The 54625-nt window shown below is 75.8% G+C and carries 39 protein-coding genes, 1 tRNA gene, 1 rRNA gene and 2 pseudogenes; 4 read left to right on the top strand and 39 right to left on the bottom strand.

Annotation, left to right across the window (positions count from 1 at the left end; translation table 11 throughout):
* Positions 1 to 290: 290 nt before the first annotated feature.
* From LWC35_RS28220 to LWC35_RS28345, 26 genes are all read right to left on the bottom strand, one after another.
* Positions 291 to 364 (bottom strand) — tRNA-Pro (locus tag LWC35_RS28220).
* Positions 365 to 747: 383 nt separating this feature from the next.
* Positions 748 to 1950: a sensor histidine kinase gene (locus tag LWC35_RS28225; protein WP_232873307.1), complete on the bottom strand. Its 1203-nt coding sequence runs from the start codon at positions 1948 to 1950 to the stop codon at positions 748 to 750.
* Positions 1951 to 2616, bottom strand: a complete 666-nt coding sequence (locus LWC35_RS28230) for a response regulator (RefSeq protein ID WP_232873308.1) — start codon at positions 2614 to 2616, stop codon at positions 1951 to 1953.
* A gap of 57 nt (positions 2617 to 2673) precedes the next feature.
* Entirely contained in the window at positions 2674 to 4128 is a 1455-nt protein-coding gene (gene der / locus LWC35_RS28235) for a ribosome biogenesis GTPase Der (RefSeq protein WP_232873309.1), read from the bottom strand.
* On the bottom strand, positions 4128 to 4805 hold the full coding sequence (locus LWC35_RS28240; RefSeq protein WP_232873310.1) for a lysophospholipid acyltransferase family protein: 678 nt from the start codon (positions 4803 to 4805) through the stop codon (positions 4128 to 4130). Before LWC35_RS28240 ends, der begins: the two co-directional genes overlap by 1 nt.
* On the bottom strand, positions 4802 to 5476 hold the full coding sequence (gene cmk, locus LWC35_RS28245; protein WP_232873341.1) for a (d)CMP kinase: 675 nt from the start codon (positions 5474 to 5476) through the stop codon (positions 4802 to 4804). Before cmk ends, LWC35_RS28240 begins: the two co-directional genes overlap by 4 nt.
* A 212-nt stretch (positions 5477 to 5688) precedes the next feature.
* The gene (gene aroH, locus LWC35_RS28250) at positions 5689 to 6051 is read right to left on the bottom strand and encodes a chorismate mutase (protein ID WP_232873311.1); all 363 of its coding nucleotides are present in this window, start codon (positions 6049 to 6051) and stop codon (positions 5689 to 5691) included.
* 9 nt (positions 6052 to 6060) lie between these two features.
* Positions 6061 to 6840, bottom strand: a complete 780-nt coding sequence (locus LWC35_RS28255) for a pseudouridine synthase (RefSeq protein ID WP_232873312.1) — start codon at positions 6838 to 6840, stop codon at positions 6061 to 6063.
* A gap of 98 nt (positions 6841 to 6938) precedes the next feature.
* Complete coding sequence (gene scpB, locus LWC35_RS28260) at positions 6939 to 7604, bottom strand: SMC-Scp complex subunit ScpB (RefSeq protein ID WP_372463118.1); 666 nt, start codon at positions 7602 to 7604, stop codon at positions 6939 to 6941.
* Positions 7567 to 8397, bottom strand: a complete 831-nt coding sequence (locus LWC35_RS28265; RefSeq protein WP_232873342.1) for a segregation and condensation protein A — start codon at positions 8395 to 8397, stop codon at positions 7567 to 7569. Before LWC35_RS28265 ends, scpB begins: the two co-directional genes overlap by 38 nt.
* A 2-nt stretch (positions 8398 to 8399) precedes the next feature.
* Positions 8400 to 9299, bottom strand: coding sequence for a ParA family protein (locus LWC35_RS28270; protein WP_232873314.1), 900 nt, complete (start codon positions 9297 to 9299; stop codon positions 8400 to 8402).
* 228 nt (positions 9300 to 9527) lie between these two features.
* The gene (locus tag LWC35_RS28275; RefSeq protein ID WP_232873315.1) at positions 9528 to 10253 is read right to left on the bottom strand and encodes a thioesterase II family protein; all 726 of its coding nucleotides are present in this window, start codon (positions 10251 to 10253) and stop codon (positions 9528 to 9530) included.
* Entirely contained in the window at positions 10250 to 11485 is a 1236-nt protein-coding gene (locus LWC35_RS28280) for a condensation domain-containing protein (protein ID WP_232873316.1), read from the bottom strand. The genes LWC35_RS28275 and LWC35_RS28280 overlap by 4 nt, the downstream gene beginning before the upstream one ends.
* 16 nt (positions 11486 to 11501) lie before the next feature.
* Complete coding sequence (locus LWC35_RS28285; protein ID WP_232873317.1) at positions 11502 to 12431, bottom strand: siderophore-interacting protein; 930 nt, start codon at positions 12429 to 12431, stop codon at positions 11502 to 11504.
* Positions 12428 to 12643, bottom strand: coding sequence for an MbtH family protein (locus LWC35_RS28290; protein ID WP_232873318.1), 216 nt, complete (start codon positions 12641 to 12643; stop codon positions 12428 to 12430). Before LWC35_RS28290 ends, LWC35_RS28285 begins: the two co-directional genes overlap by 4 nt.
* Positions 12640 to 12906 (bottom strand): phosphopantetheine-binding protein, encoded by a 267-nt coding sequence (locus LWC35_RS28295; protein WP_232873319.1) that lies wholly within the window; start codon positions 12904 to 12906, stop codon positions 12640 to 12642. Before LWC35_RS28295 ends, LWC35_RS28290 begins: the two co-directional genes overlap by 4 nt.
* Positions 12907 to 13007: 101 nt before the next feature.
* Positions 13008 to 13673 carry an isochorismatase family protein gene (locus LWC35_RS28300; RefSeq protein WP_232873320.1) on the bottom strand — a complete coding sequence of 222 codons (666 nt, stop codon included), beginning with the start codon at positions 13671 to 13673 and terminating at the stop codon, positions 13008 to 13010.
* Between the two features lie 5 nt (positions 13674 to 13678).
* The gene (locus LWC35_RS28305) at positions 13679 to 15337 is read right to left on the bottom strand and encodes a (2,3-dihydroxybenzoyl)adenylate synthase (RefSeq protein ID WP_232873321.1); all 1659 of its coding nucleotides are present in this window, start codon (positions 15335 to 15337) and stop codon (positions 13679 to 13681) included.
* Positions 15334 to 16566, bottom strand: a complete 1233-nt coding sequence (locus LWC35_RS28310; protein ID WP_232873322.1) for an isochorismate synthase — start codon at positions 16564 to 16566, stop codon at positions 15334 to 15336. The genes LWC35_RS28305 and LWC35_RS28310 overlap by 4 nt, the downstream gene beginning before the upstream one ends.
* A gap of 58 nt (positions 16567 to 16624) precedes the next feature.
* On the bottom strand, positions 16625 to 17407 hold the full coding sequence (locus LWC35_RS28315) for an SDR family oxidoreductase (RefSeq protein ID WP_232873323.1): 783 nt from the start codon (positions 17405 to 17407) through the stop codon (positions 16625 to 16627).
* On the bottom strand, positions 17404 to 18675 hold the full coding sequence (entS, locus tag LWC35_RS28320) for an enterobactin transporter EntS (protein ID WP_232873324.1): 1272 nt from the start codon (positions 18673 to 18675) through the stop codon (positions 17404 to 17406). Before entS ends, LWC35_RS28315 begins: the two co-directional genes overlap by 4 nt.
* A gap of 3 nt (positions 18676 to 18678) precedes the next feature.
* Complete coding sequence (locus tag LWC35_RS28325) at positions 18679 to 19686, bottom strand: ABC transporter substrate-binding protein (RefSeq protein WP_232873325.1); 1008 nt, start codon at positions 19684 to 19686, stop codon at positions 18679 to 18681.
* Positions 19687 to 19706: 20 nt separating this feature from the next.
* Positions 19707 to 33155 carry a non-ribosomal peptide synthetase gene (locus tag LWC35_RS28330; RefSeq protein ID WP_232873326.1) on the bottom strand — a complete coding sequence of 4483 codons (13449 nt, stop codon included), beginning with the start codon at positions 33153 to 33155 and terminating at the stop codon, positions 19707 to 19709.
* 290 nt (positions 33156 to 33445) lie between these two features.
* Positions 33446 to 34198 carry a DUF4097 family beta strand repeat-containing protein gene (locus LWC35_RS28335; RefSeq protein ID WP_232873327.1) on the bottom strand — a complete coding sequence of 251 codons (753 nt, stop codon included), beginning with the start codon at positions 34196 to 34198 and terminating at the stop codon, positions 33446 to 33448.
* Between the two features lie 11 nt (positions 34199 to 34209).
* The gene (gene xerD, locus LWC35_RS28340; protein WP_232873328.1) at positions 34210 to 35163 is read right to left on the bottom strand and encodes a site-specific tyrosine recombinase XerD; all 954 of its coding nucleotides are present in this window, start codon (positions 35161 to 35163) and stop codon (positions 34210 to 34212) included.
* 114 nt (positions 35164 to 35277) lie between these two features.
* Positions 35278 to 36264 (bottom strand): LLM class F420-dependent oxidoreductase, encoded by a 987-nt coding sequence (locus tag LWC35_RS28345; RefSeq protein WP_232873329.1) that lies wholly within the window; start codon positions 36262 to 36264, stop codon positions 35278 to 35280.
* A 128-nt stretch (positions 36265 to 36392) separates the two neighbouring features.
* On the opposite strand from LWC35_RS28345, the gene LWC35_RS40525 reads away from it, so the two are divergent.
* The gene (locus LWC35_RS40525; RefSeq protein ID WP_308194690.1) at positions 36393 to 37103 is read left to right on the top strand and encodes a DUF1707 domain-containing protein; all 711 of its coding nucleotides are present in this window, start codon (positions 36393 to 36395) and stop codon (positions 37101 to 37103) included.
* Positions 37104 to 37123: 20 nt separating this feature from the next.
* On the opposite strand, the gene LWC35_RS28360 is transcribed toward LWC35_RS40525, so the two are convergent.
* On the bottom strand, positions 37124 to 38278 hold the full coding sequence (locus LWC35_RS28360) for an acyl-CoA dehydrogenase family protein (RefSeq protein WP_232873330.1): 1155 nt from the start codon (positions 38276 to 38278) through the stop codon (positions 37124 to 37126).
* Positions 38279 to 38351: 73 nt separating this feature from the next.
* Here LWC35_RS28360 and LWC35_RS28365 point away from each other — a divergent pair, with 73 nt between their 5' ends.
* Entirely contained in the window at positions 38352 to 39035 is a 684-nt protein-coding gene (locus LWC35_RS28365; RefSeq protein WP_232873331.1) for a winged helix-turn-helix transcriptional regulator, read from the top strand.
* Between the two features lie 76 nt (positions 39036 to 39111).
* On the opposite strand, the pseudogene LWC35_RS41070 reads toward LWC35_RS28365, so the two are convergent.
* Positions 39112 to 39294, bottom strand: a pseudogene (locus LWC35_RS41070) (helix-turn-helix domain-containing protein); the annotation flags it as partial.
* A 77-nt stretch (positions 39295 to 39371) separates the two neighbouring features.
* Between LWC35_RS41070 and LWC35_RS28370 the strand changes: the two are divergent.
* Together LWC35_RS28370 and LWC35_RS28375 are read left to right on the top strand one after the other, a co-directional pair.
* A complete protein-coding gene (locus LWC35_RS28370; RefSeq protein ID WP_232873332.1) occupies positions 39372 to 40910 on the top strand; it encodes a cytochrome P450 in 1539 nt (512 codons plus the stop codon).
* Between the two features lie 11 nt (positions 40911 to 40921).
* Positions 40922 to 41569: pseudogene (locus LWC35_RS28375) on the top strand (MBL fold metallo-hydrolase); the annotation flags it as partial.
* Between the two features lie 88 nt (positions 41570 to 41657).
* Here the strand turns inward: LWC35_RS28375 and LWC35_RS28380 are convergent.
* The 11 genes from LWC35_RS28380 to rrf all read right to left on the bottom strand — a co-directional run bounded on the left by LWC35_RS28380 (position 41658) and on the right by rrf (position 54625).
* Positions 41658 to 42293, bottom strand: coding sequence for an NUDIX domain-containing protein (locus LWC35_RS28380; RefSeq protein WP_308194691.1), 636 nt, complete (start codon positions 42291 to 42293; stop codon positions 41658 to 41660).
* On the bottom strand, positions 42290 to 44056 hold the full coding sequence (gene pyrG, locus LWC35_RS28385) for a CTP synthase (protein ID WP_232873333.1): 1767 nt from the start codon (positions 44054 to 44056) through the stop codon (positions 42290 to 42292). Before pyrG ends, LWC35_RS28380 begins: the two co-directional genes overlap by 4 nt.
* A 123-nt stretch (positions 44057 to 44179) precedes the next feature.
* The gene (locus LWC35_RS28390) at positions 44180 to 45097 is read right to left on the bottom strand and encodes a copper transporter (RefSeq protein ID WP_232873345.1); all 918 of its coding nucleotides are present in this window, start codon (positions 45095 to 45097) and stop codon (positions 44180 to 44182) included.
* Positions 45094 to 46281, bottom strand: a complete 1188-nt coding sequence (gene steA / locus LWC35_RS28395) for a putative cytokinetic ring protein SteA (RefSeq protein ID WP_232873334.1) — start codon at positions 46279 to 46281, stop codon at positions 45094 to 45096. Before steA ends, LWC35_RS28390 begins: the two co-directional genes overlap by 4 nt.
* A 349-nt stretch (positions 46282 to 46630) precedes the next feature.
* A complete protein-coding gene (recN, locus tag LWC35_RS28400) occupies positions 46631 to 48421 on the bottom strand; it encodes a DNA repair protein RecN (RefSeq protein ID WP_232873335.1) in 1791 nt (596 codons plus the stop codon).
* 131 nt (positions 48422 to 48552) lie between these two features.
* Complete coding sequence (locus LWC35_RS28405) at positions 48553 to 49473, bottom strand: NAD kinase (RefSeq protein WP_232873336.1); 921 nt, start codon at positions 49471 to 49473, stop codon at positions 48553 to 48555.
* Positions 49470 to 50270, bottom strand: a complete 801-nt coding sequence (locus tag LWC35_RS28410) for a TlyA family RNA methyltransferase (RefSeq protein ID WP_232873337.1) — start codon at positions 50268 to 50270, stop codon at positions 49470 to 49472. The genes LWC35_RS28405 and LWC35_RS28410 overlap by 4 nt, the downstream gene beginning before the upstream one ends.
* A 16-nt stretch (positions 50271 to 50286) precedes the next feature.
* Positions 50287 to 50484: a hypothetical protein gene (locus LWC35_RS28415; protein ID WP_232873338.1), complete on the bottom strand. Its 198-nt coding sequence runs from the start codon at positions 50482 to 50484 to the stop codon at positions 50287 to 50289.
* Positions 50485 to 50581: 97 nt separating this feature from the next.
* Positions 50582 to 51565 carry an HAD-IIA family hydrolase gene (locus LWC35_RS28420; protein WP_232873339.1) on the bottom strand — a complete coding sequence of 328 codons (984 nt, stop codon included), beginning with the start codon at positions 51563 to 51565 and terminating at the stop codon, positions 50582 to 50584.
* Positions 51562 to 54390, bottom strand: coding sequence for a pentapeptide repeat-containing protein (locus tag LWC35_RS28425; protein ID WP_232873340.1), 2829 nt, complete (start codon positions 54388 to 54390; stop codon positions 51562 to 51564). Before LWC35_RS28425 ends, LWC35_RS28420 begins: the two co-directional genes overlap by 4 nt.
* A gap of 119 nt (positions 54391 to 54509) precedes the next feature.
* A 5S ribosomal RNA gene (gene rrf / locus LWC35_RS28430) occupies positions 54510 to 54625 on the bottom strand.

Below are 54625 nucleotides of genomic sequence, written 5' to 3' on the forward strand. Positions count from 1 at the left end.
GAACACCACCACCCCAACCCGCCTCGCCATCACACACGCCCGACCCCGAAGGCATAAACGGCGTTTACAGCCACCACCACGAGCAGCACCGCCACCCTCGCAACGTCCTATTTCAGCGGACTCCTAGCTGGCGGCCCCGGGTCCCCGAGTGGTCCCCGGTGGAGCGCCGGATGATCCCCATCATCACACACAAGAAGATCATGATTCGAGTACTGCCGACAATCGTTCCTGCAGCTGGAAACGACGAAGGCCGGTGTCCCCGTCGAGTGGACACCGGCCTCCGCCGACCGTCGGGACGACAGGATTTGAACCTGCGACCCCTTGACCCCCAGTCAAGTGCGCTACCAAGCTGCGCCACGTCCCGGCCGCCCCCGTGAGGGCTCGATCAGCCTACCGCACCACCGATCGACTCCCTGCACCGGCCCGGACCTCGCTCCCCCCAACTCGTCCGCGAACGAACTCGCCGGGTGCCACACGGTGGGGCACCACCGTGACGGTCCCGTCAGTCTGGTTCGGACTCCCCGGCGACACCACCGCCGTCGGTCGCCCCGCGAAGGCGACTTTCGTAGGTACTCACCAGTAACCCGTCGCCGACCAGCGGTGTCGTCGCGTGGGGCCGCGACGAAGGCGGGGCGGACGTGGTCGCGGCGCGGGACGACCGAAGGCACGCGGAGCACGAAGGGGACGAAACGGCGCGCGGCGCGGTCGGTGATCCTCCTGGGAGGGGCACGACGACCGTGCCGAAGATCACGAACCGGGCACGGTGTCGGGCAGGGCGGCGGTGTCCGCCTCCCGCGCCACCGGCTGGCCTGCCGCGGCGTCGACCCGCCGCAGCCCCGTCGGCGGGGTCTCGGGCGCGCGGGGCAGCACCGCGCACACCCGGAACCCGTCGCCGTCGGGTCCGCTCGTCAGTTCCCCACCCACGGCACGGACCCGCTCGGCGAGACCGGCCAGCCCGGCCCCTCCGGTGCCGAACGTGCCGCGCACCGGCCGCCGGGCGGGCCCGTTGCCGACCTCGACCCGGATCCTGTCGCTCGCCCGCCAGTCGACCTCGACCCGTACGGTGGAACCCGGGCTGTGCCGGGCCGCGTTGGTGAGCGCCTCCTGGACCACGCGGTAGACGGCCTGGTCGGGCGCCGGCGGCAGGGTCCGGGCGGTCCCGAGCGCGCCGAACGCCACGTCGAGCCCGGCCTCGCGGGCCCGGTCGACGAGCTCACCGAGCCCCGCGGCGCCCGCGGAGGCCGGCCCGACGAGCCCGAGCGCACTGCGCATCTCCGCCAGCGCCTCCTTGGCGTGGGTGCGCAGCACGTCCGCGGCGTCGCGGGTCCGCTGCTCCTCCGTCGACGCGGACAGCGCGGCCGCCCCGACGGCGATGAGGGTCGCGTGGTGGCCGACGGCGTCGTGCACCTCACGACCGATCCGGGCGCGTTCCTCGGCGCGGGCGGCGCTCTCCCGGGCGGCGACGGTGGCCTCGCGTGCGTCCTCCAGCTCGCGCAGGCTCGTCGTCAGCCGCTCCCGGGTGGCCGTGAGCAGGCCGAACCCGAGCGGGCTGCCGGCGGACAGCACGGCGAAGACGATCGTGAGGATCACCGACTGCCAGCTGAGCGCCTCGCGCTGGAGCACCGGCACGACCGCCGCCGACACGACGGCCACGAGCCAGGGCACGGTGGCCGCGAGACGGGTCCGTCGACCGAGGACGAACAGCGCGACGATCTGCGCGGGCCAGCCCAGTCCGCCCCAGATCGCCCCCAGGGACCCGACGACCGCCAGCCACGGCCGCACGTGCCGCAACGGCAGCAGTGCGCACCCGACGAGCCCTGCGGCGACCGACCACTCGTACGGGCCCGGAGCACCGAGCAGCACGAACACCGCCGGCAGTCCGACGGCGAGCAGCTCGACGCCGAGCCGCCACGCGGGGCCGCCCCGCCGGACCAGCACCCCCCGTGCCATTCACGCCCCCCAGCTCTGCGCCAGCAGCGCCGCCTGCACCCGGTTCTCCGCGCCCAGCTTCACCAGCAGCGCCGACACGTACTTCTTCACCGTGGCCTCGGCCAGCCCGAGCCGGCAGCCGATGGCCGCGTTGGACTCGCCGTCGGCGAGCAGCCGCAGCACCTGGGTCTCGCGCAGGGTCAGGTCGGCCGGTCGCGGCGGCGCGGGCGCGGGCTCGGAGACGAGCCGCGGCAGCAGCCGGGCGGTGATCCGCGGGTCCAGCACCGCGCCCCCGGCCGCGAGGTCGAGCACGGCGCGGATCAGGGAGTCGGGTTCGGCGTCCTTGAGCAGGAACCCCTGCACCCCGATCCGCAGCGCCTCGGTGACGTACTCGTCGAGGTCGAAGGTGGTCAGCACCGCCGCCGGGACGGCGTCGGGCCGGGCGCAGAGCACGCGCAGCGCGTCGAGCCCCGACCGGCCCGGCATCTGCACGTCGGCCAGCACGACGTCCGGCCGGTGCGCGTCGACCGCGGCGATCAGCCCGTCGCCGTCGCCCGCCTCCCCCACCACGGCCACGGTCCCCCGTGCCTCCAGCACGGTGCGCAGACCCGCCCGGAGCAGCGCCTCGTCGTCCGCAAGGACGACGCGCACGGGTCCGGAGGGACCGCTGGGGGAGTCAACGGCCATGGGGGGAGGGTAGTCGGTCGGCGTCCGCCCGAGGGAGGACTCACCCCGCCGGGCCGGTCAGCGGCGATTGCCCCTGCGGTCCCGCTTCTCCCGCACCCGCACCGACAGCCGGATCGGCGAGCCCTCGAACCCGAACTCCTCGCGCAGCCGCCGCTCGAGGAACCGGCGGTACCCGGCCTCCAGGAACCCGCTCGTGAACAGCACGAAGGTCGGCGGGCGGGTGCCGGCCTGGGTGGCGAAGAGGACCTTGGGCTGCTTCCCGCCGCGCACCGGCGGCGGGGTCGCGGCGATCACCTCGGACAGCCAGCTGTTGAGCCGACCGGTCGGGATCCGCTGGTCCCACGAGGCCAGGGCCGTCCGCATCGCGGGCGCGATCCTCGACGTGGCCCGGCCGGTGAGCGCGGAGACGTTGATCCGTTCGGCCCAGCGGACCCGGACGAGGTCGCGCTCGAGCTCGCGCTTCATCGCCAACCGGCGGTCCTCGTCGACGAGGTCCCACTTGTTGAACACGATCACCAGCGCCCGGCCGGCCTCCTCGACCATGGTCAGCACGCGCTGGTCCTGCTCGGAGATCGGCTCGCTCGCGTCGAGCAGCACGAGGGCGACCTCGGCCGCCTCGATCGCGGCCTGGGTGCGCAGCGAGGCGTAGTACTCCATGCCCGACGCCGTCTTGACCCGCTTGCGCAGGCCGGCGGTGTCGACGAACCGGAAGATCTCGCCGTCGAGCTCCACGAGCGAGTCGACCGGGTCGACGGTGGTGCCGGCGACGTCGTGCACGACCGAGCGCACCTCGCCGGAGACCCGGTTGAGCAGCGAGGACTTGCCGACGTTCGGGCGCCCGACCAGGGCGACCCGGCGCGGGCCGCCGGTCCGGCCCTCGAAGGTCTCGCGCGGGGTCTCGGGCAGGGCCTCGAGGATCGCGTCGAGCAGGTCGCCGGAGCCGCGGCCGTGCAGGCCCGACACCGGGTGCGGCTCGCCCAGCCCCAGCCCCCAGAGCGAGGCGGTGTCGGCGACCGCGCGCTCGTCGTCGACCTTGGTCGCGGCGAGCAGGACCGGCCGGTCCGAGCGGCGCAGCACCCGGGCGGCGGCCTCCTCGACCTCGGTCGCCCCGACCCGCGAGTCGACGACGAGCAGGATCGCGTCGGCCGTGCGCATGGCCAGCTCGGCCTGCGCGGCGACCTCCTTCTGCAGCCCCACGGCGTCGGGCTCCCAGCCGCCGGTGTCGACGACGGTGAACCGCCGCCCGTTCCACAGCGCGTCGTAGGACACCCGGTCGCGGGTGACGCCCGGGATGTCCTGCACGACCGCCTCGCGGCGGCCGAGGAAGCGGTTGACCAGCGTGGACTTGCCCACGTTCGGCCGTCCGACGACGGCGAGGACCGGCGCCGGGCCCTGCTCCGCGCCGCCCTCCCCGTCCGCGCCGAACTCCGCGTCGGCGGTGGCGAAGTCGTCGGGGTCGAGCCCCAGCTCCGCCATGGCGGCACGGTCGCCGCCGGTGATCGTCTCGTCCATCAGGCACTACTCCGCATGTCGTCCGCTCGCATCGCGTCGAGGTCCGCGACCAGCGCGGCGAGGGCGCCGCGGAGGGTCTCGGTGGCCGCGGCGAGCTCCGCACGGCCCCTCCCGGTGGGGGCCGGCAGCGGCTCGCCCACCAGTACGTCCACCCGCGGGCGCCACCGCCGCCCGCTCCCCTCCGGGCGCCGGGTCCCCCGGCAGACGACCGGGAGGACCTGCGCGCCGGAGGTGCGGGCCAGCCACGCCGCACCCTGCTCGGCCGCCGCGACGTCGCCGCTGCCGCGCGTGCCCTCGGGGAACACGCCGACGAGCCCGCCGCCGCGCAACACGCCGAGCGCCGCGGTCAGGGGTGCCCGGTCGGGCTCGCCGCGCCGCACGGCCAGCTGCCCGATCCCGCGCAGTCCCGTACCGAGGACGCCGGTGAACATCTCCTGCTTGACCAGGAACACCGAACGGCGCCCCAGTAGTCCGAAGAGCAGCGGCCCGTCGACGAGCGCACTGTGGTTGGCGACCATCACGACCGGACCGGTCGCCGGGACCCGTTCGCGGTGGTGCAGGTGGACCCGGAACGCGGGCCGGAAGCACCACGTCCCGACCCAGCGGGCCAGGTCGTGCAGCCTCGGGTCGGCGCCGGCGGGGAGGTCACCCGGTGTGGTGACCGAGGGGGCGCTCATGTGACGAGCCCACGCTCCCGCACGAGCCGCAGGAGCTCCTCCAGCACGGCGTCGACGGACAGCTCGTCCGTGTCGACGACGAGCGCGTCCGCCGCGGCGTGCAGCGGCGAGGTCTTGCGGGTGGAGTCCAGCCGGTCGCGGCGCTGGACGTCGGCGAGCGTGGTCGCGGGGTCGCTGGCACGCCCCGCCCTGGCGTCCTGGCGGCCCCGGCGGGCGGCCCGGACCTCCTCGGAGGCGGTCAGGTAGACCTTCAGCTTGGCCTCGGGCGCGACCACGCTGCCGATGTCGCGGCCCTCGACCACGATCCCGCGGCCGCCCGCGAGCGCCCGCTCGATGTGGTCCCGCTGCCGGGCGACGAGCGCCGCGCGCACCGCCGGCACCGCGGAGACCGCCGACACGGCCCTGGTCACCGGCTCGTCCCGGATCTCGGCCTCGACGTCCTCCCCCGCCAGCAGGATCCGCGGCGCGGCCGGATCGGTGACCGACTCGAGCTCCGCGCCGACGGCGACCGCCGCGATCCGCTCGGCGTCGCTGTCCGCGCCCAGCCCGGCGCGCAGGCAGGCCAGCGTGGCGGCCCGGTACATCGCCCCGGTGTCGAGGTAGGCCGCGTGCAGCGTGCGGGCCAGCCGCCGCGAGACGGTCGACTTCCCGGTGCCCGAGGGTCCGTCCATCGCGACGACGTCGTTGAGGACGCCCTCCCCCGTCGGCGCGGTCGACGCCGTGGACCCTGTCGACCCGGTCGACGCCGTGGACGCTGTCGGCCCGGTCATGCCTCACCCCTCGTGCAGATGTACTCCGGGCCCGCCGGTACGACGACCTGGCGCGGGCCGCCGACCATTGTGCCTGGCGGAGCGGGCGGCGCCCCGACCCCCCTCGGACGCGGTCAGGAAGGGAGGTCGCGGCGCAGGGCCGCGGCCCCGCGCAGGTACACGTGCCGCAGGTCGGCGCGGGCGAGATCGGTCTCCACGTGTGCGAGCAGCCGCAGCACCCGCGGCATCGCCCCGGGCACCGCGATCTCGGTGGCGCACATGAGCGGCACATCGGTGAGCCCGAGCAGCCGGGCGGCGTAGGCCGGGAACTCGGCGGTGAGGTCCGGCGTGGCCGTGAACACGATGGAGATGATGTCGTCGCTGGTCAACTCGTTGCGCTTGAGCACGGCGCCGACCAGCTCGGCCGAACCCTCGAGGATCTCCTCGCGCGAGTCGCCGTCGACCTGGATCGCGCCGCGGATGGCCCGGACCGCCACCGCCGCCCCCTACAGCCCGACGGCCTTGTAGAGCGAACCCACCTCGTTCTGGTTGAGGGGGCGGAGCTTGCCCGGCCGCTGGTCGCCGAGGCGGACCTCGCCGATCGCGGTGCGGACCAGGCGCTGCACGGGGTGCCCGACCTCGTCGAGCAGCCGCCGGACGACGTGCTTGCGGCCCTCGTGGATCACCAGCTCCACCATCGACCGGCCGGGCAGCGAGTCGACCAGCCGGAACGAGTGCACACGCACCGGCCCGTCCTCCAGCTCGATGCCGTCGCGGAGCCGTTTGCCCACGTCCCGGGCGACCTGACCCGTGACCTCGGCGACGTAGGTCTTCTCCACCTCGAACGACGGGTGCATGAGCCGGTGGCCGAGCTCGCCGTCGTTGGTCAGCAGGAGCAGGCCCTCGGTGTCCTGGTCCAGCCGGCCCACGTGGAAGAGCCGACCGGCCTGGTTGAGCAGCTCGGTCCGCTGCATCACCAGGTCCCCCACGCAGGGCCGGCCCCGGTCGTCGGACATGGTGGAGAGCATCCCGGCTGGCTTGTTCAGCGCCAGGTACACCTGGTCGTCCCGCAGCTGGATGCGTGAGCCGTCGACGTGCACCACCGCGGTGTCGGGGTCGATGCGGCGGCCCATCTCGCGCACGACCTCGCCGTCGACGGCGACGCGGCCGGCGGCGATCAGCTCCTCGGCGGCGCGGCGCGAGGCCACGCCGGCCTGGGCCAGCACCTTCTGCAGCCGCACCCCCTCGGCCTGCGCGGAGGAGGTGGGGCGGGACGGGCGGCTCATGCGGGGGTCCTTCTCGGGGTCTTTCCCGGGGTCGTCTCTCCCGGGGTCGTCTTTCCCGGGGTCGTCTTTCCCGGGGTCCTGCTCACGGGTCCTTCTCTTCACAGCTCGTCGATCGCGTCGATGTCCGGCAGCAGCGGGGCCAGCGGCGGCAGGTCCTCCAACGAGGCCAGCCCGAGCCGCTCCAGGAAGAGCTCGGTGGTGCGGAACAGGGTGCCCTGGGTGGGCCCGTCCACACCGGCCTCCTCCACCAGACCGCGCGTGAGCAGCGTACGCAGCACGCCGTCGCAGTTCACACCCCGGACCGCGGCGACCCTCGCCCGGGTGACGGGCTGCCGGTACGCGACCACCGCGAGGGTCTCCAGCGCGGCCCGGGTGAGCTTGGCACGCTGCCCGTCGAGCAGGAGGCGCTCGACGTAGGGGGCGTAGAGGTCGCGGGTGTAGAAGCGCCACCCCTCCCCCACCCGCCGCAGGTCGATGCCGCTGCCCTGCTCGCGGTAGCTCTCCGCCAGCCGGCGCACCGCCCGCTCCACCCGGCCGACCGGCTGGTCGAGCGCCGCGGCGAGGCTCTGCTCGTCCGTCGGCGAGTCCACGACCAGCAGCAACGCCTCGAGCGCCGCGCTCAGCTCGTCCTCGCGGGCCAGGCCGGGGAGCCCGTCGACCTCGAGATCGGCACCCGCGGCGGGGTCGTCGGCGGGGTCGTCGGTGGAGTCGGCGGGGGTGTCCGGGTCAGGTTCCGGGTTCGGCAGGCTCACTGGTCGGCTCACTCGGGGAGGACGGGGTGGGGGTCCAGCGTACGGTCAGCTCGCCGAACGGCTCCGGCTGCTCCACCTCGATCGCCCGCTCCCGGTAGAGCTCCAGCACCGCCATGAACCGGGCGACGATCTCGATCGGGGCCACGCAGTCCGCGGTCAGCGCCGCGAAGGTCGCCTCCCCCAGCTCGGCGAGCCGCTCGCGCAGGATCTCCATGTGCGCCGGGACCGACACGTCGTGCTGGTGGATGTGGTCGGTGCCCACGACCGGCGGCGGCTTGGGCCGGAACACGCTCGCCGCGAGCTCGGCGAACGCCGCGGCGTCCATCCCGAGCAGGACCTCGGGCAGCAGCCCCTCGAACCGCGGCTCGAGTGCGACCGAGCGCGGGAACCGGCGCAGCGCCGTCTTCTCCAGCTCCGCGAACAGGCCCGCGACCTGCTTGTACGCCTTGTACTGCAGGAGCCGCGCGAAGAGCAGGTCCCGCGCCTCGAGCAGCGCGAGGTCCTCCTCGTCCTCGACCTCGGCGGCCGGGAGCAGCCGGGCCGCCTTCAGGTCGAGCAGGGTGGCCGCGACGACGAGGAACTCGGTGGTCTCGTCGAGGTCCGCGTCGTCGCCCAGGGCGGCGAGGTGGGCGATGAAGTCGTCCGTGACCTTGTGCAGCGCCATCTCGGTGACGTCGAGCTCGTGCTTGCCGATGAGCTGCAGCAGCAGGTCGAAGGGGCCCTCGAAGTTGACCAGGCGCACCGTGAAGCGCGGCCTGGCGTCCGGGGTGCCGGCGGTGGCGGCGGTGGCTCTGTCGTCGGCCAGCGTCACCGGGCGATGACCTCGCGGGCCAGCATGCGGTAGGCCTCCGCGCCGCTGGAGCTCGGCGCCCACGTCGTGATCGGCTCGCCCGCGACGGTGGTCTCGGGGAAGCGGATCGTGCGGTTGATGACGGCGTCGAACACCAGGTCGCCGAAGGCCTCGACCACCCGCTGGTGGACCTCGCGGGTGTGCACGGTGCGCGAGTCGAACATGGTGGCGAGGATGCCGAGGAGGTCGAGGTCGGGGTTGAGCCGGTCCCGGACCTTGTCGATCGTGTCCATCAGCAGCGCGACGCCGCGGAGGCTGAAGAACTCGCAGGCCAGCGGGATGAGCACGCTGTCGGCGCAGGCCAGGGCGTTGATCGTGAGCAGACCGAGGCTGGGCTGGCAGTCGATGAGCACCACGTCGTAGCGGTCCAGCACCCGCTTCAGCGCCCGGCCCAGCGCCTGCTCGCGGCCGACCTCGGTGACCAGCTGGACCTCGGCGGCGGACAGGTCGATGTTGCTCGGCAGCAGGTCCATGCCCGCGACGGAGGTCTTGAGGATGACGTCGTCGGCCTCGACGCCGCGGTCCATCAGCAGGTTGTAGATGGTCGCGTCGAGCTGGTGGGGCTGCACGCCGAGCCCCACCGAGAGCGCGCCCTGCGGGTCGAAGTCGACGAGCAGCACCCGGCGGCCGTACTCCGCGAGCGCCGCGCCCAGGTTGATCGTCGAGGTCGTCTTGCCGACGCCGCCCTTCTGGTTGGCCACGGCGATCACGCGCGCGGGCCCGTGCTCGGTGAGCGGGGCCGGCTCCGGCGCGCCCACCCGGTGCCGCCCGCCCGGCCTGGGGGTGTCCTCCAGGCTCGGCTCCACGGTCGGGTCGTAGTCGGGCCCCGCACCGTCCCCGTCGGGTGCTGTGTCCATGCGGGCTCCGGTCTCCTCGTGTCGAAATCCGGTGTCGATCCCTGAGTCTCTTCTCCCGTGCCGGGTCTACCTCGGGCGCAGACTAGGAACCACTTCCGGGCGCGGCAACGCGCCACGCCCGGGCGGGTCGAACTTCCGGTCGAACTCACCGCACGCTAGCCCACCCGGAGCAGCCTCCGTCCGGGTGGGTCGGGGTCCGGCGCGGGGTGGCGTCGCCGTCGGCGCCGGTCAGGGCCGGACGATCTCCGCGAGGACCTGGTCGCGCTGCTCGTGCAGGTAGAAGTGTCCACCCGGCAGGACCCGGTGGGTGAAGCCCGCCGGGGCGACCTCGGCCCACCGCAGCGCGTCGGCCTCGTCGACGGCCGGGTCGTCGGCGCCGAGCAGGAGGCGGACCGGGCAGCGCAGCGGCGGGCCCGGCGGGTGGGTGTATCCGTCGGCCGCCCTCAGGTCGGCGCGGAAGGCCGGCAGGACGAGGGCGCGCAGCTCCGGGTGGGCCAGCACCCGGGCGTCCGTGCCGCCCAGCCGGCACAGCTCCGCGGCGAGCTCGTCGTCCGTGTCACCGCGGAAGACGGCCGCGGGTGGGACCGTCGGGGCGACCCGCGCGGAGACGACGAGGCGCACCGGCGGCCGCGGCAGCCGCCGGGCGACCTCGTAGGCCAGGGTGCCGCCCAGGCTGTGCCCGAACAGCAGGAGCGGGCGCGGGTCCGCGGCGAGCAGGCCGACGAGGGCCTCGGCCATGGCGAGGGCGTCGGTCCACGGCTCCTCGCGGATCCGGTCCTCGCGGCCGGGGTACTGCACCGCGGCCAGCTCCACCCCGGGCGGGACGGCCCCCGCCCAGCCCCGGAAGGAGCTCGCCGCTCCCCCGGCGTGCGGCAGACAGACCAGGCGCAGGTCCGCGTCGGGGCGGGGGCGCGGGGTGCGCAGCCAGCCGCGGGACCGGGCGGGCGCGCTCACGCGAGCGGGGCGGCCGGGTCGCGCAGCAGGTGCTCGAGGGCCGCAGCCAGCCGCCGGACCCGGGCCGCGGCACCCGCGGCGTCGCCGGACGCCGCGTCGACGGCGAGCCGGACGGACAGCCGCTCCGGGCTCTCGACCAGCGTGACGACCCGGTCGTACCCGACCGGGCCGGCGGGTGCGGGCTCCCGGTCGACGACCAGGCCGTCGAGCGGCGGGGGCTCGCCACCGGGCTCGTGGCGGACCAGCGTGCGGGCGGGGCCGGTGCCCGCCGCGGGGGCGCGGCCGGACAGGGCGGTGAGCACGCGGCCGAGGAGGGTCGTCCCGGTGCCGCCCGGGCCGCCCGCGACCCGGACGACCGCGGCGAACGGCCCCACCGCACCCTCGAACCCGCCGGCTCGGCGGGCGTCCTCGGCGTCGAGGCCGGGGCGGTCCCCGGCGGCACCGTCCTCCAGAGCCGCCCCCTCCTCGACAGCGCTGTGCTGGACGGCGCCGTGCTGGACGGCGCCGTGCTCGACGGCGACCGTCGCGGCGAGGGCCGCCGCGAGCGGGCTCGCGCCGTGGGAGGCGCAGAGCGCGGCCAGGGCGTCGGCCGCCCCGTCGGCGAGGGCGCGGTCGACGGTGATCCACCGCTGCCGGAGGTCCGTGCGGTACCAGGTGGGCCCGTTCCCGCGCCCGAGCCGTGCCGCACCACCGGGGAGCGGCGGGAACACCGGGGCCGTGCCTGCCCGGCGGGCCGAGTAGGCGCGACCCAGGTCGGCCAGGAGCGGCCGGACCGAGCGGTCGTCGATCGCGGTGCGGTGCACGGCCAGGACCAGCACGTGCTCCTCGGGACCGACGCGCAGCAGCGTGGCCCGCGCGGGCCCCTCGGTGGCGAGCGCGGCGGGGCGGGCGAGTGCCGCCGCCACGGCCTCCTCGAGGTCGGCGGGCCGGACCGGGCGCCGGCGCACCCGGGCGACGGCCACCGCCTCCGCGACCCGCGGGCCGTCGGGCCCGGCCGTGAGCGTCCGCAGGACCGCGTGCCGGCCCAGGACGTCGCGCCAGGCGGCGCTCAGCGCCTCGGGGTCGAGGACGCCGCGCAGCCGCAGGCGCACGACCAGGTCGTCGGCCGGGTCGGCCCGCTCCGGGTGGGGGGACCCGGGGGCGGGCTCGGCGGCCGGCGCCGCCCGTCGGTCCGCGTCCGTGGTCCCCCTCTCCGTGCCCACCGTCTCCGTGGTCACCGTCTCGGTGCTCATCCGCTCCGTCCCCGCCTCAGCCGTGCCCGTCGCCGTGGGCGTGCTCGTGGCCGTGCTCGTGGCCGTGCTCGTGGCCCGCGTGCTCGTGGCCCGCGTGCTCCTCGTCGAAGTCCGCGACGCCCCGCTTCCAGTAGCCCGTGACGTCGCTGTCGTCCGGGCCCAGCCCGAGGTCGTCCTTCACCCAGCGCCGCAACGGCTTCACCGTCGTGGCCTCGCCCGCGATCCACACGTAGAGGCGCTCGCCGTCCGGGATCGGCACCGCACGCACCGCCCGCTCGAGCAGGTCGGACCGCCCGGCCGGGACGTCCCCGCGGTGCAGCCACCGCACCTCGACGTCCTCGGGCGCGGCGAGCGGGATCTCCTCGGCCGCGTCGCGGACCTCCACGAACGCCCACCCGGACACCGTGCGGGGCAGCTCCTCCAGCCGGCGCGCGATCGCCGGCAGCGCCGTGATGTCCCCGGCCAGCAGGTAGCGGTCGTAGGCGTGCGGGACGATCAGCCCGCCGGGCGGCCCGGCGACGTGGATCCGCTCCCCCGGCCGCACGGCCTGCGCCCAGTCCGAGCCCAGCCCGCCCGGGTGCAGGGCGATGTCGAGGTCGATCTCCCCGGCCCCGGCGTCGTAGCGGCGCACGGTGTACTCGCGGGAGACCGGGAAGGGCCGAGGCCAGTCGAGCATCACGCCGTTCGCCACCGGGAGGCGCAGCGTGCCGTCCTCGTCGGGGAAGATCAGCTTGACGTGCTCGTCGGGCGAGTGGCTCTCGAACCCGCTGTGCCCCTCGCCGCCGAGGGTCACCCGGATCAGCCCGGCGCCGATCCGTTGCGCGCCGCGGACCTCCATCTCCCGGATGCGGATGGGGTACGGCACCTTGGCCGCCACGGTGCCGGTGCGGACCTCGGCGAGCCGCTCGCGGTGGCGGGTGCGGTCGTCGTCGGTACGGCGGGTCACGTGGCTCCCGTCGCTTCGCGCAGCGACCGCGGTCGCAGGTCGGTCCAGTTCTCCTCGACGTAGGCGAGGCAGGCCTCGCGCCCGTCCGGCCCGAACACCGAGCGCCACCCGGAGGGGATCTCGGCGAAGTCCGGCCAGAGGGAGTGCTGCTCCTCGTCGTTGACGAGCACCCGGAAGACGCCCTCGGCGTCGTCGAACGGGTTGGTGCTCATGCCTTTCCTCCGATCATCGTCGAGACGACCACGGTCCAGTGGCCCAGCTCGGGCTGCTCGGCCAGGTCGGGGAACTCCAGTTCCGCGGCGCCGGCCGCGCGCCACTTCTCCACCAGCGACATCAGCCGCACCGAGTCGAGGCCGCGGTCGAGGAGGTCCTCGTCCGGGTCGATCTCGGCGGGGTCGCAGGCCAACAGCTCGGCCACGTCGGCGCGCAGGCGGTCGGCGGCCAGGGGGCTGATGGCTCTACCTTCCTTTCGCACGGTGGATCCCCATCGCTCGGCCTCGCTGACGCTCGGCCGGCCCATGGGGATCGGGCACAGGGCGCAGGCACTGCGTCGACGTTCCGCTCGCTGACGATCGCTCATCGGGCGGCTCCGGCGGGGACGGCGGCCAGCGCGGCGAGCACGTCGGCCGTGGTGGTCAGGGCCCCGCAGCGCTGCGCGACGTACTCGCAGGCCTGGTCGTGGCGCGCGCGGGAGAAGTCGGCGACGCCGTCGGCCACCAGGAACGGGGCGACGTCGCGCATGAAGGCCTCCAGCGCCGTGGCCTGGCAGCCGATGTGCGCGTAGATGCCGGTGACCAGCAGCTGGTCGCGGCCGGCGGCGGCGAGCCGCTCGGCGAGGTCGCTGCGCTGGAAGGCGCTGTAGCGCCACTTGGTCAGGACGGTGTCCCCCGGCGCCGGCGCCAGCTCGTCGACGACCTCCTCGGCCCGCGGGTCGGCGTCGATGACCGCGCCGATGCCGTCGCCCCAGAACTCGGTGAGCAGGCCGCGGTCCGCCGCGGCCTGCCGGCCCGGCTGGGCGGTGTAGAAGACCGGCACGCCGCGCTCGCGGCACGCCTCGATCAGCGCCCGCACGTTGGCCGTGACCTCGGGGACCGGGGCGCCGGTGTAGGGCGCCAGGAAGTAGCGCTGCATGTCGTGCACGAGCAGCGCGAACCGGGCGGGGTCGGGCCGCCAGTCGACGCGCCCGGCGGGCAGCTCGGCGGCGCCGGGCAGCGCGTAGGCGGGGATGCTGGGCAGGGACACGGTGCTCACCCCTTCTGGTCGGACGCGACCGCGGCGAGCGCCGACAGCGCCGCCCGCAGCTCGCGCTTGCTGGTCTTGCCGACCCCCGTGACCGGGAAGGCCGGGACGATCTCCACGAGGTCCGGCACCTTGAACGCCGCGATCCCGCGTCGGCGCACGAACCTGCGCAGCTCCGGGCCCGTGGGCGCGGCACCCTCGGCGGGGACCACGTACGCGCAGGTCCGCTCGCCGAGGTACGGGTCGGCCACGGCGACGACGGCCGCGGCGAGCACCGCGGGGTGGGCCATGAGGTGGTCCTCGACCTCCTCGGCCGCGACCTTCTCTCCACCCCGGTTGATCTGGTCCTTCGCCCGCCCGACGACCTCGATGTGGCCGGACGGGGTGCGGCGCACCAGGTCCCCGGTGCGGTAGAAGCCGTCGGCGGTGAAGGCGGTCGCGTTGTGGGCGCCGGCGCGGTAGTAGCCGCGGATCGTGTACGGGCCACGGGTGAGCAGCGCCCCGGTCTCCCCCGGCGGCACGTCGCGGTCCTGCTCGTCGACGACGCGGATCTCGTCGTCGAGCGAGATCGGCCGGCCCTGGGTGCCGAGGACGAGTTCCTCCGGGTCGTCGAGCCGGGTGTAGCTGACCAGGCCCTCGGCCATGCCGAAGACCTGCTGGAGCGTGCAGCCCAGCGCGGGGCCGATCCGGGCGGCGAGCTCGCGCCCGCACTTGGCCCCGCCCACGAGCAGGACCTCCAGCGACGACAGGTCGCGCGTGGTCCGTGCGGCCGCCTGGACCCAGGCCGCGGCCAGCGGCGGGACCACGCCGGTGATCGTCACACGCTCACGCTCGATCAGCCGGAAGGCGGTGTCCGCGTCCGGCCGCGGCGCCAGCACCGAGGCGGCACCGGCGTGCAGTGCGCCCAGCACCCCCGGCGAGCTGAGCGGGTAGTTGTGCGCCACCGGGAGCGCCGCGAGGTACACGCTGCCGGGCCGCAGCCGGCAGATCCGGGCGCTCTCCCGGACGCTGTAGAGGTAGTCGTCGTGGGTGCGCGGGATGAGCTTCGGCAGGCCCGTGCTGCCCCCGCTGAGCTGCAGGAACGCCACGCCCTCCGGGTCGGGGTCCGGCAGCTCCCGCGGCGCGGTCGCGGCCAGCCCGGCCCATTCGGACGTGTCGACCACGAGGACGTGCTGCACGGAGGACACGTCGTCGGCCACCGCGCGGGCCGTCGCGGCGTGGTCGTGCCGCTCGTGCACCCCGACGGTCACGATCGCGACCGCCTCGGCCTGCGTGGCGAAGTGGCGCAGTTCGGACTCGCGGTGCGCGGGCAGGGCGAAGACCGGCCAGGCGCCGACCCGCCACAGCCCGAAGACCACCGCCAGGAACTCCGGAACGTTCGGCAGCTGGACGACGACCCGGTCGCCGGGGCGGATCCCCCGCGCGACGAGGCCGGCGGCGATCCGGTGGGCCCGGTCGTCGAGCTCGGCGAAGGTCCATCTGGCCCAGGGATCCGACACGGTCTCGCCGACGACCGCGGTCCGACCGGCGTGGGCGGCGGTGAGGGAGGTGAGCAGCGACCCGAAGGTCTGCCCGCGCCAGTGCCCGGCCGCGCGGTAGCGCGCAGCGAACTCCGGCGGCCAGGGCGTGTGGTCGAGGTCGCGGCCAGGGGGGTCGGCGGCGCTCACTCGTCCTCCATCCCGATGGCGCGCAGCAGGGTCCGGAACTTGGCGCTGGTCTCGGCGAGCTCCGCGGCGGGCTGGGATCCCTCGACGATCCCGGCCCCCGCGAAGAGCCGGACGGTCCGCTCGCTGACCTCGGCGCTGCGGATCGTCACGACCCACTCGCCGTCGCCGTCCGGCCCGGTCCAGCCGACGAGGCCGGTGAAGTAGCCGCGGTCGACCGGCTCCAGGTCGGCGATCACCGCGCGGGCCGCCGGCACCGGGACCCCGCAGACCGCGGGGGTCGGGTGCAGGGCCTCGGCCAGGGCCAGCGACGACACCGCCGGGTCGGCCGCGGGCAGCCGACCGGTGATCCGGCTGGACAGGTGCCACAGGGTCGGCGTGCCGATGACCTCGGGCGCGGCCGGGACGTGCAGGTCGGTGCAGAACCGGCCGAGCACCTCACCGACCTGGGCGGCGACCAGGGCGTGCTCGCGGCGGTCCTTGTCCGAGGCGCGCAGGGCGGCGACCCGGCGGCGGTTCTCGGCCTCGGCCTCCTCGGACGTGCCCGGCACCCGCGGCAGCGATCCGGCCAGCGGGTTGGCGACGACCTCGGTGCCCCGCCGCGAGACCAGCAGCTCGGGGCTGGCCCCGACCAGGGTGCGGGTGGCCGGGTCGCCGGAGGCGGTGACGTCGACGGCGAAGGCGTGCGCGGTCGGGTTCGCCCGGGCCAGCCGGCGCAGCAGCGCGGGGACCGGCACCTCCTGCCCGGCGGTCAGCTCCAGGCAGCGGGCGAGGACGACCTTGCGCAGCCCGCCGTCGTCGATCAGGGCGAGGGCGCGGCGCACGCCGGCCTCGTACTCCTCGGGCGCGGGCCGCTGGCGCACCGCCCAGCCCTGCAGCGGCTCGGCCGGGCCGGGCTCGGCGGGCGGTGCGACGCCGAGCGGGTCCGCCCGCCGCACCACGGCCGGGACCACGAGGCTCGACTCGGCGTCGGGACCGAAGCCCAGCGCCCCGACGACGAGCGGGTCACGCACGCCCGCCACGCGGGCGCCGTCGAGGGCCTCGACGACCGCCGTCGCGCGCGGTCCGGACCCCGTGGGGACGGTGGCGTGCACGCCGTCCGCCAGCAGGGCGCCGCGGGTCGACGAGTAGAAGAACGAACCCGGCAGGTAGGCGGCGAGGAGGTCGGCCGCACGGTGCCGGGGCGCCGGGCGCGGCGGCCGTTCTGGCCGTTCCAGGGCCGGTGTGGTCACGGTGGGTTCCTCTCGTGGGGGGAGGCGAGGAGGACGGGGGTTCGACCCGAGGCGGTCGTCAGGTGCCGAGGGTGGCGCCCCCGTCGACGGTGAGGGACTGCATCGTCACGTGGCGGGAGGCGTCGCTCGCCAGGAAGAGGACGACGTCGGCGACGTCGTCGGGATCCGCGATGCGCTGCAACGGGATCCCGAGGCGGTACTCGGCGGGGGTGCCGGCGATGACCCGGTCCTTCGCGGCGGTGTCGTCCGGATCGGTGCGGTCGACCGGGTCGGCCCACATCCCGCGCAGCATCGGTGTGTCCGTGGAGCCGGGACACACGACGTTGCAGCGCACGTACGGGGCGAGCTCGAGGCCGAGCGCCCGGGTGAGCGCAGCCGCGGCGGCCTTGGAGGCGGAGTAGGCGGCCATGCCGGCGCGCGGCGTGGCGGCGGCGTTGGAGGCGACCGTGACGATCGCGCCGGCGCGCCGCGCGTACAGGCGGCGGCCCACGGCCCGGCCGGTGTTCCAGACGCCGGTGGTGTTCACGGCGAGGCTCTCGGCCAGCGCGGTGTCCGGCAGGTCGAGGACGCCGCCGGTGCGCAGCACCCCGGCGACGTTGGCCAGCGCGGCGATCGGGCCGACCTCGGCCTCCGCGCGGTCGACCGCGGCCTCGACGGCGGCCGGGTCGGCGACGTCGGCGACGAGCGCGAGCGCGGTGCCGCCGTCGGCGCGCAGCTCCTCCGCGGTGGCCTCGACGCCCTCGTCGCGGTCGAGCAGGGCGACGGGGGTGCCGGCGCGGGCGAACGCGGCCGCGACGGCGGCGCCGATCCCCTGCGCCGCACCGGTGACGAACGCGGTCATGCGGACACCTCCGGATCGATCGTCCGGGGGTCGTTGGTGACCCGCCACAGCGAGCCGACGACGCCGACCAGCAGCGCGGCGAGCACCACGCCGCCCAGGCCGTAGACGAACAGGGCGGTGTCGGGGTCGAACCAGCGGCCGAGCAGGCCGGCCAGGATCGAGCCCACCGAGGTCCCGACGACGACCTGGACCTGCCAGAGGCTGGAGATCCGGCCGCGCAGCGCGTCGGGTGTGTTCTGCTGCAGCACGGCGAAGCGCAGGATGTCGGTGAGCGCGCGGCCGAGTCCGTGCCCGGCCAGCGCGAGGAAGGCGACCACCGCGCCGCCGGCCACGCCGAGCACCGCGATCCCGGCGCTCATCAGGGCCACGGAGGCGAGCAGCGCGATCCCGCTGCGCCGGACGTGGCCGGTCCAGCCGCTGGTCAGCGAGCCGAGCAGCGCGCCGACGGCCGGCGCGCCGTAGAGCAGGCCGAGCACCTGCGGTCCGGCCCCGAGGGTCTGGTCGACGTAGGCGGGCAGCAGCACGGTGGGCCCGCTGACCAGCATGGTCAGCAGCCCGACCACGAGTACGGCCCGCACGACCCGGTGCCCGCCGGCGTAGCGCAGCCCGGTCGCGAGGGCCCGCAGCGGCTGCTCGTGGGTCTCCTCCGGCGCCGGCGACGGCCCGATGCCGCGGACCAGGCCGACCGTCAGCACGGTGGCGACGGCGGCCACGAAGTAGGTGGTGGCGATCCCGCCGGACGCGATGATCACACCGGCGACCGCCGGGGACGCGATGGTCCCGAGGTCGGTGGTGAGTGCGGTGAGCGCCCCCGCCGCGGCGAGCTTGTCCCGCGGCACGATCGTGGGGATGACGGCCATCAGGGCGGTGCCGCTGACGCCGCCGGCGAGCCCGTCGGCCGCGGAGGCCACGTAGACCACCGCGAGCGACGGGTCCGGCAACAGGGCGTTCGCGCCGAGGACGGCGAAGGCGAGGCCGGCGGCGGACCGGGCCAGCTGGATGGTCCGTCGCCGTTCGAACCGGTCGACCAGCACGCCGCCGCCGAGGCTGCCCACGAACAGGCCGATACCCATCGCGGTCGCGACGCCGGCGACGTGCAGCGAGGACCCGGTGAGCGCGTAGGTCTGCGCCGGGACCGCCACGACGAGCAGGCCGATCCCGAGCAGCGACACCAGCCGCGCGGCGAACGCGAACCGGAACGGCCGGCTCGTCCGCAGCGGCCCGGGATCGATCAACAGGGTGTCGATCACCATCCCACCGAGTCTCATGGGTCAGAACTCCTGGTCGATGGCGGTCAGGGTGGTCATGGCGCCGTCGAGGTCCGGCCGGTAGCTGGTGGCGGGGAGCTCGTGGACCTTGCCGGCGCGGAAGGCGGGGAGCGCCGCGTAGAGCGGGTCGGCCTTCAACTGGTCGACCGTGCGGCCGGACAGGTTGACCACGAACAGCTGCGGGGCGTCGGCGACCTTGCCCAGCAGCTCCGGGCTCACCTCGAACGAGTCGCCGCTGCCGTAGAGCTGCGGGTTGCCGGCCTTGGCCAGCACGCCGTCCATCGTGAAGCCGAGCGCGGCGAGCTGCTGGGGCAGCGCGGCGGTCTCGGGGATCAGGTACGGCTTCTGGTTCGGCAGCGACAGCAGGATCGCGAACGGCTCGGCCGGCACCTGGATCGCGGCCTTGACCTGCTGGAGCTCGTCGTCGTAGCCCTGGACGAGCGCGTCGACGCGGTCACCGCGCCCGGCGGCGTCGGCGACCTGGCGCAGCTGCTGCTGCCAGTCCGCGGCCGACTGCGGCACGAGGACCGTGGGCGCGATCGCCTTGAGCGTGTCGTAGTTCTCCTTGGCCTGCACCGCGGTGATGCCCTGGCCGCCGCCGATGATCAGGTCCGGCCTGGCGGCCGCGACGGCCTCGATGTCGAGCTGCTCGCCCGCCGGCAGCTGCTGGGTGTTCGCCGCTCGCGCCTTGTCCGCCCAGGCCGGCGGGAAGCCGCCGTCGAGGTCGGTCACGCCGAGGACCCGGGTGTCCGTGGCGACGACGGGGGCGTCGACGGCGTAGAGGTAGCCGCCGAACCCGCCCGACAGGTTGACGATCCGTTGCGCCTGGGCGGGCACCTCGACCGGGCCCTGCTCGGTCTGGATCGTGCGCGGGCCGGCGGGCGCGGGGTTCGCCGGCTCCGTCGGGGTCGACGAGCAGCCGGCGAGCGCGAGCAGCGCGGCCAGCGCTGCCGTCGCGACTCCGGGGGCCGTGACGCGCCGGCGGCGGGGCGTCCGGGACAGCCTGGACATCGGTCCGTGGGGTCCTCTCATCAGGGCGACCCGGGGGTCGCGGGATCGGCGCCGACCGGGGTGGTCGACGCGGTGTCGGCAGCCGTGCCGTCGTCCCGTGACGACAGCGCGGCCGCGATCAGGGGCCCGGTGCGGGCCCACCCGGCCGGGGACACCAGCCCGGCGTGGTCGAGCGGGACCGGGTGCACGGTGAGGGCGCCGCTGCCGGGCATGCCCCGCCATGCCGCGGCGAGGGGACCCGGGTCCGTGGGATCGGTGGTCGCCGGGGCCCCGGCTCCTCCGGTCGCCTCGACGAGGAGGGCCGGGCCGCCGTAGCGCGCCGGCCGGGACGCCGCGCCGAGGCGCAGGCAGGTCGCGGTGGCCGCCCGGACGGCCGCACGCAGGTCGTCGCCGGCCTCGGCCGGCAGGTCCAGCTCGTCGACGGCGGCGTCGGCGTAGTCCGGCCCCGGCGGGCGGCTGTCGAGCAACCCCGTGAAGGCGACCCGCTCCCCCGCGGCCGCCAGCTGCGCGGCCATCGCGTGGGCGACGGCGCCGCCGAACGAGTAGCCGAGCAGGTGGTACCGGCCGGCGGGCTGGATCTGCCGGACCGTGGCGACGTACCGAGCGGCCAGGTCGTCGACCGTCCGCTCGCGGAGCTCGGCACCCGACAGAGTCGGCAGCTGCAGGCCCAGCACCGGCCGGTCGCCCGGAAGGTGCGGGACGAGCCCGGCGAAGGGCCAGGCGAAGCCACCGGCCGGGTGCACGCAGAAGAGCGGTTCCCGGGCGCCGCCGGACCGCAGGGTCAGAACGTGCTCCCGGCCCGGCGGTGCCTCGGTGCCGGCGCCGAGCAGCGCCGCGAGCTCGGCGACCGTCGGGTGCGCCATCAGCGCCCCGACCCGGACCGCCTCTCCCAGGTCTCGCTCGATCGCGCCGGCCAGCCGCATCGCGGTGAGCGAGTCGCCGCCGAGGTCGAAGAAGGACTCCTCGGGGTCGACGGTGTCGTCGGCCAGACCCAGGACCTCGCCGACGAGCCGGCACAGCATCCGCTCGCGGTCGTCCTTCGGTGCGCGGGCGGCGGCCCGTGGCGGCGGTGCGGGCAGGGCCGCGCGGTCGAGCTTCCCGTTGGGCGTCAACGGCATCGAGGTGACCGACACGACGTCGGACGGCACGAGGTGAGCCGGCAGCGTCTCCCGCAGGGCGGCCCGGAGGTCGACCCCCCGGGCGATGCCGGCCTCGCCGATCACGTACCCGACGAGGCGGCCGTCCTTCACCGCGGCGGCCGCCCGGGTCACGCCCTCGCAGCGGGCCAGTGCGGCCTCGACCTCGCCGAGCTCGATCCGGAAGCCGCGGACCTTGACCTGGCCGTCCGTGCGGCCGAGGTACTGCAGCTCGCCGTCGGGCCTGCGGCGGACCAGGTCGCCGGTGCGGTACATCCGCGTGCCGCTCCCGTAGGGATCCGCGACGAAGGACGCGGCGGTGAGGCCGGACCGCCCGAGGTAGCCGTGCGCGATGCCGTCGCCGGACAGGTACAGCTCGCCGACCCCGCCGGCCGGCACCTCGCGCAGACCGCTGTCCAGCACCCGGGCGCGGGCGTTGCGGACCGGGCGGCCCAGGCACGGCGTGGCGCTGCCCCGCACGGGCGAGCCCATGGCGTTGATCGTGAACTCGGTGGGGCCGTAGAGGTCGTAGCCGTCGACGCCCTCCTGCTCGCGCAGCCGCGACCACAGCTCCGGCGGCACCGCCTCGCCGCCGAGCATGACGAGGGCGGAATGCCGCTCGCCGTCGAGCAGGCCGCCGGCGAGGAGCTCGCGGGCGTACGACGGCGTCACGTTGACCACGTCGATGCCGACCGCGCGGTAGTGCCGCACGAGCGAGGCGGGGTCCAGCCGCGCCCGCTCGTCGACCACGTGCACCTCGTGCCCCGCGAGCAGCCAGAACAGCTCCTCCCAGGACATGTCGAAGGAGAAGGACACGGTGTGCGCGATCCGCAGCCGGTCGCGGCCCCGGGCGGTGGGTTCGAAGATCTCGGTGACGTGGTTGTGGTACATCGCGGTGAGCCCGCGGTGCCCCACGACGACGCCCTTCGGCCGGCCCGTCGAGCCCGACGTGTAGATCACGTACGCGGGCTGGTCCGGGTGCGTCGGCCCGGGGACCTCCCGGTCCGGGGCCGGGGCCCTGCCGTCGAGGACGGCGGCGACGTCCTCCAGCAGGACCTCGGGCACCCGGGCCGTCCCCGCGTCGGCCCGTGTGGTGACGACGAGCGCGGCGCCGGCGTCGGCGACCAGCTCGGCCCGCCGCACGGGCGGGTCGGCCAGGTCGAGCGGCAGGTAGGCCGCCCCGGTGCGCATCACCGCGAAGATCGCGACGACGTGGTCGGCGGTGCGCGGCAGGGCGAGGGCCACGGTCTCCCCCGGGCCGGCGCCGCGATCGGCCAGGACCTTCGCGAGGCGGGTCACCCGCTCGTCCATCGCGCGCGCGGTGTGCCGGGTGTCGCCGCACACGAGCGCGGTGGTGTCGGGCGTCGCGGCGGCCCGCTCCCGCAGCAGCGCGTCGACGCTGCCGCCGGGCTCGCCCGGCACCGGCACGGCGACGCGCGGCGGCGCGAACTCGACCGGGGTGCCGGCGGGCGGCACCGCCGTGTCGGCGACGCGCGCCTCCGGGTCCGTCAGCGCGTGGAGGACGGCGACCAGCCGGTCGAGGTGGGCGGCCGCGTCGGCGTCGGGCACGAGGTCCGGGCGGGACTCGATCGCGATCGCCAGCGTCTCGCCGTCGTCGCCGGCGGCCGGGTCGACGTCCAGCGTCAGGGCGTAGTGGGTGCCGTCGACGGCCTCGACGGCGCTGATCCCGTGCCGGGACAGCACCTCGCGGCGCTGCGTGGAGTTCCGCGGGGCGTTGCGGAAGACGTAGAGCGTGTCGAACAACGTCGGCTGACCGGCGGCCCGCTGCAGCCGGCCCAGCCCCAGGTGGTGGTGGGCGGTGAGCCGCCCGGCGTCGGCGAAGACCCGCCGCAGCAGGTCGGCGACCCGGTCGCCGGGCCGCACGGTCAACCGGATCGGGACCGTGTTGAGCAGCAGCCCCACCATCCGGTCCGCGTCGTCGACCTCCGCGGGCCGGCCGGACACGGTCGCGCCGAACACGACGTCGTCGAGCCCGGTCGCGCCGCGCAGCGCCAGGCCCCACGCGGTGGCCACGACCGTCGAGCGGGTGACGCCGAGCCGCGCTGCCAGGTCCCAGAGCGCCGTGGTGGTCTCCGCGTCGACCTCGACGTGGCGGCGGACCGGGAGCGGGGCACGTTCCACGGAGGCGGCCCGCCGCTCCCCCGCGACCAGGGTCGGCTGCGCCAGGCCCGCGAGGTAGGCCCGCCAGGCCGCCTCCGCCGCCGGCCGGTCCGCGGCGCCGGCCCAGTCCAGGTAGTCCCGGAAGTCCGCGGGCTCCGGCAGCTCCCGCCCCTCGTACAGGGCGAACAGCTCGCCGAGCAGCACCGTGATCGACCAGGCGTCGACCAGCAGGTGGTGCTGGGTGAACACCAGCCGGGCGCGGCCGTCGGGCAGGTGGGCCAGCAGCATGCGGACCTGCGGCGGCTCGGCCAGGTCGAAGCCCGCGGCGAACTCGCGCTCGTCGAGGCCTTCCAGCTCGGCCTCGTCCGCGAGGTGGACCTCGCGGAAGGGCATCGGCACCTCGGGCCCGACGACCTGGACCGGCTCGGTCCGGCCGGCGTGCGTGAAGCCCGCGCGCAGGTTGGGGTAGCGCCGCAACAGGGTGTCGGCCGCGGCCCGCAGCCGCGCGACGTCCGGCGTCCGCGCGAAGTCGAACCGCTGCTGCACCAGGTAGACGTCGGTGCCCGACGCGTCGAGCGTCGACTGGAAGTACATGCCCTCCTGCAGCGGCCCGAGCGGCAGCTCCCCCCAGTCCGGTCCGGTGTCCCGGGACCGGTGCGGCGTGCTCACCGCCGTCGCCGAGGCGGCCAGATCGGCGAGCGTATCCGTGGCGAAGACGTCCGCGACGGTCAGCCCGAGCCCGCGGGCGCGAGCCGCCGAGGCCAGCCGGACGGTGCTGATGCTGTCGCCTCCCAGGCCGAAGAACGTGTCGTCGGGTCCGGCGGCGGGCACGCCGAGGATCTCGGTGACGAGCTCGCACAGCACACGTTCGGCCTCGGTGCGCGGCGCGCGACCGGCCGCGGCCACGACCGGCTCGGGCAGCGCCTTGCGATCGACCTTGCCGTTGGGGGTCAACGGCAGCGCGTCGAGCACGGTGACGACCTGCGGGACCATGTAGTCCGGCAGCAGCTGCGCGGCCCCGGCGCGCACCTTCGCGGGGTCGATCGCCGGCCCTGCCTCCGGCACCACGTACCCCAGCAGGCGGCCCGTCCCGGCGCCGTCCGCCCGCACGACGGCGGCGGCGCGCGCCACCCCGTCGACGGCCGCGAGCGCCCCCTCGACCTCTCCCAGCTCGATCCGGAAGCCACGGACCTTCACCTGGTCGTCGACCCGGCGGAGGAACTCGATCCGCCCGGCCCGGCGGCGCACGAGGTCGCCGGTCCGGTAGAGGCGCTCGCCGCCGGGTGCGGCGACGAACCGCGCCGCGGTCGTCCCCCGGCGGCCGAGGTACCCGCGGACCACCTGGGCGCCGCCGAGGTACAGCTCGCCGACGACGCCGTCCGGTACCGCGCGCAGGTCGTCGTCGAGGATCCGCACGTGGACGTCCGTCCACGGTGCGCCGATCGTGACCGGGTCGCCCGGGGCGAGGTCGGCGCTGGTCGCCCACACCGTGGCCTCGGTGGGGCCGTAGACGTTGCGCACCGAGGCGCACCGCGCGGTGAGGTCGGCCGCGAGAGCGGCGGGCAGCGCCTCGCCGCCCACGAGGGCGCGGACGCCGTTGAGCTGCGGGGCGTCCTCGTGCTCGGTCAGCGCCCGCCACAGGGACGGCGTGGCCTGCACGACGGTGGCGCGCTCGATGCGAACGAGGTCGTGCAGGGCGTCCGGGTCGAGCACGGTGGCCCGGTCCGCCAGCACGACGGTCGCACCGGCGACGAGCGGCGCGAACAGCTCCAGCACTGCGATGTCGAACGACACGGTGGTCACCGCCACCAGCCGGTCTCCGGCGCGGACCCAGCCCCCGCCGACCACGGTCTCCACGAACGCGGCCAGGTTGGCCGTGGTCACCATGACGCCCTTCGGACGCCCGGTGGACCCAGAGGTGTGGATGACGTAGGCGAGGTGGTCCCCCGGCGCGGGTGGCTCCGGGAGCTCCCCGACCACGGGTTCGTCCGTCTCGTCCGCCCGGATCGTGCCGGGGGCGTTGCGCGGCAACCGGTCCGCGACCTCCGCGCTGGTCAGCGTGGCGACCGGACGCGCGTCGTCGATCATGTACTCCAGGCGCTCGGCCGGGTAGTCGACGTCGAGCGGCAGGTACGCCGCACCCGTCCGAAGCACGGCCAGCAGCCCGACGACGAGCTCGGCCGAGCGCGGCAACGCCACCGCGACCACGGTCTCGGGTCCGGCGCCGGCGGCGTGCAGCCGGGCGGCGAGGGCGTCGACGCGGGCGGCCAGCTCCCCGTAGGTCAGCGTGCGCCCGTCGGCGACCAGTGCGGGCGCCTCCGGGGTCCGGCGGGCCTGCGCCGCGAACCCGGCCGCGACCCCCGCGGGTACCTCCGCCCGCCGGGGCGGGTCGGCGATCTCCGTGCGCGGCAACGTGATCGCACCGATCGGCGCCGTCGACGCCGCCAGAGCCTGCTCCAGGACGTGCACGAGTGCGTCGATCAGGAAGACGACGGTCGGCGCCTCGAACAGCTCCGCATCGGCGACCAGGCGCAGCGCCGCGCCCTCGTCGGACGCGTGCTCGTCGTCGACCAGCCAGACCGTGATGTCGAAGCGCGCGTCCTCGCGGACCGGGTCGACCGGCTCCAGCACCAGGTCGCCGAGGGGCCTCGGCGCGACCCGGCCCTCGTGCGCGACGGCCGTCTGGAACAGCGGGTGCCGCGCCGTGCTGCGCGGCGGGGCGAGCAGCTCGACCAGCCGCTCGAAGGGCAGGTCCTGGTGGGCCAGCGCCTCGAGGGAGGTGTCGCGGACCCGGCCCAGCAGCTCGGTGAACGACGGCCGGCCGGACAGGTCGCAGCGCACCACCAGGGTGTTCACGAGGTAGCCGACGGTGTCGGTGAAGTCGTGCTCGTTCGGCCGGCCGGCGTCGACGCCGCGGCGCGCGACCGTGGACCCGAGCGGGACGTCCCGGCCCGCGCCGAGCAGGTTCCACGTCAGGGCGACCGCGGCCTGCAGCACCATCAGCGGGGTCACGTGGTGCTCGGCGCAGGCCCGCCTGATCGCGGCGCGGACGTGGGCAGGGAGCGGGCGGAGCAGGGCACGGCCGCGGTGGGCGGTCCGGGTCGGGCGCGGATGGTCGAACGGCAGGTCGAGCTCGACCGGCAGGCCGGCCAGCCGGTCCCGCCAGTACGCGGCCTGGCCGGCGAGGGCGTTCTCGGCGAGGAGCCGGCGTTCGCGGCGGGCGTGGTCGGCGTGGGTCGGTCCGGCCGGTACGAGCTCCGGCGCGGCACCGGCGGCCCGCGCGGTGTAGGCGCGGTCGAGATCGGCGAGCAGCGGCCGGATCGAGCCCTCGTCGATCGCGATGCGGTGCACCACGAGGACCAGCACGTGGTCCTGCGGCCCGGCCACGAGCAGCGTCGCGCGGGCCGGTGCGTCCCTCGTGACGTCGACGGGCCGGGCCTGGCAGGCCGCGATCGCGGTCTCCGTGGCGTCGGGGTCGACGGTGCGGACCTCGAGCGCGGCGGGTCCGGCGAGCAGGCGGGCGGTGGCGGCCCCGGCGGCGTCGGCCGGGTACACCGTGCGCAGGACCGGGTGCCGGTCCTGGACGTCCGCCCAGGCCGCGGCCAGGGCCCCGGTGTCGAGCGCCCCGCGGATCCGCGCCACGACCGGGACGTCGTAGGTGGTCGAGGTGCCCTCGAGCTGCTGCAGGAACCACAGCCGTTCCTGGGCGGGCGAGAGCGGGACCGCAGCGGGGTCGGCCTCCGGGAGACCCTGCTCGGCGCGGGTCGGGCGCACGTCGCCCGGTGCCGGGGCCTCCCGTACGGCGGGAGTGGTGCTCGCGGCCAGTCGCTGCTCGTCGACCTCCGCGAGCCCGGCGAGCGCCCGCGGCGTCGGCGCCTCGAACACCTGCGGGACGGTGAGTCGCACCCCGGTCCGGCGGAGGCGTCCGACCAGCCGCATCGCGGTGAGCGAATGCCCGCCGAGGGCGAAGAAGTCGTCGTCGGCGCCCACCGCGGGCACCTCCAGAACTGCCGCGGCGGCCTCCCGGATCGCGGTCAGGACCGCGCCGTACCGTCCCGCACCGGACGTCGTGCTGGTTCCACCCTGGACTTCGGACCCCGGTTCCGGATGCATTATGGTTCCATAACGCGTTCCCGACCCCGGTTCCGAACGCATTATGGTTCCATAACGCGTTCCCGACCCCGGTTCCGAACGCATTGTGGTTCCATAACGCGTTCCCGAACCCGGTTCCGAACGCGTTGTGGTTCCATAACGCGCTTCCGACCCTGGTTCCGAACGCATTATGGTTCCATAACGCGTTCCCGACCCCGGTTCCGGACGCATTGTGGTTCCATAACGCGCTTCCGACCCCGGTTCCGGACGCATTATGGTTCCATAACGCAGCACCTCGCCGGCGGTTCGGTCCGGCCCGGTGAGCAGCCCGGCGAGGATCTCGGCGAGCCGGCCGGCCATCCGCTCCGCCCGGTCGGCGGGCACCGCACCGGGATCGTGGTCGAGGACCAGCTCCAGCCCGGCGCCCGGCGCCGTCGGCGGGGCGAGCAGCGTGAGCGGGTAGTGCGTGACGCCGCGGTGCGTGACCCCCTCGACCCGCAGCAGATCGCCCGCGGCCCGGGCCGGACCCGCCGGGAAGTTCTCGAACACCACCAGCGTGTCGAACAGCTGCCCGCGGCCCGCCGCCCACTCGATCTCCGCGAGGCTCGCGTGCTCGACCTCCTGCATTGCGAACTGGGCCGCCTGCAGGTCGGCGAACTGGGCCAGCAGCGGTCGGTCCGGGCGCAGCGCGAGGCGTCCGGGGATGGTGTTGCTGAACAGCCCGACCATTTCCTCGACGCCCGGGAGGTCCGCCGGCCGGCCGGACACGGTCGCACCGAACACGACGTCGTCGACCCCGGTGGTCTCGGCCAGCACGGCTGCCCACGAGCCCTGGACCAGCGTGTTCACGGTGAGCCCACGCTCGCGGCCGAGCGTGGCGAGGGCCGTGGCGGTCTCCGGGTCGATCGGCACGGCGAGCCGCATGCGCTCCTCCGACGGCGTGCCGGAGGCCACCAGGGTCGGCGCGCCGAGTCCGGCGAGCCGCTCCGCCCAGGCGGCCTGCTGCGCCGCACGGTCGCGGCCGGCGAGCCAGGCGAGGTAGGTCCGGTAGGGCGTCGGGGCGGGCAGGTGGTCGGCGCCGCGGTGGTAGAGCTCGAGCAGGTCCCGCAGCACGATCGGCGTCGACCAGCCGTCCGTGAGCAGGTGGTGCGCGTTGAGCACCAGCCGGTGCCGCTCGCCGGGCAGCCGGATCAGCAGGCCGCGCAGCAGCGGCGGCACGCGCACGTCGAACACGTGCGTTGCGGCCTCGTCCTCGAGCCGGTCGGCGGCCCGGGCGGCCGCGCGCTCCGGCAGCGCGGTCAGGTCCACCTCGCGCCACGGCAGCGCCACCGTGCGCGGGATCGCCTGCACCGGCCGGTCGAGCTCCTCGAAGTGGAACGCGGCGCGCAGGTTGGGGTGCCGCTCGAGGAGCCCCTCGACGGCGCCACGGAGCCGGTCGGCCTCCAGCGGGCCGGCGAGGTCGAAGCGGGCGGTGAGGGTGTAGACGTCCCGGACACCGTCGCGGACGGCGTGGAACAGCAGGCCCTCCTGCAGCGGGGACAGCAGGAGCAGCTCGGCGAGCGGGCCGTGCGCCGCCTCCAGCGCGTCCAGGCCGTCCTGGTCGACGCCGGTTCCCGGGCAGTCCGACGGCGTCAGGCCGCCGGGCGCGAGGGCGGCGTGCGCCGCGAGCGCCTCGAGGGCCAGGTCCCAGTGCCCCTGCAGTGCCTCGACGTCGCCGGGGCCCAGCACCGCCGACGCGGCGGTCCACTCGACCGCGAGGCTGCCGCCGGCGTGCACGAAGACGTTGAGCGCCAGGGTCTCCGCCAGCCGCTTGCCCGCCGGCTCCACGACGGCGAACGGGTCCTCGGCGGGCAGCCGCCACCCCGGGAGGGCGGCGAACCGGCCCAGGTAGTTGAGCAGCAGCGCGGGCGTGGGTGCCGCGCCGAGCTCCGGCGCGGTCTCCGGGTCGAGGTACCGCAGCACCCCGAACCCGACACCCTCCCCGGGCACCGCGCGCAGGGCCTCCTTCGCCGCGCGCAGCAGGCGCCCGGCGGCCGGGCCGCCCGCGAGGGCGTCGTCGAGGTCGGCGTCGGTGAGTCCGTCGGGCACCCGGACCGGGAACTCGCCGGTGAACCAGCCGACGGTCCCGGCGAGGTCCAGGTCCCCGTACTCGCGGCCGTGCCGCTCCAGTGACACCGCCCGGGCCCCGTCCGCCGTCCCGGCCGGACCGCGCCAGGACCGGACGGCCAGCACGAGCGCGGCCAGCAGCACGTCCTCCGCCCCCGCCCGGTACTTCTCCGGGAGCACCGTCAGCAGGGCGTCGGCGACCTCGGGCGCGTGCGTGGTGCGGGTGCGGGAAGCGGTGGCGACGGTGTCCGCCGGGCCGACATGCCGCTCCCCGAGCGGCGCGACCGCGGCCAGCGCGGAGCGCCAGTGCGCCAGCTCGGCGCGGCGCGCCCCGGACGCGCCCTCCTCGGCGAGCGCGAGCGCGTGCCGGCGCCAGGACCCACCGCGCGGCGCGAACCGGGGCCCGCGGCGCTCGCGGGCGGCGGCGCAGGCCTCCTGCAGGTCCGGCAGCAGCACCCGCCACGACACCCCGTCGACGACGAGGTGGTGCGCCACCACCACGAGCTCGTCCGGCCCCGAGCACGACCGCCGCAGCAGCACCACGCGCAGGGTCTCCCCCGCCCGCGGGTCGAGTGCGGCGGCCTCCCGGGCGGCGACCTCGGCGGGCTCGCCGAAGCCCTCGTGCACGATCTCCGCCGCCCGCAGGGCACCGCCGTCGCGCACGATCAGCTCGGCCTCGGATCCGCTGCCGCGCAGCACGATCCGCAGGGCGTCGTGCCGGTCGAGGACGGCCTGGACGCCGGCCACGAGGTCGGCGAGCTCGATCGGCTCATCGACCTTGACCGCGGTCCACTGCGCGTAGCCGGCGATCGCCTCGTCGGTGGGGTTCCCATCGACCAGCGCGCGGACGATCGGGGGGGCCGGCGCCGAGCCCGTCGCCACGTCCGGGGCGGCGGGGCGGCCGGTCTCGATCCGGCGCACCTCCGCGGCCAGGGCACCGAGGTCGCGGCGCGACAACAGGTCCTTCGGGCGCAGGTCCAGGCCGCGGGCCCGGGCGCGGCTGCTCACGCCGATGGCGGTGATGCTGTCCCCGCCGAGGCCGAAGAAGTCGTCGTCGGGACCCACGCCCTCCTGGCCGAGCGCCTCCCCGACGACCTCGCACAGCACGCGCTCGCGCGGCGTCGCCGGGGCCCGACCGGAGCCGGTGAGCCGTGGCGCAGGCAGGGCGGCGCGGTCGAGCTTGCCGCTCACGGTCGTCGGCAGCGCGTCGAGCACCACCACGGCCGCGGGCACCAGGTGCTCCGGCAGCCGCGCGGCGAGCGCCGACCGCACCCGTTCCGGGTCGACCGCCCCGGTGACGTACCCGACGAGCATCGGTCGCCCGCCGTCCGTGCGGACCACGGCCGCGGCGGCGGTGACGCCCTCGGCCCCGCTCAGCCCGGACTCGACCTCGCCGAGCTCCACCCGGAACCCGCGGATCTTCACCTGGCCGTCGCCGCGGCCGGCGAACTCCAGCCCGCGTCCCGGGGTCCAGACGGCGACGTCGCCGGTGCGGTACATGCGGTCGCCGGGGGCGCCGAAGGGGTCCGGCAGGAACCGTTCGGCGGTGGCACCGGGCCGGCCCAGGTAGCCGCGGGCCAGGTGCGGACCGGCGAGGTAGAGCTCGCCGCGCTCGCCGTCGCGGACCGGGGCCAGTGCGGCGTCGAGCAGGTGGGCGCGGGTGCCCGGCAGCGGCCGGCCGATGGTCGGGGTGGAGCCCTCGACCGGTGCGGCGGTGGCGTCGACCGTGGCCTCGGTGGGCCCGTACAGGTTGTGCGCCACGACCCCGGAGCGCGTGATCTCGTCCCACAGGGAGGCGGGCGCCGCCTCACCGCCCAGCACGAGCTGGACCGGCTTGTGCGGACCGTCGAGCACGCCGTGGTCGACGAGCGCCGCGGCCATCGACGGGGTCAGGTCGACGCAGTCGATGCCGTCCCGGGCGAACGCCGCCACGAGCCCGGCGGCGTCCTTGCGCAGGTCGTCTGCGTACAGGTGCATCTCGTGCCCGCACCACAGCCAGATCAGCTGGTCGATCGAGGCGTCGAAGGAGAAGGAGGCGGTGTGCGCGGTCCGCAGCTTCCGCCCCGCGCGCTGCTCCGCCGCGGCGTAGAGCGTGGTGCGGTGGTGGTGCAGCAACGCCGCCAGGCCGCCGTGGCGGACCAGGACGCCCTTGGGGGTCCCGGTGGAGCCGGACGTGTGGATCACGTAGGCGAGGTGCTCGGGATGCCGCGGCGCGGCCAGCTCGGCCTCGGCCAACGGGCCGTCCGCGAGCCCCTCGGTCCGCAGGGTCACCCCTTCGGGCACCCCGGACCCGAGGACCAGGGCCGGGCGGGTCTCGGCGAGCAGGGTGCGCAGCCGCTCGGCCGGATGGTCCAGGTCGAGGACGGCGTAGGCGGCGCCGGCGTCGAGCACCGCCAGCAGCGCGACGACGAGGTCCACCGAGCGGGGCAGGGCCAGCGCGACGACGTCGTCGGGCCCGATCCCCCGGTGCCGCAACGCCCGCGCGAGGCGGTGCACCCGGCTCGCGAGCTCGGCGGTGGTGAGCTGCTCGGCCCCGTGGACCAGCGCGGTCGCGTCGGGCTGCGCCGCGGCGAGACGGTCGAGGACGCCCGGGACGAGCTCCGGGGTGCCGGGCAGCGCGGCGGGCGTGCGCTCGGCGAGCAGGCGGGCCCGCTCCTGCTCCCCGAGCAGGTCCACCTGCCCGACGGCCGGGTCGTCCGCCCCGGTGAGCCCCTCGATCATGCGCACGAGGGCGGCCATCCGGCGGTCGACGGTGGCCTGCGAGGTGGTCCGGGCGTCGACCTCGAAGCCGAGCATCAGGCCGCCGCCGCGCTGCGGGGTGACGGTGAGGCCGAGGTCCTCGGGCGGACCGCCGGCCACGTTGCGCAGGGTGCCGACGGCGCCGGCGAAGTCCAGCGTGAGGTCGAAGGCCTTGACGTTGATCCCGATGCCGTGCAGCAGCGCACCCGCGCCGGGAACGCCCAGGTCGCGGGGCAGGTTCTCGCCGCGGTAGCGCTGGTGTGCGCGCATGCCGAGCATCGCGCGGCCCACCTGCTGGGCGAGGTCGCCGAGCCGGTCGCCGCCCCGCACCGTGACCCGCAACGGCAGGACGTTGACCGCCATCGCGGGCGTGCGCAGGGCCGCGGCGCCGGTGCGCGCCATCATCGGCAGCGCGACGACCAGGTCGGACTCGCCGCGCAGTCGGTGCAGGAAACCCGCGTAGCAGGCGATCAGCGCCTCGGCCCAGGTCGTGCCGGTGGCGGCGGCGAGGGCCTCGAGCCGGTCGAGCGTCGCGCCGGAGACGTGGGCCCGGGCGTGCAGGGTGCGGTCCGCGGGGCCCTCGGGAGCGTCCCGGCGGCCGGCGAGCTCGGGCAGCGGGGTGAGCAGGTCGCGCCAGAACTCGCGGTCGCGGGCGAACCGCTCGCTCGCCTCGTACTCGCGGTCCACGGCGACCAGGTCGGCGATCGTGCCGAAGGTCGCCCTCGGCGGCTCGGTGCCGCGGACCCGCGCGGTGTAGTGGGCGGCCACACGGCGGGAGAGCATCGCCGCGCTGTAGCCGTCGACGATCAGGTGGTGGTACAGCTGGATGCACCAGACGTCCTGGTCGGACAGCCGCACGAGCGTGTAGCTGTAGAGGGGACGGTCCACCATGGCGCGGCAGGCCTCGGCGGCACGCGAGCGCTCGGCGTCGACCAGGGCGTGCGCGACCGCGACCGGGTTGCGCTCCCCGCGCAGGTCGACCACGCGGGGCCGGGTCGCCGGCTCGTCGGAGACCGTCTGCCGTGGACCGTCCGCAGTGTCGTGCAGGCGTAGCCGGAGCGTCTCGGCCTCGTCGATCGTCGCGCGCACGGCGTCGCCGAGCGCCGCGACGTCGATCGGGCCGCCGCCCTCGCCGGCGGAGATCTCGAGGACCTCGCCCACCAGGTAGCTGCGCGACTCCGGGTCCAGCCGCTGGGCGTTCCACACCCCGAGCTGCGCCGCCGACAGGGCGAGCGTCGCTCCGGTACGGGTACCGAGTGCGGGGGGCACGCTCACTCGTGACACCGCCTCTCGTCGAGTTCATCGGGCCGTCACGCGCGCAGGGGGCAGCCTCGGTGCCCGCCGGCGGACCCCCGGTCCACGTCCGGGAAGCCTGCGTTCACACGTGGTTAGGCTTACTTAACAAACCAGGCAGCGGGGCCGTATGCAAGCGTGGAGTCGAGGCCATTCGGGTGAGGAAAGCAACAGAGCGCCACAGATCGACTACGTCGAGAGTTGAGCGATCTCGGCGACGCCGGACCCTCCACGCCGGACGGCGCACGAGTTCGTGCTGGTCAACCGCGCGGTCACGGGTGGGCCACGCGCACGTCCCCCGCGGTGCTGTGCGCCGAGATCGTCGCGGCGGCGCCCGGGTCGTCCGCGACGCCGACCTCGACCGAGCCGACGGTCGTGCCGGCGTCGACGCGGTAGACCGGGCCGAGCGGGACGAGCACGCCGACGTCGCCGGCCGTCGACTCCGCCACGACGGCGGTGGGCGGCGCGGCGAAGGTCAGCTCGACGTCGCCCGCGGTGCTGTGCGCGGACACCCGCGGGCCGGCCAGCCCGGTGCCGGTGACGTCGCCGCCCGCGGTCCGCAGCTCGTGTTCGCCCGTCAGGTCCGAGACGACGACGTCGCCCGCGCCGAGGTCGACGCTCGAGGCGGCGCCCGCCGGCACCGTGACCGTCAGCCGGGTCTCGCAGCGCTCCCCCGGCTCCGGGCAGTGGGCGGTGATCCGCAGGACGCCGCCCGCGAGCTGCTGGGTGAGCTCGGGCCGCGGGCCGGTCCACCGCGTCTCGTGGTCCACCGTGGACGCACCTTCCGGTCCGGACCGCAGGGTGACGTCGCCGGCGTCGGACACGACCGCTACGCGGGCCACCGTGCCCTCGTGCCGGTCTGCTCCGCGCTCGGTGGCGAGGTCCCCGGAACCGGCACCGGAGCCGGTGCCGGGACCCGAGCCGGTGTCCGTGGTGAGGGTGGCGCCGCCGCAGCCGGCGAGGAGGACTCCGACGAGGGCGAGGAGGACGAGCAGGAACGGTCGGGACGCCCGTGTCGCGATCATCGCGAGGGACGTTAGCGCTGCCCGTTCCGCCCGGTGCGTCCGGTCCCGCTCCCGAGGGCCCGCGGGTGCGCCGTCGCGTAGACCTCGCGCAGGGCGTCGACGGTGACGTGGGTGTAGATCTGCGTGGTGGTCACGGAGGCGTGCCCCAGCAGCTCCTGCACCACCCGGACGTCGGCGCCGCCGGCGACCAGGTGCGTGGCGAAGCAGTGCCGCAGCGTGTGCGGCGAGACGGCGGTGGGATCGAGGCCGGCGACGTCCGCCGCGGTGCGCAGCGCGTGCCAGGCGCTCTGTCGCGACAGCCGGGCGCCGCGGGCGTTGAGCAGCAGGGCCGGGGTCCCGCGGCCCTTGGCGGCCAGGTCCGGCCGGGCCCGCACCAGGTAGGCGTCGACGGCGGCGAGCGCGGGCCGCCCCACCGGCACGATCCGCTGCTTGCCGCCCTTGCCGCGCAACAGGACCGTGCGCGAGGCGGTGTCGAGGTCGTCGAGGTCGAGCCCGACGGCCTCGGAGATCCGCGCCCCCGTCGAGTAGAGGAGCTCGAGCAGGGCGCGGTCGCGCAAGCCGGTCGGCCCGTCGCCCACACAGCCCGCCAGCAGCTGCTCGACCTGGTCGACCGTCAGCGCCTTGGGCAGCCGCCGGGGCAGGGTGGGCGGGGCGACGGCGCGGGCGACGTCGACCGGCACGAGCCCGTCGCGCGCCGCGAACCGGTGCAGCCCGCGGACCGCCGCGAGCGCCCGGGCCGCCGACGACGCCGCGAGCGGGGCCTCCCCGCTGCGCAGCGCCGCGACGAAGTCGCTGACGTCGGACTCGGCGACCGCGGCGAGGTCGTCGATCCCCTTGCCCTGCAGGTGCGCGGCGTACCGGTCGAGGTCGGTCGTGTAGGAGCGCAACGTGTTGGCCGCGCTGCCGCGCTCCACGGCGAGGTGCGCCAGGAACGCCTCGATCCCGTCCGCGACCCGCGTGCCCATGCGCCGCATTATGGATCCACAACGCGTATCGACCCGGCTCTCACACGCACTATGGATCCACATCGCGCTCAGGCCGGCCTCCCACGCGCGTTGTGGATCCATGACGCGCTCGGGTCAGGCCAGGTTCGGGATCACCTCGCGCTCGAAGAGCTCGATCCCCGAGCGGTCGTAGGCGGCCTCCGGGAAGTAGAAGATGCCGTAGGTCATCCCGCGCTCCTGCATCCCGCGCAGGTTCTCCACGATCTGCTCGGGCGTGCCCACGGCCGGCAGCCCGCGGAACGCGCCGAGCTGCGCCTCCGCCTTCTCCTTGCCGACGTACGGGGTCAGCCGGTCGACCAGCTGCTGCAGCCGATCGGCGACCTCGGCCTCCGTCGCGCCGACGGCGACGTTGTAGTTCGCCGTCCGGACGATCGCGTCGAAGTCGGTGCCCAGCTCCCGACAGTGCTTCGCCAGGATCTCGGACTTCGCGGTGAAGCCTTCCGGGCTGCCGTCGAAGTTGGTGTAGTCGGCGTACCGCGCCGCGATCCGCAACGTGACCTTCTCGCCGCCACCCGCGATCCAGATCGGGATGCCGCCCGGCTGGAGCGGTCGCGGCTCGCAGATCGCGCCGTCGACCTGGTAGTGCGTGCCGTCGAGGGTCGCGACGCCCTTCTGCCACGCCTGCCGGAAGATCTGCACGCCCTCGTCGAGCATGCCGAGCCGGTCGCGCGGCGGCGGGAAGCCGTAACCGTAGGCGCGCCACTCGTGCTCGTACCAGCCGCCGCCGATGCCCATCTCGACCCGCCCGCCGGACACGACGTCGACGGTCGCGGCGACCTTCGCCAGGTAGGCCGGGTTGCGGTAGGCCATGCACGTGCACATCTGGCCGAGCCGGACCCGCTCGGTCGAGGCCGCGAACGCCGCCATCAACGTCCACGCCTCGTGGGTGGCCTGGTCGGTCGGCGCCGGGACGGTGTGGAAGTGGTCGTAGACCCAGATCGACTCCCACGGGCCCGCATCGGCGTGGGACGCGAGCCCCTTCATCACCGCCCACTGCTCGGCGGGGTCGATGCCGACGAGATCGTGCCGCCAGCCCTGGGGAACGAAGAGACCGAAGCGCATGGGCCGAGCCTAGGACCGCGTCCCGCCGGGCGCCGACCCGACGGCCGACACGGAGAGGTTGCCCGTCGCGTTCCCACGCCGCGTCGGGTGTCGCCGCCCCCGGCCGGTCCGGGGGTACGGTCGGTGCCGTGAGCGAGCCCGAGCCCCGCCCCGAACCCCCGCAGGTCAGGATCGGCAACGCCGAGCGCGAGGAGGCCGCGCAGGCGCTCGCGGAGCACTTCTCCCACGGCCGGCTCGACGGCGGCGAGTACGAGGAGCGGGTCGCGCAGGTCTGGGCCGCCCGTACGCTCGACGACCTGGGCGGGCTGTTCACCGACCTCCCCGCGCCCCACCCCACGGCGCTGTGGAACCGCGCCGGCGGGCAGTCCGGCGGACACACCGGGTACGGGCAGGCCTACGGCCCACCGGCGGGCCTCCCCTCCGGGTACGCCGGCGGGCCGTTCACCGGGGCCCAGTCGCCCCAGCCGTTCACCGGCTACGGCGCCGCGCCCCGTTCCAGCGGCCCCCACGCCCCCGCCCCTGTCGGCAGTCCCACCTACGGCGCCCCGGGCCTGCCGCACCAGGCCCACGGCGGCACCCCCGACGCGCCCTACGGCCGCGAGCCCACCACCGGCGTTCCGTACTCGGACAAGTCGAAGCTCGCCGCCGGTCTGCTGCAGCTGTTCCTCGGCGGCGCCGGGATCGGCCGCTTCTACACCGGGCACACCGGCATCGCGATCGCCCAGCTGATCGTCACGATCGTGACCTTCGGGCTGGGGGCCGTCTGGGGCTTCGTCGACGGGATCGTGCTGCTCGCCGGGCGCTCCACCGATGCGCAGGGCCGCCCCCTGCGGCCCTGACCGGCCTCGGCCCCACCCGGTCAGCCCCGACGGGCCGTCGCCAGCGCCGTCTCCCCGAGCCGCTCGAGGGTGGCCTCGGGCGTCAGCGGGTGGAACGGTCCGCCCCGCACGTCCCGGTACGCCCGCTCCAGCGGCGAGCTGCGGAAGAACGCCACACCGCCGGCGACCTCCAGCGCCCGGTCCGCGACCGCCCGCGCCTCGACGACTGCGTGCCGCTTGGCCGTCATGACGGCGTCGAGGGTCGCGTCGTCGGCGGGCGGGTCGTCGCCGACCTCGCCGACCACCCCGAGCAGGGCCCACCGCGCGACCCGCAACCGCGCCCGCATCTCCCCGATGCCGCGGACGGCGGCGGCCGGGACGTCGGCCTTCCGCGCGACGAGCCGCTCCGCCTCCTCGCACGCCCCGCGGGCCACGCCGAGGTAGGCCGCTCCCGCAACCGGCGCGAAATGGATCGCCGCGACCAGCAGCGGCCCGGCGAGCGCGCCGTAGGGTCGGGTGCCCATCACCTTCTCCTCCGGCACGAACACCCCGTCGAGCACGACGTCGTGGCTGGCGGTGCCGCGCATGCCGAGGGTGTCCCAGGTCTCCACGATCCGGACGCCGGGCGCCGCGAACGGCACCCCCGCGTGGAGGACGACGGCGTCGGGACCGGGCTCGCCGAGCACCGCCGAGGTGGCCAGCACCCCCGCGACCGGGGCCTGGCTGCAGAAGCTCTTGCGCCCGTCGAACCGGTAGCCGCCGTCCACGCGGGTGGCGGTCGTCGTCGGGCAGACCCAGTCGGAGCCGCCGCTGGTGGCCAGGACCAGGCCCTCGTCGGCGATCCGGCGGAGCACCCCGGCCGCATCCGGCTTGCCGCGCCGGTGCCGCCACACCTGCACCCGGGTGAGGTAGAGGTGCATCGCGGCGGCCAGGGCCGCGGAGCCGGACCACCGGCCGAGCTCCTCCTCGGCCAGCACGACCTGCCGCAGGGTCGCGCCGAGGCCGCCGAACTCGGCCGGGACGCCGAGGCGCAGGTAGCCGAGCTCGGCCATGGCCGCGTACGCCTCGCTGACGAAGCCGGCGTCGGCGTCGTGGGCGGCGTCGAAGGGGGCGGCGGCGCGGCCGACCGCCTCGGCGAGGGCCACGACGTCGGCGTCGGTGGGAACGCTGGTGGAGACCTGTTCGAGAGTTGTCATGCAGGCAGGGTCCGGCGGATCCGGGATGCCGCATAGTTCCGAAAATGAACCGGGCCGAGGAGGATGTGCGGCCATGTCCCGCTACGGCCAGTACTGCCCCATCACGCGGTCGCTGGAGATCCTGGGCGACCGGTGGACCCTGCTCGTGGTCCGCGACCTGCTCGTCGGCGCGACCCGGTTCAACGAGCTCGCGCGCGGGCTGCCCGGGATGTCGCGGGCCCTGCTCTCCAAGCGGCTCGGCCAGTTGGAGCGCGCCGGCCTCGTGGTGCACGCCGACGGCGAGTACCACCCCACGCCGGCGTGCGAGGAGCTGCTGCCGCTGCTGTTCGGCCTGGCCGAGTGGGGCGCCCGCTGGGCGTTCGGCGAGCCGCGGCCCGACGAGCTGGACCCCACAACGCTCATGTGGTGGATCCGCGGCGGCATCGATCCGGGCCGGCTCGACGGGAAGCGGACGGTGCTGCACGTCCACGTCCCGGACGCCCGGCGCCACCGCTTCTGGTTCGTGATCCAGCCGCACGACGTGTCGCTCTGCTTCACCGACCCCGGCCACGAGGTGGACGCGGTCATCAAGGCGTCGCTGGGCGTGCTCTACCAGGTGTGGGACGGCGCGCTCGACCTCGCCACCGTCCGCGCCGACGGCCGGCTGAGCCTGACGGGGCGCCGCGACGTCGTGCTGCGGCTGCCGGGCGCCCTGCGGCTGAGCCCGGTCGCCCCGTACGTCCGGCGCGGCGTGGCCCGTGCGGTGGCCGCGGGCTGAGACGGGTCCGCTCCGACGCCGGCGGGCGGTTCCGGCTCCGGCCCGACCGGATCGACGCCGCCGGCTGACCGGTCGCTCAGCGGGTGCGGGCGCGGTACCCGCGAGGGGTGGTGCCGTAGCGGCGGCGGAAGGCCTTCTCGAACGCGTCGAGGGAGTGGAAGCCGCTCGCGCGGGCGACGGCAGTGATCGCGCCCGGGCGGTCGAGCAGGTCGCGGGCCAGCTCCAGGCGGGTGTCCCGGATGAGGGCGCTGGGCGTGGTCCCCTCCCGCTGCGGCGACGTTCGACCCCGGAATCCAGGGCGAGGCCCGCACGGCGGCGATCCACGCCGCCCACGAGATGGTCGAGTACCTGCGAGGGATCGTCGCCGCGCGCCGGCGGAGCCTGAAGGACGACCTCACCTCGGTCCTGGCCGCGGCCGGCCTGCCCGAGGACGAGCTGTTGGGATCGCTGGCCCTGCTGCTCACGGCGGGCAACGACACCACCGTCAACCTGCTCGGCAACGGCCTGACCTTCCTGTTCACCGAACCTGCTGCCCGGGCCGCCGCCGCGGACCCCGCCGCCGTCCCCGCGCTCGTCGAGGAGATGCTGCGCCTCGACCCGCCACTGCACCTGGATCTGCGCAAGGCGACCCGGGACGTCTCCCTCGGTGGTGTGGACGTCCCCGCGGGGGGCATCGTCTGGCTCGTGATCGGGGCGGCCAACCAGGACCCCCGGGCCTTCGACGAGCCCGGGGTGTTCGACCCGGCCCGCTCCCCCAACCGCCACCTCACCTTCCTGCCCGGCCACCACCACTGCATCGGCGCGCCGCTGGCCCGGCTCGCGGGGGGAGATCATCTTCACCCGGCTGCTGGAACGGTTCCCCGGGATCACACCCGCGGGACCACCGGTCCGCCGCGTCGCCAACAAGGTCGCGCGGGGCTGGCAGAGCATCCCGGTCCGGTTCGAGAAGGAGGCCGCATGCGGTGGGTGACCTACGACGCGGGCTCCGGGCCGCGGGTCGGGATCCTGGACGGCGAGAGCGTCCGCGGGCTGGCCGCGAGCACGACCCTGCTGGGCCTGCTGAGCCGCGACGAGCTGGCCGAGGCGGGTGCGAGCGCTCGCCGCGATCCCGTCGAGGTGCGCGCGCTCGACGAGGTCCGTCTGCTCGCCCCGCTGCCCCGGCCGCCGTCGGTGCGCGACGGCCTGAGCTTCCTCGACCACCTCCGCGGTTGCTACAAGGCCCTCGGGCGGCCGACGGAGCTGCACGAGGCCTGGTACCGGACGCCGGCCTTCTACTTCGCCAACGTCGGCTCGATCGTCGGGCCGCACGACGACGTCCCGATCGCCCCCGGCTCCGCGATGTTCGACTTCGAGCTGGAGGTCGGCGCGGTGATCGGGTGGGGCGGGCGCGACCTGCACCCGGACTCGGCCGAGGCCCACATCGTCGGGTACACGCTGTTCAACGACTGGTCGGCACGCGACGTCCAGCTCCGCGACTCCGCGCAGGGCATCGGGATGGGCAAGAGCAAGGACAGCGCGTCGACGCTCGGACCCGCGCTGGTCACGGTCGACGAGGTGGAGCCCACGGCCGTCGAGCTGTCGGTCACCCTGAACGGCGAGGAGATCACCCGCGGCACGCTCACGCAGATGGACTGGAGCTTCGGGGAGATGGTGGCGTTCGCGTCGCGCGGCGTCGACCTCGTGCCCGGCGACGTGATCTGTTCCGGCACGGTGCCGGGCGGCTGCCTGCTCGAACACGTCGACACCCCGGACCTGGCGCAGGCGCGGTGGCTGCGGCCCGGCGACGTCGTGTCCCTGCGCGGTGCCGGCCTGGGCGAGACCCGGCAGACCGTCCTGCCGGCCGCCCCGCTCGTCCCGCTCCGCACCGGCTTCTAGGAGGAGACCCGATGTACACCAAGGGCCTGCACGACCTGGGCGATGGCTGCCACGCCTGGCTACAGCCCGACGGGGGCTGGGGCTGGAGCAACTCCGGCCTGGTCACGGGCGGCGGCGTGAGCCTGACGGTCGACACCCTGTTCGATCTCGCGCTGACCCGCGAGATGCTCGACGGTCTGCGGCCGGTCACCGACATCCACCCCGTCACCACGCTGGTCAACACGCACTCGGACGGCGACCACGTCTTCGGCAACGAGCTGGTGCGCGACGTCGAGATCGTCGCCTCCGAGGCCGCGGCCGCCCTGATGACCCAGGAGGAGGTCGACGCGCTCGCCCGGCTCAAGAAGCTCCCCGGGCCCCGCGGCGACTTCGTCCGGAAGGTGTTCGGCCCGTTCGAGTTCGAGGGGATCACGGCGACCCCGCCGACCCGGACGTTCGCGGGCGGGACGAGCCTCGACGTCGGGGGGCGGGAGGTGCGCCTGATCCAGGTCGGCCCCGCGCACACCCCGGGCGACACGATCGTCGAGGTCCCGGACGCCCGGCTGCTCTACGCCGGGGACGTCCTGTTCATCGGCGGCACCCCGATCGTCTGGGCCGGGCCGGTCGAGCGCTGGATCGCGGCCTGCGACCTCATGCTGGACCTCCCGGTCGACACGGTCGTGCCGGGGCACGGGCCGGTGGGCGGGAAACCGGACGTCGCGCGGATGCGGGAGTACCTGGTGTTCGTGCAGCAGGAGGCGGGCAAGGTCAGGACCTGCGCTTCGCGAAGGCGGTGGGGCGGTCCGGCCACGGGGCGTCCACGGGGCGGGTCCCGCCGTGCCCGTCGCGCACCGCCTGCAGGGCGAGGACGCCCGCGACGGCCGTGGCGTTGACGATCTCGCCCTGCAGCGCCATCGTGACGGCCTCGGCGAGCGGGATCCAGCGCAGCTCGAGCTCGGACTCCTCGTCGTCGCCCAGGTCGGGCCGCTCCACCTCGCGCAGGCCGGTCGCCAGGAAGACCCGGATGGCCTCCTCGGAGAACCCGGGCGAGGGGACGGCGTCGACCAGCACCGACCAGTGCTCGGCGGCCAGGCCCACCTCCTCGGCCAGCTCCCGGGCCGCCGCGGCGACCGGGTCCTCGCCGGCGTGGTCCAGCAGGCCGGCCGGCATCTCCCACAGCCGGCGCCGCACGGCGTGCCGGTACTGCAGGATCATCATCAGCCGGTCCTGCTCGTCGACCGCCGCGATCGCGACCGCCCCGGGGTGCTCGACGATCTCGCGGGTCGCCTCCCGGCCGCCGGGCATGCGGACCGTGTCCGCCCGGACGGCCATCACGCGGCCCTCGTAGATGTCCTTCGAGGCGGTGATCGGGAAGTCGTGCGTGCCGGGGGTGCTCCGGCTCACGAGCCCACCTCGGCCGGCTCGGTGGAGGCGGCGGCGTCGGCCCTGTCGGCCCTGTCGGCCCGCTCGGCCTTGCCGTTCGACTTCGCCCGGGACGGCATCTCGACGGGCAGCCGGTCCTCGGCGTTGTACCGCAGGGCCGCCTTCACGAACGCCGCGAACAGCGGGTGCGGACGGGTCGGCCGGCTCTTGAGCTCCGGATGTGCCTGGGTGCCCACGAAGAACGGGTGCGTCCCCTCGGCCAGCTCGACGAACTCGACGAGTTTCCCGTCCGGCGAGGTGCCGCCGAACACCAGCCCGGCCTCGGCCAGCCGGTCGCGGTAGGAGTTGTTGACCTCGTAGCGGTGCCGGTGCCGCTCGGAGACCTCCCGGCCGCCGTACGCCTTCGCGACGACGGTGCCCTCCCCCAGCGCGGCCGGGTAGGCACCGAGGCGCATGGTCCCGCCCATGTCGCGCTCGCCGGCGACGACGTCGAGCTGCTCGGCCATGGTCGAGATGACCGGGTGCGGGGTGCGCGGGTCGAACTCGCTGGAGCTGGCGTCCGCCAGGCCCGCGAGGTTGCGCGCGGCCTCGATCACCATGCACTGCAGGCCCAGGCAGAGCCCCAGCGTGGGGATGCCGCGGGTGCGGGCGTGGGTGATCGCGCCGAGCTTGCCCTCGATGCCGCGGATGCCGAAGCCGCCCGGGACCAGCACGCCGTCGACGCCCTCCAACGCGCTCGCCGCGCCGGACGGGGTCTCGCAGTCGTCCGAGACGACCCAGCGGATCTCGACCTTGGCCCGGTGCGCGAAACCGCCGGCGCGCAGGGCCTCGGTGACGGAGAGGTAGGCGTCGGGCAGGTCGACGTACTTGCCGACGAGCGCGATCGTGACCTTCTCGTCCGGGTTGTGCACGCGGTCGAGCAGGTCGCCCCAGACCGTCCAGTCGACGTCCCGGAAGGGCAGCCCGAGCCGGCGGACCACGTAGGCGTCGAGCGCCTCGCGGTGCAGCACCCGCGGGATGTCGTAGATCGACGGGGCGTCGGGGCAGGCCGCCACACCGTCCATCTCGACGTCGCACATCAGCGAGATCTTGCGCTTCATCGCGTCCGGGATCTCCCGGTCCGCGCGCAGGACCAGCGCGTCGGGCTGGATACCGATGTTGCGCAGGGCGGCGACGGAGTGCTGCGTGGGCTTGGTCTTCAGCTCGCCCGACGGCGCCAGGTACGGCACCAGCGAGACGTGCAGGAAGAAGCAGTTGTCCCGGCCGACCTCGTGGCGCACCTGGCGGGCCGCCTCCACGAACGGGAGCGACTCGATGTCGCCGATGGTGCCGCCGACCTCGGTGATCACCACGTCCGGGACGACACCGTCGGCGTCGGGCTCCGCCATCGCGAGGATGCGGTCCTTGATCTCGTTCGTGATGTGCGGGATCACCTGGACGGTGTCGCCCAGGTACTCGCCGCGGCGCTCCTTGGCGATGACCTCGGAGTACACCTGGCCGGTGGTCACGTTGGCCCGGCCGTGCAGGTCCCGGTCGAGGAACCGCTCGTAGTGGCCGATGTCGAGGTCCGTCTCGGCGCCGTCCTCGGTGACGAAGACCTCGCCGTGCTGGAACGGGTTCATCGTCCCGGGGTCGACGTTGAGGTACGGGTCGAGCTTCTGCATCGTCACCCGGAGCCCGCGCGCGGTGAGCAGCTGGCCGAGGGACGACGCGGTGAGGCCTTTACCCAGCGAGGATGCGACCCCGCCGGTGACGAACAGATGACGGGTCGCGCGAGTCTGCACGGAACTTCAGTGTACCCGGAGCAGTCCGGGCACCTCGGACGGACCGCCCGCCGCGTGTCGCCACCCCTCGAACGCGCGAACGGCGACCCCGTCGTGCGCGGAGGCGCCGTTCACGGCCCGTGGTCAGGCACCGGGCGCCGCGCCCCCGGAGGCGGTGCGGTCGGAGCCGTAGCTGCCCGCGCCGCCGTCGAGCTGTTCCTTGAGCGCCAGCACGGTGGCGACGCGCCCGGCGCCGGTCTGGACGTCGTCGACCGTCGACAGGCCTGCCGTCGACCCGCCGGAGGCCCGCGCGACGCCGACCGGCCCGGTCGCCGACGCCGACCCCTCCCGGCCCGCCAGCACCGCGCCCGCGCCGGAGCGGTCCAGCTGCGCCGCCAGCCGGGCGAGCACGGCCGCCGAGTCGCCGGCGTCGGGACCCTGCGCGGCGCCGCCGGTGAGGACGACGACGAGGTCCGCCGGGCCGGGCGCGGTGCCCGGCTGGACGAACCCGGCGTCGGCCAGCCCGGTCCACACCGCGCCCGCCTGGTCGGCGCTCGGCGCGCTCTTCGTGCTCATCACGCTGCCGAGCAGCCCGCCCGCCAGGCTGCCGGTGTCGGACGCCGCCGGGAGCTGCGCGCCGGCCGGCAGGAGCTCGGCGGCGAGGGCGTTCAGCTGGTCCGACCGGGCCGGGTCGCCGACGGCGTCGGTGAGCGTGATCGAGCCGGTCACCGTGCCGCCCGCCTGCCCGACGAGCCGGATCACCGACTCGGCGTCGGCCTGCTCACCGCCCGCCTGCACCAGCGCCACGGTCTTGCCCGCGAGCAGCCCGCGCACCGCGGCCGGGCCGACCCGGCTCGCGAACTGGTCCGCCGCGGCCTGCTCGTCGAGCAGGCCGTCGCGCTGGGCGGTGAGCGTGTCGACCTGGCTGGACAGGTCGTCGCGGTCGGTCGAGACCGCGGCGAGCACCCGGTCGGACAGGCCGCTCGCGCCGAGCACCACGCCGACCGCGAGCGCGAGGAACACCGCCGCGAGGGACACCGCGTGGTAGCGCAGCGAGATCACCGGACGAACCACCCCTTGATCGTCTCGAACACGGCGGCCGCCGTCGTGGTGATCCAGGTCAGGACCGCGTCGCCGGCCTGCGACATCAGCAACGCGGCCAGGACCGCGACGAGCGCCGCCCCGATGAGCAGCAGCAGCGCGCCGGTGGAGATCCGGCTGCGGTAGAGCTGGGCGATGACCCGACCGTCGACCAGCTGCCCGCCCACCTGCAGGCGGGTGAGGAAGGTCGAGGCGTTGGAGCCGGACCGGCCCCGGTCGAGGAACTCGACCATGGTCGCGGACAGCCCGACCGTCACGATCATCGCCGCCCCGTGGTGGTGCGCGAGCAGCAGCGCCAGGTCCTCGGGGTTGGCCGACGACGGGAAGGTCACCGCGCTCGCACCGAGGTCCTGGACCCGGTGCAGGCCAGGGGCGTGACCGTCGGCGAAGGCCGGGACGACGACGTCGGCGCCGCAGGTCAGCGTCTCGTCGGAGATGTCGGACGGGTCACCGACGATGAGGTCGGGCTTGTGCCCGGCGGCCCGCAGGGCGTCGGCGCCCGCCCCGACGCCGACCAGCGCCGGCTGGTACTCGCGGATGTAGTTGCCGAGCCGCGCCAGGTCCTTGGCGTGGTCGAACCCCGCCGCGACCACGAGCACCTGCCGGCCCCGCAGCGCGACGTCGACCTCCGGCACGCCGTAGCCGTCGAGCAGCAGCGAGCGCTCCTGCCGCATGAACTCGGTGGTGTTCGCGGCGAACGCCTCGAGCTGGTGGGTGAGCCCGGCCTTGGCCTCGACGAGGGCGTCGGCGACCGAGTCGGGCGTCTGCTCGGTGCCGCGGGCCAGCTCCAGCTCGCCGGCGTAGACCACGCCCTCGTGCACCCGGATCCGCGCACCGTCGCGCACGTCGTGCAGCACTTCCGGGCCGGTCGCGTCGACCAGCGGGACACCGGCCGCGAGCAGGGCCTCCGGTCCGAGGTTCGGGAAGCGCCCGGAGATGGACGGCGAGGCGTTGACGACGGCGGCGACCTCGGCCGCGATCAGCGCGTCGGCCGTGGCCCGGTCCATGTCGATCTGGTCGAGCACCGCGATGTCGCCCGGCTTGAGCCGCTTGAGCAAGGCGTCCGTGCGCTTGTCGACGCGCGCGGTCCCGGCGAGCCCGGGCAGCTCGGGTCGCGAGCGGTGCAGCAGGCCGGTCAGCTTCATGCCGCGCACCCTGGCACCGCCCCGGCGCGGAGCGGTGAAGGCGCGCCGCACCGTGACCGCCCCGTCACCCGGGCCGACGATGCCGGCCCCGCCCCTCGCCGCCAACCCGGCCCCGCCCGGCACGGCACGGCACGGCACGGCACGGCACGGCACGGCACTGGGGCATGATCGGATTCATGGCTCGCCGGGGGGCATGCGTCCTGATCCTGTCCGCGCTCAGCGTGCTGGCGGTGGTGGGGACGGGCTGCGCGGCACGCTCGCCGGCACGGTCACCACGCCCGGGGGGCCCGGCCCGTTCCCGGCCGTCGTCATGACGGCGTGGGTCACCAGGGTCAGCAGGCGCTGAGGCTCACGCCTTCTTCCGGCGCCTGCGCGGCTCGGCCCGGTCCTCCTCGCGGTGCGTGCGGGCCGCGGCCAGCAGCTCCTCGGCGTGGGCGCGGCCGGTGTCGGTGTCGTCGAGTCCTGCGAGCATCCGCGCGAGCTCGACGATCCGGTCGGCCTCGGGCAGGGTGCGCACGCTGCTGCGGGTCACGCCCTCGCCGCGCTTCTTCTGCACCACGAGGTGCCGGTCGGCGTAGGCCGCGACCTGCGGCAGGTGCGTGACCACGATGACCTGGTGGCGCGCGGCGAGCCGGGCCAGCCGCCGCCCGATCTCGACGGCGGCGCGACCGCCCACCCCGGCGTCGACCTCGTCGAACACCATGGTCGGCACCGGGTCGGCGCCGGCGAGTGCGACCTCGAGGGCCAGCATCACCCGGGACAGCTCGCCACCCGAGGCGCCCTTGTGCAGTGGCTGCGGCGCCGAGCCGGGGTGCGGGACGAGCCGCAGCTCCACCTCGTCCACCCCGTCCGACCCGGCGACCACCCAGCGGCCCTCGACCTGCAGCGCGTCGGGGGCCTCGGGCCCGGAGGCCGGCCGCGGCACGACCGACACGTGCAGCTTCGCGTCCTTCATCGCGAGCCCGCCCAGCTCGGCCGTGGTGTCGGCGGCGAGCCGGCCTGCCGCCTCGGCGCGGGCGGCGCTCAGGGCCGCCGCGTGCCCGGCCAGGTCGCCGGCCAGGGCATCCCGCCGGGCCGCCAGCGCGGCGAGGGCCTCGTCGGAGGTGTCGAGCCCGGCGAGGCGCTCCTGGGCCTGCGCGGCCCACTCCAGCACGCCGTCCGTGTCCGCGGCGTACTTCCGCGTGAGGGCCTTCAGCTCGGCCTGACGGGAGAGCACGTGGGCGAGCCGCTCGGGGTCCGCGTCGAGCCGGTCGAGGTACGACGACAGCTCTCCCGCGACGTCCGTGAGCACGGCGAGCGCCTCCCCCAGCCGCGGGTCCAGCGCCGCCAGCTCCGGGTCGCCGCCGGACTGCAGCCGGTTGCGTGCCTCGCCGACGAGCCCGACGGCGCCGGGGCTCTCCCCGCCCATGTCGTCACCGTCCGAGCCGGAGAGCATGGCCCGCGCCAGCCCGGCCGCCTCACGCAGGTCGTCGGCCGCGGCGAGCCGCTTCGCCTCCTCGACGAGCTCGCGGTCCTCCCCCGGCTGTGGCGCGACCGCCTCGATCTCGGTCAGCCCGTGCCGGAGCATGTCCGCCTCCTGGGCCAGCCGGCGCGCGTTGTCCCGGCGCTCGACGAGCTCGGCGGACACGGCCTGCCACTCGGCCCGGGTCTCGCGGTAGGCGGCGAGCGGCTTGGCCACCGCGTCGCCCGCGTACCGGTCCAGCAGGGCGCGCTGGTCGGCGGGGCGCAGCAGGCGGAGCTGGTCGTTCTGCCCGTGCACGGCGAGGGTCGCCTCGGCGAGCCGGCCCAGCACGCCCACCGGCACGGACCGCCCGCCGAGGTGGGCGCGGGAGCGCCCGTCGGCCGACACCGTGCGGACAGCGATCAAGGTGCCGTCCTCGTCCGCCTCGGCACCGACCTCCTCGGCCAGCTCGAGCGCGGCGGCGCCGCTGCGCTCGAAGCGGCCCTCGACCACGGCCCGCGACGCGCTCTCGGCGACCCGCGACGCCTCGGCCCGGCCGCCGCCCAGCAGGGACAGCCCGGTCACCACCATGGTCTTGCCCGCGCCGGTCTCACCGGTGAGCACGGTGAGACCCGGGTCCAGCTCGAGCGTGGCGTCGTCGATCACGCCGAGGCCCTGGATGCGCATCTCGGCCAGCATGGGCCGCACGATACGGCCCGCCCCCGACAGATCCGCGCGCAGACCGCGGCGGGAACGCGCCCGGGCGTGTCCGGCCGGAACGGCCCCGGTGCTCGGTCCGGTCCGGTGCCCGGGGCTCCGGTGCTGCGGGCTCAGTGCTCGTCGGGCGTGTCCGGCGCGCCCCGCCAGCCGCGCACCGGCAGGTCGAACTTGCGGACCAGCCGGTCCGCGAAGGGCTGCGCCTGCAACCGGATCATCCGCACCGGCTCGATCCCGCGGCACAGCTCGACCCGGGCGCCCGGCGGCAGGTCGATGACCCGGCGCCCGTCGCAGTCCAGGACGGCCGGCGGTCCGGTGGCGTCGATCTCCACGGCCACGTGGCTCGACGGCGACACGACCAGAGGCCGCGCGAACAGCGCGTGCGCGTTGCTCGGCACCACCAGCATCGCCTCCACCTGCGGCCAGATCAGTGGCCCTCCCGCGGAGAACGCGTACGCCGTGGAGCCGGTCGGGGTCGAGCAGATCACGCCGTCGCAGCCGAAGCTGGAGACGGGGCGGCCGTCGATCTCCAGCACGACCTCGAGGATCCGCTCGCGGGTGCTCTTCTCGACCACGCCCTCGTTGAGCGCCCAGGTCTGGTCGAGCACCTTCCCGCGGTGACGCACCACCGCGTCGATCGTCATGCGCTCCTCGACCTCGTAGCGGCCGGCCACGATCGCGTCGAGCGCCTCGCCCAGGGACTCCTGCTCGGCCTCGGCCAGGAAGCCGATGCGGCCGAGGTTGACCCCGAGCAGCGGCACCTTCGCGGGCCGGGCCAGGTCCGCCGCGCGCAGCAGGGTGCCGTCGCCGCCCAGGACGAGGACGGCCTCCGTCTCGGCCGCGCAGGCCGGCGTCCCGTCGACCACGACCGGGCGCAGCTCCGGGGGCATGTCCGCGCCGTTGTCGACCTCGGACCACTCGTCGGCCAGCACACGCAGCCGGATGCCGTCCTTCGCGAGCCGGTGCGCGACGCGGGCGGCGACCCGCCGGTTCGTCGCCCGGCCGGCGTGCAGGACGACCAGCACCTCCCTCATCGCGGGCCCTCCTCGACGGCCCGCGCGAGCGGCCCGTCCCCCACGTCCTCCCCGCCCCGCGCGAGGCGCAGGAAGTACTCGACATTGCCCGACGGGCCGGGCAGCGGACTGGCCACCGCGCCGCGCACCACGAGGCCCAGACCCCGGGCGGAGTCGGCGACCTCGGTCAGCGCGGCCCGCCGCAGCGCGGCGTCGCGCACGACCCCGCCCGCGCCCAGCCGCTCCCTGCCCACCTCGAACTGCGGTTTGACCATCGGCACCAGGGTGCCACCCGGGGCCGTGCACGCGACGAGCGCGGGGAGCACGGTGCGCAGCGAGATGAACGACAGGTCGGCGACGGTGAGGTCGACGACCCCGCCGATCGTCCCCGGTTCCAGCGCCCGCACGTTGGTGCGGTCGTGCACCCGCACCCGCGGGTCGGACTGCAGCCGCCAGACCAGCTGGCCGTACCCGACGTCCACCGCCACCACCTCGCGGGCGCCGCGGTGGAGCAGGACGTCCGTGAACCCGCCGGTCGACGCGCCCGCGTCGAGGCAGCGCCGCCCCTCCACGACGAGGTCGGGGAACGCGTCGAGCGCCCCGAGGAGCTTGTGCGCGCCCCGGGAGGCCCAGTCCGGCTCGTCGGCCCGCTCCTCGACGACGACCGGGGTCGCCCGGTCGACCTGTGTCGCCGGTTTGCCCGCCGGGAGGCCGTTGACGGTGACCCGGCCTGCGGTGATCAGCTCGGCCGCGTGCTGGCGCGAGCGCGCGAGCTTGCGCCGGACGAGCTCGGCGTCGAGCCGGGAACGGGTGGGCACGCCGGTCCCCGCCGACTCAGACCCGCTCGGGCGAGCCGGCGGCGAGCGCGGCGCCCAGGGCGGCGTGGACCCGCTCGAAGGCGGCGACGTGCTCCTCCGCGGGGCGCCCGGCGACGGCGTCGAGCGCGCCGAGGGCGGCCTCGACGTCGGCCCGCACGGCCTCGAGCGGGCGCGCGGACGGCGGGCGCGGGTCGCCCGGGACGGGGACGGTCATGGTCGTGCTCTCCGGTCGGGATCCGACTCGGCGGTCGGCGTGATCGCCACGGTAGTCGAGGCGGGCGGGGCGCCGCGGGCGGGCACGCCCGGCCCGGTCACGCCAGGCCGAGCCGGTCGACGACGCCCCGCGCGGCCTCGCCCTCGGCCCGTACCCGCGCCGTTCCCCCGCCGGCCGCCCAGTGCACCGCGCAGAGCGCACGCAGGGCGTCGAGGTCCTGGCCGTCGCCCGAGAGCACCAGACCGTCGTCGACGGACCACCCGTCCCGGGCACCCGGCGCCAGTTCCTCGGGGGGCTGGAACAGCGCGCCGAGGTCCGCCCCGAGGTAGGTGGGACGCTGCGACTCGGGTGCTTCCAGCACCTCCCGCGCGGTCGACACCCCGGTCAGGACGACGAGCGTCGGCAGGCCCGCCGCGTTGCCGCCCTCGATGTCGGTGTCGAGCCGGTCGCCGATCACCAGGCCCCGCTCGCGGCCCGACGCCCGCAGCGCCTCCTGGATCAGCGTCGGCGCGGGCTTGCCCGCGACCTGCGGTTCCGCGCCGCTCGCGATGCGCACGACGCCGACCATCGAGCCGTTGCCGGGCATGGGCCCGCGATCGGTCGGGAGCGTGGGGTCGACGTTGGTCGCCACCCACAGCGCCCCCTGCCGGATCGCGAGCGTGGCCTCGGCGAGGTTCCGCCAGCCGGTGTCGGGCGAATGGCCCTGCACCACGGCGTCGGCGCCCTCGGCCGAGTCCACGACGCGCAGACCCCGGTGGGCGACCTCCTCCGCCAGCGCGCTCGTCCCCACCACCAGTACGCGTGCGCCCTCGGGCAGCTGGGCGGCGAGCATCGCGGCCCCCGCTTGCGAGCTGGTGCGGACGTCCTCGGTCGTCGCCGGGAAGCCCAGCTCGGCGAGGTGCGCCGCGACCTCCGAGGGCCGGCGCGAGGCGTTGTTCGTGACGTACGAGGTCCGCACGCCGCGGTCCTGCGCGGACGCGATCGCCTCGACAGCACCGGGGACCGCCGACGGCCCCGCGTACAGGGTGCCGTCGAGGTCCACCAGCAGGACGTCGAACCGGGAGAGGAGGTCGTCGCTCACGAGGACTGCTTACCGTCCGGGCCCTCCGCGGGCCAGGTGTCGACCGGGGGCTCGGGGTCGCCGTCCTCGTCGGGCTCGGCCTGCTCCTGCGGGTCCTGGGCGGCGACGGCGGGCGCGGGCCGGGGTGCGTCGGCCGCGTCCTCGGGGTCCTCGGCCTCCAGCTCCTCCTCGGCGTCCTCGAGATCGGCGTCCTCGAGTTCGGCGTCCTCGAGTTCGGCGTCCTCGAGATCGGCATCCTCGAGATCGGCGTCCCTGTCGGCCGGGTCCGCCTCGGCGTCCGCCGTCAGGTCGGCGTCGGGCTCGTCGTCGAGGTCGGACTCGTCGTCGAGGTCGGACTCGTCGTCCTCGGCGTCGTCGGCGTCGGTGAGCTCCGCGTCGTCCGCGTCGTCCGCGTCGTCGGTGTCGTCGTCGGCGGCGGCCTCGGCCTCGTCCACGAGGTCGGACTCGTCGTCGAGGCGCTCGGGGCGCGAGACGCCCTCGTCGGCGGCGGGCCGGGAGGCCGGCGTGGGGTCGTCCTCCTCGACGACGTCCCCGATCGCGAAGCCGTCGTCCTCCTCCTCGATCTCCTCGCCGGTGAGCTCGGCGAGGCGGCGCCGGGCGTCCGTCTCGCCCGCGGCGTCGGCGTCGGCGGCATGGACGAACCACTGCACCGCGTCCGCCTCACGGCCCGCGGCCAGCAGGTTGTCGGCGTACGCGTAGAACAGGCGCGCGCTCCACGGGTCCCGCTTGCGCGGGTCCAGCTCGGCGCCCTGCAGACCGACGACCGCGGCATCGAGCTCCCCGAGGTCGCGCCGCGCACCGGCGGCGACGATGGCGAGCTCGACCCGCTCGGCCTGGCCGAGCTCCTTCGTCTCCGGGCCGCGGGCCAGCTCCAGCGCACGCTCGGGGCGGCAGAGCGCACGCTCGATGTCCGCCATCACGGGGATGTGCCCGGGCCCGCCGCCCATGCGGCGGGCCGCCCGCAGCTCGCCGAGCGCCTCGTTCCACTCGCCGGCGTGGTAGGCCGCGATCCCCGCGGCCTCCCGGACCACGGCGATCCGGGACGCCCGTTTCCGCGCGTACCGCGCGTGCTCGAGCGCCACCTCGGGGTCCTCGTCGACGAGCATGCCCGCGGCGACCAGGTGCAGGGCGACCTTCTCGGCGGTCTCCTTCTGCAGGCCCCGCAGGTCGCGCCGGACGTCGGCGTCGAGCGAGTTCGGGCGGAGACCCTCCGGCAGCTCCGGCTCGGCCATGAAGGTGGTCGGCACGCCCTCGGCGCGCTCCCGACCGCCGCGGTCACCCCGGTCACCCCGGTCGGCGCGGTCTCCCCGGTCGCGGGGTCCGCGGCCCGGACGGTCGGTGTCGCGCGGACCGCCGTTCGGACGGCCCCGCACCGGCCCCACCCGGTCCCCACGCGAGCGACGGTCACCGTCCACCGGACGCTCGCGACGCTCGAACCCACGGTCGCGGACGTCGGTCCCGCGGTCCTGCTGCGACGGGCCGCCGATCGCGTCGCCACGGTCGGGACGGGACTCGCGCTCCTCGCGCCGGAACGCGGCAGGGCGCTCGTCCCCACGGCCGGGACGGGACTCCCGGTCCTCGCGCCGGAACGCGGCAGGGCGCTCGTCGCGTCGATCGTCACGTCGACCGTCGCGGAAGCCGCCGCGGTTCGGGCGGTCGCCGCCGCGGGAGTCCCGGTCGACGCCATCGCGCCGCTCGCTCCGCTCGAAGCCCCGAGCGCCACCGTCGCGGTCGAACCGGCCACCGCGGTCCCCGGAGCCGCGGCCGTAGCCACGGCTCGCGCCCGGGGCGCGGTCGTCTCGGTCGCCGGTGCGGGGTCGGTCGTCGCGCCGGTATCCGCCCCGACGGTCGTCACGGTCGAACCCGCCCCGACGGTCGTCACGAGGGCCGGAGCGGAACTCGCCGCGGTCCTCCCGGTCGCCACGCGGGCCCCGGGAGTCGCGGGACTCCCGGGAGTCCCGGTCGTACCGGGCGCCCCCGCGGGTGTCCCGGTCCTGCGCGCCGCGCCGGTCGCTCCGGTCGAAGGACCCCCGACGGTCGTCGCGATCGAGGCGCCGGCCACGCGAGTCCCCGAACTCACGGGAGCCGCGGTCGTCGCGCGCGTCGCGTCCGCCCGGCCCCTGGCCGCGGTCGTCCCGGCCGAACGAGCGCCGGTCGTCGCGGTCGAAGCGTCCGCCGCGGTCCGAGCCGCCGCCGCGGGAGTAGCCACCGGGCCGGTCGTCACGGCGGTCGTCACGGCGGAAGCCGCCCGGCCGGTCGTCGCGCTCGAACCGGTCCCGCCGGTCGCCGTAGCCGCCGCGGTCCTGGCCGTAGCCGCGGGGGCGGTCGCCACGCCCGCGGTCGTCGCGGACGTACCCGCGGCGCTCGTCCCGGCCGTAGCCGGCCCGCCGGTCGTCGCCCTGCGGGCGGCCACCGCGCCGGTCGTCCCGCCGGTCGTCCCGCCGATCGTCACGGCGGTTGTCCCGGCGGCTGTCGCTGCCCCAGCGGTCGACGTAGACCTTGCCGCTGCCCTCGCTGCGACCGCCCCGAGCGGGACGGTCGTCGCGGCCGCGGTCAGCGCCGCGGTCGTCACGACCGCCGTCCCGACCACGGAAGCCGCCGCGTCCGCGGTCGCCCTCGGATCCACGACGCCCGTCGGTGCGGTCGTCGCGGCGCGGGCCCCGCCCGTCGTCCGATCCGCCCCAGCCGGTCCCCAGCCGGCCGCCACCGCTCCGGCGGTCGTCGCTGCGGCCCCCACGGCGCTCGTCGCGGCCGCGGCCCTCGCCGGCGCCACGGCGCGGGCGCTCCTCGCGGCGGTCGTCCCGCTTGTCATCCCGATCAGTCACTCTGGAATTCCAGTTCTCGTCGCGTCGCTGGCCGTGATCGCGAGCGCGATTCCAGCCGTCGGAGAAGATACGAAAAGAGCGCCCCCACCTGCCCGGTGGGGACGCTCTTCGATGTTTGATGTCGGCGGCGACCTACTCTCCCACACCCTGGCGAGTGCAGTACCATCGGCGCTGGAGGGCTTAGCTTCCGGGTTCGGGATGGGACCGGGCGTTCCCCCTCCGCAATGACCACCGA

The sequence above is a fragment of the Pseudonocardia kujensis genome, from assembly GCF_021283305.1.
GTDB classification, from domain to species: domain Bacteria; phylum Actinomycetota; class Actinomycetes; order Mycobacteriales; family Pseudonocardiaceae; genus Pseudonocardia; species Pseudonocardia kujensis.

What these genes read in the sequence shown, in the direction of transcription:
- xerD (WP_232873328.1), bottom strand. Translation starts at nt 35,163, where the DNA reads ATGGGCACGCGGGTCGCGGACGGGATCGAGGCGTTCCTGGCGCACCTC.
- LWC35_RS28415 (WP_232873338.1), bottom strand. Translation starts at nt 50,484, where the DNA reads ATGACCGTCCCCGTCCCGGGCGACCCGCGCCCGCCGTCCGCGCGCCCG.
- LWC35_RS28365 (WP_232873331.1), top strand. Translation starts at nt 38,352, where the DNA reads ATGTCCCGCTACGGCCAGTACTGCCCCATCACGCGGTCGCTGGAGATC.
- LWC35_RS28225 (WP_232873307.1), bottom strand. Translation starts at nt 1,950, where the DNA reads ATGGCACGGGGGGTGCTGGTCCGGCGGGGCGGCCCCGCGTGGCGGCTC.
- LWC35_RS28405 (WP_232873336.1), bottom strand. Translation starts at nt 49,473, where the DNA reads ATGAGGGAGGTGCTGGTCGTCCTGCACGCCGGCCGGGCGACGAACCGG.
- LWC35_RS28230 (WP_232873308.1), bottom strand. Translation starts at nt 2,616, where the DNA reads ATGGCCGTTGACTCCCCCAGCGGTCCCTCCGGACCCGTGCGCGTCGTC.
- cmk (WP_232873341.1), bottom strand. Translation starts at nt 5,476, where the DNA reads ATGGACGGACCCTCGGGCACCGGGAAGTCGACCGTCTCGCGGCGGCTG.
- steA (WP_232873334.1), bottom strand. Translation starts at nt 46,281, where the DNA reads ATGAAGCTGACCGGCCTGCTGCACCGCTCGCGACCCGAGCTGCCCGGG.
- LWC35_RS28335 (WP_232873327.1), bottom strand. Translation starts at nt 34,198, where the DNA reads ATGATCGCGACACGGGCGTCCCGACCGTTCCTGCTCGTCCTCCTCGCC.
- LWC35_RS28315 (WP_232873323.1), bottom strand. Translation starts at nt 17,407, where the DNA reads ATGACCGCGTTCGTCACCGGTGCGGCGCAGGGGATCGGCGCCGCCGTC.
- LWC35_RS28240 (WP_232873310.1), bottom strand. Translation starts at nt 4,805, where the DNA reads ATGAGCGCCCCCTCGGTCACCACACCGGGTGACCTCCCCGCCGGCGCC.
- LWC35_RS28290 (WP_232873318.1), bottom strand. Translation starts at nt 12,643, where the DNA reads ATGAGCACCAACCCGTTCGACGACGCCGAGGGCGTCTTCCGGGTGCTC.
- recN (WP_232873335.1), bottom strand. Translation starts at nt 48,421, where the DNA reads ATGCTGGCCGAGATGCGCATCCAGGGCCTCGGCGTGATCGACGACGCC.
- LWC35_RS28270 (WP_232873314.1), bottom strand. Translation starts at nt 9,299, where the DNA reads ATGGACACAGCACCCGACGGGGACGGTGCGGGGCCCGACTACGACCCG.
- der (WP_232873309.1), bottom strand. Translation starts at nt 4,128, where the DNA reads ATGGACGAGACGATCACCGGCGGCGACCGTGCCGCCATGGCGGAGCTG.
- LWC35_RS28345 (WP_232873329.1), bottom strand. Translation starts at nt 36,264, where the DNA reads ATGCGCTTCGGTCTCTTCGTTCCCCAGGGCTGGCGGCACGATCTCGTC.
- LWC35_RS28360 (WP_232873330.1), bottom strand. Translation starts at nt 38,278, where the DNA reads ATGACAACTCTCGAACAGGTCTCCACCAGCGTTCCCACCGACGCCGAC.
- LWC35_RS28280 (WP_232873316.1), bottom strand. Translation starts at nt 11,485, where the DNA reads ATGAGCACCGAGACGGTGACCACGGAGACGGTGGGCACGGAGAGGGGG.
- LWC35_RS28370 (WP_232873332.1), top strand. Translation starts at nt 39,372, where the DNA reads ATGGTCGAGTACCTGCGAGGGATCGTCGCCGCGCGCCGGCGGAGCCTG.
- LWC35_RS28255 (WP_232873312.1), bottom strand. Translation starts at nt 6,840, where the DNA reads ATGAGCCGCCCGTCCCGCCCCACCTCCTCCGCGCAGGCCGAGGGGGTG.
- LWC35_RS28325 (WP_232873325.1), bottom strand. Translation starts at nt 19,686, where the DNA reads ATGTCCAGGCTGTCCCGGACGCCCCGCCGCCGGCGCGTCACGGCCCCC.
- entS (WP_232873324.1), bottom strand. Translation starts at nt 18,675, where the DNA reads ATGAGACTCGGTGGGATGGTGATCGACACCCTGTTGATCGATCCCGGG.